Below are 55200 nucleotides of genomic sequence, written 5' to 3'. Positions count from 1 at the left end.
CGAAGCGGTGCCACACTCCGGCGGGCACGGTCGCGGTGTCGCCCGTCGTGGCGACCAGGCGGCGATCGCCCATGGTGATCTCGGCCGTGCCCTCGAGCACGACCCAGGTCTCCGAGTACGGATGCCAGTGCAGCCCCGGTCCCTCGCCGGGCTCGTTGTCGACGAAGAAGTAGGAGATGCCGGCGCCGTGGTCGAGGCCGACGAACCGACGCGTGCGGCCCGTGCCGATGCGCAGCGACTCGGCCGTCACGATGACGTCGCCGCTCGGCGCCGTCGTGGTCGGCGCGAGCGTGATCTCGGCGGGGTTCATGGGTCCCTCGATTCGTGGTCGGTGACAGTGACAGACACGGTGACGATGCCGGATGCCGCGGGCCCGCGCCGTCCGGCGGGGTTGCGGTGTCCGGAGCAAGGCTCCCGCCGCGGCATCCGCTCGGGAACTGTTTCGATCTGCATCGAAACATCGGGGCATGCCGTGGGATGCTGGCCGGGGGAAGGGGGCGGGGATGGAACGCCGCTACGTGGACTTCCGGCTCGCGCCGGGCGACGTGTCGGCGATCCGCTTCGGCGTCTCGCCCGGCCACGAGGTGTGCCACGCGGTCCGGGTCCTGCAGCGTCCGGCGGAGCATCCGCTGCAGTGGGGCTGGCTGCGGAGCGTGCGCGACCGCGTGCCCCGCGACGCGTTCGAGCTGTTCGCCGTGCTCGTGCGCGAATCGGGCTACTTCCCCGACTTCTTCACGACCACTCCGACGTGGGACCTCGAGCCGGCCGACGAGGCCGCGCGACTCCGCGAGGTGCCCGACGAGCTCATGCGGGTCGACCTCGGCAAGGTCGTCGTGCGTTCCACGGGCGCGCGGCAGCAGGCCGTGCTGCGCATGCTCGACGACCTCCCGCGCGCCCGGGCCATGATCGCCGACGCCTGGCTCGAGCTGTGGGCGGCGCTCGTCGAGCCCGTCTGGCCTCAGCTCGAGCGCATCCTCCGCGCCGACATCGCGGTGCGCGCCCGCCGCATCGCGACCGACGGCATCGCGGCGATGGCCGCGGGCCTGCACCACACCGTCGAGTGGCACGAGGGAGCGCTGCGGGTCGAGCTGACCCAGCACTCCGAGGTGCTCGACTGCCGGGGCTCGGGCATCGTGCTCGTGCCGTCGGTGCTCGGCGGCGGGCGCTGCATGGTGCTCACCGAGCCGCCGGCGCAGCCGACCCTCTTCTACCCGGCGCAGGGCGTCACCGAGAACTGGGCGACGGATGCCACGGCGCTCGCCGAGGCGCTCGCAGCGCTGCTCGGGCCCGCGAGGGCCGGCATCCTGCTCGCCGCGCACGAGGCCCGGACCACCTCGCAGGTCGCTGCCGACTCCGGCCTCGCGATCTCGACCGCCTCCCACCACCTGACGGTGCTCCGCGAGGCGGGTCTCGTGGCGAGCCGCCGCGACGGCTCGCGCATGCTGCACCAGCGCACGCCGCTCGGCGAGGCGCTCGTCGGCGCGGCGCTCTGATCGATCCCCTCGGCTCCCCGTGGGATGCGGGTAACCCCTATCCGCACCGTCGGCGGACGGGTAGGTTATGCCGCATCGACGCCCCCTCGCCCCCGATCCTCGGGCGCACCGACGAGCTCGAACGGCTCGGTGCGCTGCTGGGCGGCGCGCGCAACGGGCACGGCGGCGCCCTCCTCATCCGCGGCGAACCGGGCATCGGCAAGAGCACGATCCTCGACGAGGCGGTCGGCGCGGCGCGCGGCCTCCGCGTCGTGCGCGCCGACGGCTACGAGGCCGAGGCGGCGATGCCCTTCGCCGCGCTGCAGCGGCTCACGGCGCCGCTCGCGGAGCACCTCGCCTCGATCCCGACGCGGCAGGCCGAGGCGCTCCGGATCGCCGCCGGCCTCGACCGCGGGAATCCACCCGACCGTTTCCTCGTCGGGCTCGGCGTGCTCTCGCTGCTCGCCGCGGCGGGGGAGGACGCACCGCTCGCCTGCGTGATCGACGACGGCCACCTCCTCGATCCCGAGTCGCTCGACGTGATCGCCTTCGTCGCCCGACGCCTGCAGGCCGAGCGCGTCGCGGTCCTCCTCGCGGCGCGCGCCGACGAACTCCCGGAGACGCGGATCGCCGGCGTGTCCACGCTGCGACTCGGCGGCCTCGCCGCCCTCGACGCCGTCCAGCTGCTCACGCGCTCCGCAGACGAATCCATCGACCCGTACCTCGCCGTGCGGATCGCCGAGGAGACCGGCGGCAACCCGCTCGCGCTCGTCGACCTCGCGCACGAGCTGACGGCCCGTGAGCTGATCGCGTCGTCGCTGTCGGAGGAGCCGCTGCCCATCGGCGAGCGACTGGAGACGCACTACCGGGAGCGCCTCGCCGAACTGCCCGAACCGACCCGGCTCTGGCTGCTCACGGCGGCGGCCGAGTCGACCGGCGACCGGACCGTCATCGACGCCGCCGCGGTCGGGCTCGGGCTGCCGCCGGATGCCTCGTCGGCCGCCGAGCGGTCCGACCTCGTCTCGGTGCACGACACGGTCCGGTTCCGCCATCCGCTCGTGAGGCTGGCGGCGTATCACGGCATGCCGGCCGTCGACCGGCGTCGGGTGCACGAGGTGCTGAGCACCCTGATGGTCGATCACGGTCGCGACGACCTCGGCGCGTGGCACGCGGCATCCGCCACGGTCGGTCCCGACGCCGACGTCGCGGCCCGGATGGAGCGGGCGGCCGACGCCGCCGGTGGCCGCGGCGGCCTGGTGTCGCGCGCACGGCTCCTCGCTCGCGCGGCCGAGCTGACGCCCGACGGTCCCGGCCGGGACCTCAGGCTGCTCGCCGCCGCCGAGACCGCCACCGCCGCAGGTGCCGCGCAGCTCGCGGCCGAGCTCGTCGGCCGTATCGACGTGGCGCGTCTCGACCCCGTCAGCCAGGGCCGCCTGCTCATGCTCCGCGTCGGGATGGCGCTGTTCCTCGGCGACGCCGAGGGCGTCCTCACCGCCTCGGCGACCATGCTCCGCGCCGCGGAGCTCTTCCACGGCCTCGTCCCGGATCTCGAGCAGCGCGCACTCCTCGCGGCGTTCGAGGTCCTCCTGACGGCCGAGTGGGCGGCACGCGACGTCACCCTGCCCGACCTCGGGCGCCGCGTGACCGAGGGCGCCGACCTCGTCGACGGCCCGCGCGCGATCGCCCTCCGCGCCATCGGCGCCCACATTCTCCTGCCGTACCCCGAGGCCGTGCCGATCATGCGCAGGGCGGTCGACCTGCTCGTGGCCGCCGACGACGCCGAACTGCTCGAGTTCGGCAACTTCGGCGTCGCCCTCACCATGGGGCTCTGGGACGTGGAGACCTGCGTCCGGCTGCTCGAGCGCACCGCGGCCGCGGCGCGCGACGCCGGCGCGATCCAGGTGCTCGACACGACGCTCTGGCTGCTCAGCCTGCTCGAGCTCCTGCATTCCGGGCCTGCGGCGTCCGCGCAGTACACGGCCCAGGTGCGGGACCTGCGGCATGCGATCGGCTACGACGGCGAGCAGGTGGTGAACGTCTCGTACCTCGCGTGGTCGGGTGCCCCCTACGAGGTCGTCGAGCAGGTGGCGGAGCAGGCGCTCGCCGCGGGGTTCGGCGGCGTCTGGACCCTCGCGATGACCGGCCTCGGCATCCGGGAGATCGCCGACGGTCGGTACCGCGACGCCTTCCATCGATTCGAGCCGATGGTCGAGCGGGCCTTCCTGCAGGTCACGTACCAGCAGCTCCCCGAATACGTCGAGGCGGGCGCGCGGGCCGGTCGGCCAGAGGCGGTGCGTCCCGCCCTCGCGCGCCTGCAGCTCTTCGCCTCGGAGAGCCGCACGCCCTGGATCCTCGGCGTCGCCGAACGCAGCGCGGCGCTGCTCGCCGGCGACGACGACAGCGAGCGCCACTACCGTGCGGCGATCGAGCATCTCACCAGGTCCGCGGCACGTGCCGACCTGGGCCGCGCCCACCTGGTCTACGGCGAGTGGCTGCGTCGGATGAAGCGCCGTCGCGAGGCGCGCGAGCAGCTGCGCCTCGCGCTCGACCTCTTCACGCGCATCGCCGCCCCGGCTTTCGCGGCGCGGGCGCGTCGCGAACTGGAGGCGACGGGCGAGCACGTGCCGCACCGCGAACCCGGCGGCTCCGCAGCCGAGGCGCTCACCCCGCAGGAGGAGACGGTCGCCCGCATGGCGGCCGAGGGTCGGACCAACGCCGAGATCGGCGCGACGCTCTTCATCAGCGCGAACACGGTCGACTACCACCTGCGGAAGGTGTTCCGGAAGCTCGGCGTCACCTCACGCCGGCAGCTCGCCGAGCGGTTGCCCACGGACTGACCGTCACGACTACGAGCCCCACGTGGTTCGGTCGGGTGCGCCCCGGCGGGAGCATCGAGGCATCCGCTCGCTCGCCGCCGCGAGCCCGATGCCACCCGGGAGGCCGCCATGCCGTACGTCACCGCCGATGACGGCGCCGAGATCTTCTACACCGACTGGGGGACCGAGGGCACCCCGGTGCTCCTCAGCCACGGCTGGCCGCTGAACTCGGATGCCTGGGCCGCCGCCGCCCGGTTCCTCGCCGAGCACGGCCACCGCGCCATCGCGCACGACCGCCGCGGGCACGGCCGGTCCAGCCGGACCTGGCACGGCAACGAGATGGACACGTACGCCGACGACCTCGCGTGCCTCGTCGACCACCTCGACCTGAACGACCTCGCGCTCGTCGGCCACTCCACGGGCGGCGGCGAGATCCTGCACTACCTCGGCCGCCACGGCAGCGCGCGAGTCGCGAAGCTCGTGCTCGTCTCGGCCGTGCCGCCGCTCATGCTCCGCACCGACGACAACCCGGAGGGCCTGCCGATCGACGTGTTCGACGGCATCCGCGCGGGCGAGGCATCCGATCGCGCCCAGCTCTACCGCGACCTCGCAGACGGGCCGTTCTTCGGCCACAACCGCAACAACGACGTCTCGCAGGGCACGCGCGACGCGTTCTGGCTGCAGTCGATGGGGTGCGGGCACCGCGCCGCCTACGAGTGCATCGCCGCGTTCTCGGCGACCGACTTCCGCGACGACCTCGCGAAGGTCGACGTGCCGACCCTCGTGATCCACGGCGACGACGACCAGATCGTGCCGTTCGAGGTCGGCGGGAAGCGCTCGGCCGAGATGGTCGACGGCGCGACGCTTATCGTCTACGAGGAGGGCGCGCACGGCCTCCCCGACACCGAACGCGACCGGCTGCACGCCGACCTGCTCGCGTTCATCGATTCCTGACGACCCGACGACCGCAACGGAAGGACACCGACCATGACCGACCAGACCATCCCCGACCCCGCCGCGCCCGACACCGTCGTGCTCGTGCACGGCCTCTGGATGACGCCGCGCAGCTGGGAAGGGTGGAAGTCGCACTTCGAGGCGAAGGGCTTCACCGTGATCACGCCCGCCTACCCCGGCTTCGAGATCGAGGTCGAGGCGCTTCGCGAGAACCCCGACGTCATCGCGAAGCTCACGGTCCCCGAGACCGTCGACCACCTCGCCGGCGTCATCGAGGCGCTGCCGAAGCCGCCGATCATCATCGGGCACTCCTTCGGCGGCACGCTCACGCAGCTCCTGCTCGCACGGGGCCTGGGCGCCTCGGCCGTCGTCGTGGACTCCGCGCCGACGGAGGGCGTCCGCGTGACACCGCTGTCGCAGGTGAAGTCGCTGTTCCCGGCCCTGAAGAACCCGGCCAACCGGCACAAGGCGGTCGGCTTCACGCCCGAGGAGTTCCACTACGCGTTCGCGAACACGCTCTCGCGCGAAGACTCCGACGCGGTGTGGGAGAAGTACGCGATCGCGGCGCCCGGGAACTGGGTGTGGGCCTACGGCCTGATCGCCAACTTCAAGCCCGGCATGCAGGAGACCTGGGTCGATTACGCGAAGGACCGCGCCCCGCTGCTGTTCATCGGCGGCGAGAAGGACCACATCATGCCCCCGGCCGTGAACAAGTCGAACGCGAAGCACTACGCCAAGTCGCCGGCCGTCACCGAGTACGTCGAGTTCCCCGGCCGCTCGCACTGGATCTGCGCGGAGCCCGGCTGGGAGGAGGTCGCCGACCACGCGCTCGAGTGGGCGCTCGCGCACGCGCGCCCGGCCACGGTCGCCACGGCGTAGGCCCGCCGGGGCAGGTCCGCAGCACCCATCGAGACGTCGCGGATGGCGGGACGCACCCGCCATCCGCGACGTCTCGACGTTCCGATTCCTGGCCTCGTCAGTCCGGCCGGTTGCCCGACTCCGGCCCGATGGTGAACGGCGTCGTCACGCCCTCGTACATCACGTGCGCGATGAGGCCGTCGACCGCGTGCTGCAGGGTGTGGCAGTGGTCGCTCCAGATGCCGGGGTTGTCGGCGACGAACGCGATGTCGTAGCCCTCGCCGGGGTGCACGTCGAGCGAGTCGACGATCCACGGGCTGCCCGATGCCGCGACCCCGTCGCGCGTGAGCACGACGACGTGGTGCCCGTGCAGGTGCATCGGGTGCACCTCGCCCGAGTCGTTGCGGATCCGCATCGCGACCACGTCGCCCTCGGCGACCTCGAACATCGGCACGTCGGGGAACAGCTTGCCGTTGATCGTCCAGAAGTAGCCCGGGCGTCCGTCGATGAGGCCGGGCCGGCGGCCGATGGCGTACTCGTAGCTGCGGTCGGGCGCGGTGGGGTCGAAGTCGATCGCACCCGGGTCGGGCGTTCCGTAGTCGAGCAGGTCGAGGGTCTCCGACGGTTGCGGGGCGGATGGCTCGGGGGCCGACGGGTCGCCGATCAGCAGGCTCCGGGCACCGCCCGTACGCAGGCGCAGCACGCTGCCGTCGGGCGGCGCCGTGACCGCGACATCCGCTCGCCCACCGGCCGGGACCAGCAGGCGCTCGCCGTCGACGTCGGTCGGCCCGTTCACCTCGCGGCCGTCGATCGCGACGACGCGGAACGGCGACGACGCCCAGACGGCCGCCGTGCCGGAGTCGGTGTTGATCACCCGCACGCGCACGGTCGAGCCCGGCTCGGCGGCGATGCGCTCGTCCTCGGCGCTGCCGTTCAGCGTGTGCTGCCCGCCGTAGACGTGCAGCAGCGCGGTGACGTCGGCGTCGGCCGGGGCCGCATCCGCCGGGTCGGCCGGGTCGACCACGATCGCGCCGAGGAGGCCGCGGACGACCTGGTCGTGCGAGACCTGGTGGGAGTGGTACCAGTAGGTGCCCGCGTCCTCCGCGACGAAGCGGTACGTGAAGCGGCCGCCGACGGGCACCGCGTCCTGCGTGATGCCCGCGACGCCGTCTGCGGCGTTCGGCACGTCGATGCCGTGCCAGTGCAGCGTCGCGCCGGCGGCCACCGACTCGTTCTCGAGCGTCACCTCGACGAGGTCGCCCTGGGTCGCCCTGATCTCGGGGCCGGGTGAGGTGCCGTTCACGGTGAAGCCCTCGACGGGGCGCCCGCCGTCGACCTCGATGGTCTCGGCGCGCGCGATGAGGTCGACGTGCACGTCGGCCGGGCGGTCGGGTTCCGCCACGAGCTCCGTCACGTCGACCCCGCCGCGGGTTCCGAGCGCCGATCCGGCTCCGAATGCCGCGGTGCCGTGTGCGTGGGCACTCTCGCCGTGGCCTCCGGCGCCCATGTCCATCACGGAGTACTCGCCGAGCAGCGTGGAACTCCACGCGAGCGCGCCGGCGCCGAGCGCGGTCACGACCGCGACGGCGACGACGCCGCACCGCAGGAGGTCACGCCGCGACGGCATCCGAGGCCGCCCCCTCGGCGGCCGGCGCGTCGGCGGCGGAGGCCGGGCGGCCGCGTCGCACGCGCAGGGCCGCGATCGACGCGGCGGCGACGACCGCGAGCGCGTTCGCGCCGTGGATGAGCCCGAGGTAGGGCACGTCGGTGATCGAGAACCCGAGCGTGACCTGCAGCGCGACGAGCCCGAACGTGATCGCCGCCCACAGCTTCGCGCCGCGCACGCGGACGAGGAACGAGACCACGAGCAGCACGAGCGCGACGAGCGGGATGACGATGCCGCCGACCAGGCCGTGGATCAGGAAGCCGACCTCGCCGACCCCTGCGGCCTGGAAGCTCTCGAGCAGCGCCTTGTCGACGACGCCGCCCTCCGAGACGAGGTTCAGCATGCCGCCGAACGCGAAGGCGATCGCGGCGGCCTGCACGACGACGGCGCCCGCGACGGTCCAGGCGAGGCCGGTGTAGAGCTTCTGCATGGTTCACTCCCTGTTCTCCGCGGGCCGCCCGGTCGCGGCATCCGCTCGAAGGACAGGGTCGTCGCGCGGGCCGCGCGCCGGATCGCGGGGAACCGGAGGTCGCGTGGCGGCCGCCCGCAGAGCGGGTGGGGGACAGCCTCCAAGGGCGGACGCGGAGGACCCCCTCCCGCGGATGCGCCGACAGGAGGACCATGGAGTCGTGGAGCGCAGGTGGGTGTGCCTGGCCGTACTCGGCCCGATCGGCGTCGCGTCCCTCGTGTACGTCGTCGTCGTGCGCGGGGTCGTCGAGGCGAACGTCGATCACGGCCTCGGCTGGCCGCTGCTCGGCATCCTGCCCCTCTTCGTCTTCGGGATGTGGCTGCTGACGGTGTCGTCGTCGCGCACGGCGGTGTTCATCGCGCTCGCCGCGACGGCGCTGCTCGCGGGTTCGGCGTACGAGACGTTCGTGCAGCGGAACGCGGAGATCCTCGCCGAGCCCTGGTTCCCGCTCTTCAACGTGCTCGGACTGACGGCCGACGGGCTGGCGACGGCGGCGTTCCTCGTGGTGTTCGCCACCTTCCCCGACGGCGTTCCGGAGCGGCGGTGGCAGCGCGCGGTGATGCCCCTGCTGTGGCTGCCGGCCCTGGCGGGAGTGCTCACCCTCGTCACGACGCCGCACGTCGTGATGTCGCCGTACATCGGCATCAGCGGCGAGGGGATCCCGAACCCGTACGCCGTGCCGTGGCTCGAGTGGGCGGCCCCCGTGGTGCTGGTCGCGTCGGTCCAGGCGGGGGTCGCCGTGGCGCTCGGGCTCGCCGTGCTCGGCACGCGGGCGCTGTTCGGCGCCCCGGAGGTGCGGGCCCGCACCCGCGTGATGGCTGTCACCATCGCGGTCGCGATGGTCGCCTTCGGCCTCTGGACCTTCGTTCCCGGCCTGCCGGGCGTCGAACTGCTCGTCTACGCCTCGCTCATCGCGCTCCCGGTCGCCGCGATCCACGGGATCTTCCGGTACGGCGCGTTCGAGATCGCGCCGGGCGACCGCGGACGACTCGTCGCTCGCTCGTCGAACCTGCTCATCACGGTGGTCTACGCCGCCGCGGTCGCGACGCCGGCCGTGCTGCTCTCGCCGCCGCTCCGGGCGATTCCCGCGATCCTGCTCACCACCGCGGTCGCGGTCGCGCTGCTCCCGGTGCGCACCTGGCTGCAGCGCCGCCTCCACCGCGTCCTGTTCGGCGACCGCGATCGCCAACTCGCGATGCTCGCCGACCTCGGCACGCAGCTCGAGCACGCCGGCGAACCGCACGAACTCCTGGCCCGGCTCGCCGAGGCGGTGCGCCTCGGACTCGACGCGTCGTGGGTGCGCATCCGCACGTCGGCGACGGATGCCGCGGCCGACGAGCGCGCCGCCGGGATCTCCGATGCCGGGAGCTCCGACGCCGTGGCCGACGACCTCGCCGGCGTCCTGCCCGACGTCGTCGCGGGTCGACTCGACGCCGGCACCGCGGGCCCGGTCGAGACCTGCGACCTCGTGCACGGCGACGAGGTGCTCGGGCGCATCGAGGTCGGACCGCGCCGGCGCGGCGACTACTCGGAGGACGAGCGGACGCTGCTGCGCACGGTCGCCGGCCAGGCCGCGGCATCCGTCGCCACCCTGCGTCTGACGGCGCAGCTCGCCGCGCAGCTCGACGAGCTCACCGCGTCGCGCGAGCGGCTCGTGGCGGCGCAGGACGACGAGCGTCGCCGGCTCGAACGCGACCTGCACGACGGCATCCAGCAGGACGTGGTCGCGCAGATCGCCGGCCTCCGGCTCGCGCGCAACCGGCTGCAGCGCGGCGAGCTGACCGCGGCCGAACTCGCGGAACTGCAGGACCAGGCCCGTGCGACGCTCACCGACCTGCGGGAGCTCGCCCGCGGCATCCACCCGCCGGTGCTCAGCGACAACGGCCTCGTCGCCGCGGTCGAGTCGGGCGTGGCGCGGTTCCCGATCCCGCTCGAGGTCGAGGCGGATGCCGCGATGCGGGCCGAGCGTTTCCCCGACGACGTGGAGACCACGGCGTACTACGTGGTGCGCGAGGCGCTCGCGAACACCGCCAAGCACGCGCACGCGACGCACGCGAGCGTCGCCCTCACGCGTCGGAACGGCACGCTGCGCATCGCGATCAGCGACGACGGGTGCGGGATCGACGAGGCGACGGGCGAGGGCGGCGGAACGCCGGCGGCGGCGGCGGTGCTGCGCGCGTCGCACGGCGGGCTCGCGAACATCCGCGACCGAGTGGCCGCACTCCGGGGCACGGTGCGCGTCGGTCCGAACGAGCCGTCCGGCACCCGGGTGCTCGTCGAGCTGCCCGTGACCGCCCGGGGCGCTGGGGCCTCCGATGGATGAGGCCGGCACGCTCCGCGTGGTCATCGCCGAGGACAACTACCTCGTTCGCGAGGGCGTGCGACGGCTCCTCGAGGACTCGGGCGAGGTCGACGTCGTCGCGTCGGTCGGCAACGGCACGGAGCTCCGCGATGCGGTGCGGCGGATGTCTCCCGACGCGGTGCTCACCGACATCCGGATGCCGCCGAGCCATCACATGGAGGGCATCGAGGCCGCGCACGACATCCGGGCCTCCTCGCCCGAGACCGGCGTGGTCGTGCTCTCGCAGCACGCCGACGAGAGCTACGCGATGGCGCTGTTCGCCGACGGATCGGCGGGTCTCGGCTACCTGCTGAAGGACCGCATCGGCGACCTCGAGGACCTCGTGCACGCCCTGCGCGAGGTGCGTGCGGGCGGTTCGGTCATCGACCCGCAGATCGTCGACACGCTCGTGCGGCGCCGCAGTGCGGCCGCGTCGAGCCCGCTCGCGGCCCTGTCGCCGCGCGAGCTCGAGGTGCTGCGCGAGATGGCGCGCGGCCGCACCAACGCGGGCATCGAGCAGGCGCTGTTCCTGTCGTCGTCGACCGTCGAGAAGCACGTCAACGCGATCTTCACGAAGCTGCGGCTGCCCGAGTCGGGCGTGCACCGCCGCGTCGCGGCCGTGCTGGCGTTCCTGCAGGACGGCGGGGGCGCGGCCGCACCGTCGGAGTAGCCCGCGGGCCGGGCCGGCCTCGCCGTCAGCCCGCGAGCACCGCCGCGAGGCTCTCGCGCACGATCGCGAGGCCGCGGCGGAGCTCCTCCTCGGTGATCGTCAGCGCGGGCAGGAACTTCAGCACCTCGTCATGGGCGCCCGAGGTCTCGATCACGAGGCCGCGCTCGAACGCGGCCTTCGAGACGCGGCCGGCGAGGGTGCGATCGCCGTCGCAGGCGATGCCCTGGAACAGGCCGCGGCCGCGGACGACGAAGCCCTGCTCGGCGTGCTCGGCGGCGATCGCGTCGAGCTCGCGGCGGAGCAGCGCCGACTTCGCGGCGACGCCATCCATGAACGCCCCGTCGGCCCAGTAGGTCTCGAGCGCGACGCGCGCGGACACGAACGCGAGGTTGTTGCCGCGGAAGGTGCCGGTGTGCGCGCCGGGCTTCCAGACATCCACCTCGGGGCGGAGCAGGACGAGCGACATCGGCAGGCCGGATCCCGAGATCGACTTCGACACCGTCACGATGTCGGGCACGATGCCCGACTCCTCGAACGCGAAGAACGCGCCCGTGCGGCCCACGCCCGCCTGGATCTCGTCGAGGATCAGCAGGATGCCGCGGGCCTCGGTCATCGCGCGGAGGCGCTGAAGCCAGGCGGGACTCGCGACGTTGATGCCGCCCTCGCCCTGCACCGCCTCGACGATGACCGCTGCGGGCAGGTCGAGCCCCGAGCCCGGGTCGTCGAGCATGCGCTCGAACAGGTCGAGCGTGTCGACGTCGGGTCCGAGGTAGCCGTCGAACGGCAGGCGCGCGACGTCGTCGAGCCCGACGCCGGCGGCGGCGCGGTAGTGGCTGTTGCCGGTGGCGGCGAGGCCGCCGAGGCTCAGGCCGTGGAACGCGTTCGTGAACGCGACGACATTCGAGCGGCCGGTCGCCTGCCGGGCGACCTTGAGCGCCGCCTCGACGGCGTTCGCGCCGGTCGGGCCGGTGAACTGGAGCTTGTGGTCGAGGCCGCGGGGCGCGAGCACGAGGCGCTCGAAGGCCTCGATGAACGCCTTCTTGGCCGAGGTCGCCATGTCGAGGCCGTGGATGATGCCGCCGCGCTCGAGGTACTCGATGAGCGCGGCCGTGAACGCGGGGTTGTTGTGCCCGTAGTTCAGCACGCCCGCGCCGGCGAAGAAGTCGAGGTACTCGCGGCCGTCGGCGTCGACGAGCGTCGAGCCGGAGGCCCGGTCGAAGACGGTCGGGAAGGCGCGGACGTACCCGCGAACCTCGGACTCGCGACGGTCGAAGACATCCAGGGCGGTGGCGCTGCTCATGGCAGGGCGACTCCTCTCGAGGAAGGGACGGTGAGATGAGACTACGTGCTCCGTCCGGGAGTCCCGTGCACGCGGCATCCGCCCTGACCGGCGGACGACCGGCGCGCTACGAACGGGCCGGCCAGGATCCGCCCGGGCCGAGCAGTACGCGCCACACCCAGTCGGCGGCCGTCGCCACCGGCGGGCGCGGATCGCGGGCCAGCCACGCCTCGATCACGCCGAGCGCCGAGCCGGCGATGCCGGCGCCGACGACGTCGAGGGGGAGGCCGTCGAACGCGGGCGTGTCGGCCTTGGTGATGCCCTCCTGCACGATCGACTCGATGCGTCCCCTGAGTCGGGCCATGACGACGGCCGATCCGTGCGGGCCGAGCACGCGGCGGTAGACCTCGGCGTTCTCGTCGAGGTGCGCGAGGTAGTCGAAGAGGGCCTGCGGCGGGCCGGCGAGCGGTTCGGTGAGCTCGGGGAGGTCGGCGCCCGCCGACTCGGCGGCCGCGTCGAGCGCGTCGGCGAGCAGCGTCTCCTTGTCGGAGTAGTGCTGGTAGAAGCTGCTGCGGTTCAGGCCCGCCCGGGTCACGATGTCGGCGACCGTGACGTCCTCGAGCGGATGCTCGCGCGCGAGCGCGAAGAGCGCCTGCTGCAGCGCGCGGCGCGTGCGCTCGACCCGGACGTCCATAGGGGGATTCTGCCAGCCGCCCGAGGCCGTGCCTGCGAGTTCGCCGACGAATGTCGGAATTCCGACATTCGTCGGTTATCCTCGTTCCGGCTCGATGGTGCGCCGCCCACCTCGTGATCCGAAAGGCAGCTTCGGCATGGCAGAACTCCTCTACCGGCTCGGCCGGTTCTCCGCACGACGGTCGTGGACCGTGGTCGTCGGATGGGTCGTGGCCCTCGCCATGGCGGTCGGCGCGTTCCTCGCCTTCGGCGGCACGCTCACCTCGAGCATGAGCATCCCCGGTACCGAGACCGAGCGCGTGAACGAGCAGCTGACCGACGAGCTCGACGGACTCGGTGGGGCGACCGGCACGGTCGTGTTCCAGACCGAGGACGGATCGGCCTTCACCGACGCGCAGGAGTCGGCGATCGGCGACCTGCTCGACGGGATCGCCGGGCTCGACGGCGTCGAGGACGTCGTCGACCCGTTCGCCGCGGCATCCGACCGCGCCGACCAGGAGCAGCAGCTCGCCGACGGCGCCGCGCAGCTGGACGACGCCGAGGCGCAGATCGAGGCCGGCACCGCGCAGCTGGATGCCGCCGAGCAGCAGCTCGACGCCGGCCAGGCGCAGCTCGATGCGGCCGTCGCGCAGGCGCAGGCCGACGGCACGTTCGCGTTCGCCGCCGGCCAGTTCGAGGCGCAGCAGGCCGAGCTCGACCAGGGCCGAGCCCAGCTCGACGCGCAGCGCGCCGAGCTCGAGGCGGGTGCCGCGGAACTGCCCGCGCAGCGCGCCCAGCTCGAGGACGGGCAGCGGCTCGTCGACGCGGCATCCGAGATCCGCACCGTCTCGGAGGACGGCAGCGTCGCGACCGGCGCGGTCATGTTCGAGGACGACCTGTTCACGCTCTCCGACGAGCTCAAGGCCGAGGTCGCGGCCGAACTCGACGGCGCCGGCATCGACGGCGTGCAGGTCGACTACTCCACCGAGATCGCGGCGAGCATCGACGGGCTCATCGGCGTCGGCGAGGTCGTGGGCGTCGTGCTCGCGCTCCTCGTGCTCGTCATCATGTTCCGCACCCTGCTGCCCGCGGTGCTGCCCATCGTCTCGTCGCTCGTGGGCGTCGGCGTCGGCGTCGCGGGGTCGATGGCGCTCTCGGGCGTCGTCGACATGTCGTCGGTCACGCCCGTGCTCGGCGTCATGCTCGGGCTCGCGGTCGGCATCGACTACGCGCTGTTCATCATCAACCGGCACCGCCGGCAGCTCCTCGCGGGCATGGACCTCCGCGAGTCGATCGCGCTCGCGAACGGCACCTCGGGCAATGCCGTCGTGTTCGCCGGCTCGACGGTCCTCGTCGCGCTGCTCGCGCTGAACGTCACCGGCATCCCGTTCCTCGGCGTCATGGGCACCGTCGGCGCGGTCTGCGTGCTCGTCGCCGTGCTCATCGCGGTCACGCTCACGCCCGCACTGCTCGGCCTCATCGGCATCCGCGTGCTGAACCGCCGCGCACGGGCGCAGGTCGGGCACGACGCGCACGCGCGCCCCGAGCTGAAGCCCATGAAGACGGGCCGCGCCCTGCTCCGCGCGGCACTCGCGATCGTCGCGCTCCTCATCGTCGCGATTCCCGCGCTCTCCATGCGGCTGGGCCTCCCCGACGGCTCGTCGGAGGCGGCCGACTCGACCCAGTACCGCGCCTACACGGCCGTCGCCGACGCGTTCGGCGCGGGCCAGAACGGGCCCCTGCTCGTCACGGTCGCGCTGCCCTCCTCGGTCGCCGATGACGACGTCGTCGGCGTGCAGGCCGACCTCGCCGAGCGACTGCTCGAGGAGGACGGCGTCGTCGCGGTCGCACCGGTCGGCGTCTCCGACGACCGGGACTTCCTCGCCTTCCAGGTCGTGCCGGTCGACGGCCCCTCGAGCGAGTCGACCGAGCAGCTCGTGCACGACCTGCGCGCGCTCTCGCCGCTCGACGCCGGCGAGGCGGGCGTCGGCGTCGGTGAGGCGGCCGCCGTCGACGGCGACCTCGAGCTCGGCGTCGCGGGCCAGGCGAGCGGCAACATCGACATCTCCGCCAAGCTCGCGGGCGTGCTGCCGGTCTACCTCGCGCTGGTCGTCGGCCTGTCGCTCATCATCCTCGTGCTGGTGTTCCGCTCGATCCTCGTGCCGCTCATCGCGACCGCGGGCTTCGTGCTGTCGCTCTTCGCCGCGTTCGGCGCAGTGGTCGCGATCTTCCAGTGGGGCTGGCTCGGCGCGCTCTTCGACGTGCACGACCCGGGCCCCGTGCTGAACTTCGCACCGATCATCATCATGGGCGTGCTGTTCGGCCTCGCCATGGACTACCAGCTGTTCCTCGTGTCGGGCATGCGCGAGGCGTGGGTGCACGGCGTGCCCGCCCGTACCGCGGTCGTCGCGGGCATGCGCAACGGGCGCGCGGTCGTCACGGCCGCCGCGATCATCATGGTCTCGGTGTTCGGCGGGTTCGTCTTCTCGCACCTGACGATGGTCCGGCCCCTCGGCTTCGGCCTCGCGATCGGCGTGCTCTTCGACGCGTTCATCGTGCGGATGCTGCTGATCCCCGCCGTCATGCACCTGCTCGGCGAGTCCGCGTGGTGGCTGCCCAAGTGGCTCGACCGGATCCTGCCGAACGTGGACGTCGAGGGCGCCGCGCTCGAGCGGACGCACCCGGTGCACGGGGCGGAGCCGGGCGGATCGGCCGATGCGACCGGCGCGCCCGCCGACGCCGGCGACGACGCGCGCACGGCCGAGCTCGAGCCCGAGCCGACCCGGTAGTCGGGGCAGGTCACGGCGACGGATGCCGCGGGCGCGCGCTCGCGGCATCCGCTGCGTGCGTTCACGGGCCCGCGGGTCGACCCGGGTCCGGGTCCGGGTCCGGGTCGGCCGGACCGGGGCGGCCGCGGTCGCCCATCCGTCGCGTCCGCCTCGTCCGTGCTTGCCCGCCGCCCCGGGGCGCGCCATCGTGGGACGATGACCGCCGACGATGCCCGGCCGCACGACCGCCGGGGGGCCCTGCTCGCCGAGGCGCGCGAGGCGGCGGCGCGGCGTCGCCCCGTCGACCTGCTCGCGCAGTGGGCGGATGACGCGACCGTCGCTGCGTCCGCGGTCGACCTCCGCACGAGCGTCGCGCTCGATGCGCTCGCGCTCGAGTCGGCGCCGGGGTACGACGCGGTGCTGCTCTCCCCGGTCGCGCCGCTCGGCGCCTCCTCGGTCATGGCGCCGACCTCGCAGGATCGGGTGCTGTCGACGATCCGGCCGGTCGAGGTCGTCTCCGACCCGACCAACGTGCTCGCGCTCGAGGCCGCGCGGCGCGTGCGCGCCGCGCCGGGCGAGCCCGTGCGACTCTGCACCGTGCACCAGGTGCTGCGGATGCAGCCGGTGCCGCCGGGGCACGGGCACACGCGCCACTTCCGGCTGTTCGCGCTCGCGGACGCCGGGCGTGCGGAACCGTCCGACGCGTTCGAGGTCCGGTCGGTGGTCGCGCACCTCGCGGTCCACCGTCGCGTGATCGACGCGGCATCCGCTCGGTTCGGGTTCCCCGTCGGCGACGCGCGGGCGATCGTGCGCGCCGATCCCGCTCGGCCGGCGCTCGGCGACCGGGTCGCCGAGGCGATCGCGGGGGAGTTCCCGGACGTTCGCGTGGACCGGGAGGCGCTCGACGGGTCGTACTACGACGGGCTGCGGGTCGGGTACGGGGTGGCCGTCGGGGGGCGCGGCGAGTTCCGGGAGATCGTCGACATCGGGCGGGTCCGATGGGTCGGCGAGCTCGTCGGCGATCGTCGGGTGCGGTTCGTCACGAGCGCGATCGGGCTGCAGCTGCTTGCGACGTTCGGCGCCGGGCGACCCTCGGGGTGAACTCCTGACGGCGCACGGAAACCTCCCGCGGTCAGGGGTTTGCGGGCCGTGGGCATGTCGGAGGGTGCTGCTTGACTGATCGCATGACGCCGACCCCGACCGCCGCCCTCGAGCGCGCGGCCGCCGTCGGCGCGTCAGCCGGCGATGCGCTGGGCGACCTGCTCGCCGACGTCGCCGCGCTCGAGCGGATGATCCGCTGGGCGCAGGCGCAGCAGTACCGCGCGGTCGAGGCGGCGCGTCGGCTCCATGCCGAGGTCGAGGGCGTGACCGGCTCGAGCGGGTCGGCCGAACGCGAGATGGCGACGCGGTCGTTCGTCGCCGAACTCGCGACCGTGCTCGTCGCGCCCGAGGCGACGGCGGGCCGGCTCGCGGCCGACGCCGGTCGGCTCGCGGGTCCGCGGGCGGCCACCCTGGTCGCGCTCGCCGCCGGCACGGTCGGCGTGCCGCACGTGCGGTCGATGCTGGAACTGACGGGCGACCTGCCGGTCGACTCGGCCGACGAACTCGAGCGGCGATCGCTCGACGGCGCCGCGCAGCGGACCAGCAGCGACTTCCGGCGGCGTGTTCGTCGGCTGCGCGAGAGGCTGCATCCCGAGCCGCTCGCGACGCGTCGCCGGCGCGCGGCCGAAGAACGGCGCATGCACCTCGATCCGGCGCCCGACGGCATGGCGTGGCTCAGCCTCTTCATGGAGGCCGAACGTGCGGTCGCGATCGTCGACCGGCTCGACTCGCTGGCCGCGGCATCCGTCGACCGAGGGCGCGGGGCGCCGAACGAGACGTCGCGCGATCGACGCACGTCCGCGCAACGCTGCGTCGACCTCGCCGCCGACCTGCTCATGTCGGGCATCCTCGACGAGGGCGATGCCGCACCTGCGACGCGACGCATCGCTCCACGCGTGACCGTGACCGTTCCGGTGCTCAGCCTGCTCGGCGTGACCGACGAGCCGGCCGAACTCGACGGGTACGGTCCGATCGACGCCGAGACCGCGCGGATCATCGCCGCGCATGCGCCGAGCGTGCGCCGCCTGCTCGTCGACCCCGAGACCGGTGCCGCGCTGTCGTACGGGCGCACCTCGTACCGCGTCGGCGCCGACCTCGCCGGGTACCTGCGGGTGCGCGACGGCCGCTGCCGCTTCCCCGGGTGCTCGCGCCGCGCCGTCCGTTCCGACATCGACCACACGACCGCCTGGGCGCACGGCGGCGGCACCGATGCCGACAACCTCGCCCACCTGTGCCGCACGCACCACCGACTCAAGCACGAGAGCGGATGGCGCATGGTCAATGAGCCCGGAGGGGTCATCCGCTGGGCCTCGCCCGCCGGTCACGTGCTTCGGACGTACCCCGAGGTGCCGTTCGATCCCGTCCCGCGCAGTTCGCGGGTGGGCGCGCCACCGCCGGCGGGCGTGATCGATCGATCCGGTCCGGAAGCACCGCCGTCGCCCGAACCTGTCCTGCCGACGGCGGGCCGCGCCGAGATCGGCGACGACGTCGAACCGCCATGGCTGCACGCTGCGCCGGCGGCGTGAGCGGAGGGAGCTGCGCACGCCTGCGCGACCGCACGCGTCGCGCGACCTGCCCGTGCCCGCGCGCCGCGCTACCTGCCCGTGCCCGCGCGCCGCGCGCGTCAGGCGGGCACCGTCTCCAGCCGCTGCGCGCGCAGCGCCGCGACGTAGGCGCGCGCGTGATCGACCCTTCGCGGACGCCGGATCCGCATCGCGTAGCGGAAGCGCTCGCCCGGTGCGGCCGGGATCACGTTCGGATGCGCCGCGCACGACGGACCGCCGAACCGGATGCTGATGCTGCCGTCGCCGTTCCTGGCGAGGTCGCGGCCGGGGTACCCGCCGAGGACGGGATCGAGGCGACCCGCGTCGTCGAACTTCAGCACCGAATAGGAGCCGCGGGCGGGATCGACGGGCGGAGGCTCGAACGTCCAGATCTCGCATCCGCTGCTCGTCGCCACCGCCTCGAAGTACACGCCGTGCTCGGCCGGCAGGCTGCCCCAGCCGATCGCCGTGCCGACGAGGTGGGCGTCGCGATCCGTGTCGCGCTTCGAGCCGAAGGCCCGAGTCAGGTCGACCTCCGCGGCGCGGCGCGCGAGGCTCGCGGCCACGGCACGGCGGGACGCGGCGTCGTACGCTCGCGCGCGATACGGGTACGACGTGGCGGCCTCGATCCGCCGGAGGTCCTGCAGCTCGTTGGCACGCGGGAGTCCGCCCTCGACGCTCGTGCGCCCGAGCACGTACAGGTGCGTGCCGCGCGTGAGGTCCGCAGCGGCCACGGTCACCGACTCGCCCGGACCGACGACGGCGAGCACGTGGTGCGCCTCGTCGACGAGCACGTCGGCCTGGTACTCGTCGGATGGCGCGAGCGACACCGTCGCGCGTTCGCTCACGTCGACGACCGCATGTGAATGGAGCACGTCGGGGTCGGGGCGGATCGCGGACTCCACGAGCGGCTCGCGCTCGTGGTGGAAGCGGTTCACGGGCGACCGCCTCGCCTGCACCGCGAAGAAGTGCGCCGACTGCGCACGGGTGAAGTTCCGGTCGGTGACACGTCGCGGCATCGGCGGCCTCCCTGCCTGGTGGGCTCGCGTGCAGTCTGGCAAGAACGGCGCGCGATCGATAGGCCTTGCGGTCCGTGTCGACGGTGCGACCGATGCCGGGCGGGTCGGGTCGCGCGCAGACGGATGCCGCGGGGATCCCCCTCCCCGCGGCATCCGTGGCCTGCGATCAGCGCGACGCGCGACTCAGTTCGCGATGCCGCCGCAGAGCACCGGCACCGTCGCCTCGAGCGGGATGCCCGCGCCGAGCGACGACGAGCGGCTCGAGAACGGGTCGGCCGGGTTGAATGCGTACATGCCGTTGCGGTCGAAGTCGATGCCGTGGACGACGACCTGGACGGTTCCGGCGTCGGTGTAGCCCGGCACGTCGGTGAACGTGCGCTGGTAGTACAGGTAGCCGTCGGCGTCGGACATCGCGAACCGGTCGAGTGCGAGCGCGCTCGCGGGCGAGACGTCGCCCGTCGAGGTCAGCGAGGTCAGGATGCCGCCGTAGAACGGCGCACCGTCGAGCACGGTGACGACTCCGTCGGCGCCGGCCGCAGCGGGACCGGGGCAGGCCTGGTCGGTCGCCTCGCCGGGCACGCCGTGCAGGTGCATCGCGTGCGGGAGGTTCGGCGAGAGCCCCCATGCCTCGACGGTGACCTGCAGCTTGCCGTTCGGCAGCGCCTTCACCCGCGTCGTGCCGCTCGCGCGGCTCTCCGGCACGTCGGCCGGCTGTACCGCGTTCAGGTCGTAGCTGTAGCTCGCGACCTTGCCGGAGGGGTTGGAGTCGTGCCCGGCGTAGGCGGCGGTGGCTCCGCCGAGCGCCAGGGCGAAGCTCGCCGCCGTGGCGGCGATGATGCGTGGTGCGTTCCTCATGTCGTACTCCCTCGTGCGATCGGGCGTCGGGTCCGCGCCCGTGCAGGGGATTCGGAGCCGAGGCTGCTCCGGATGGGTCGTGGCGGGTGGGGAGTCGCGTCAGTCGAAGAACCGGACGCTCGCGACGCGCAGGCGGTCGCCGTCGGAGCGGACCACGCATCGGACGAGCGCATGATGGGTCGCGCCCGCCTCGTCGACGAACGTGAGGGTGCCCGAGACGCGCTGCGCGCCATCCGCTTCGGCCTGATCGAGCGACGTGGCGAGCTGGACGTCGGTGTGCCCGCGGCCCTCGAGCCGGGCCGTCGCCGCGTCCCGGCAGAGCGCATCGGCGTCGGCGGCCGGTGACGACGTCCCGGCGACGCCGCCGGCGACGATCACCGCGCCGACCACGACGGCGGGCACCGTGATCCGGACCCATAGCGGGATCCGGCGGAACCATCCGGTCTGCGGATCGGCCGGTTCCGGAGCCGCTGGTGCTGCTGATGCCGACGTCGTGGTCGTTGTTGCTGCTGCTGTGGGCGGTGTCTCTTCGTTCATGGCGCGACGGTAGGCCCGCTCGGAGGGTCGCGGCATCCGTGCCCGACACGGAAGTCGGGCAATTCTGCAGGAATGTGCAACCACAGGGTTGCTTAAGGTGAGGGATTCATGCAACTCTAGGGTTGCAGCTCGATTCGAAAGGAACCATCATGGTGAGCATGACCGACAACGAGCCCTCCGTCATCGACGAGGGCACCTTCACCGTTCGACGCACCATCCGCATCGACGCACCCGTCGAGAAGGTGTGGTCCGCCGTCACCGAGCCCGAGCACATCTCGCGCTGGTTCGGGCGGACCGTGCTCGAGGGCACCGGCGTCGGCGCCGAGGGCACGATGACGTTCGAGGGCTACGGCGACGTGCCGATCCGCGTCGAGGCGGTCGATCCGCCCCGCTCGATCACCTACCGCTGGGGGAACGACGACGCCCTCGGGCACCTGCCCGACCGGGTCGACGAGGCCACCTCGACGGTCTTCACGTTCACCCTCGAGCCCGTGCCGGGCGGCCCGGTCGCCGACGGCCCGGTCTCCGACGGCCCGATCGACGGCCGGGCGGATGGCGCCACCGAGCTCACCGTCGTCGAGACCGGGTTCGACCTGACGTCCGACCCGGCAGCGAACATGCGCGCGCACGGCGAGGGCTGGGTGTCCGAGCTCGACAAGCTCGTCGCCCTGTTCGCCGAGGACGGCGACGCGCTCGGCGGCGACGCGCTCGGCCGCGCCCGCGAGGGCGCCGCATGACCACGGGGACGCTGGTCCCGGTGTTCGCCGCCCTCGGGGACGAGACCCGGTGGAGCATCCTGGCCGCACTCGGCGAGGGCGACGCATCCGCGTCCGCCCTCGCCGGGCGCCTGCCCGTCACCCGGCAGGCGATCGCCAAGCACCTCGCCGTGCTGCAGGAGGTCGGCCTCGTCGAGCCGATCCGCGTCGGTCGCGAGGTGCGCTACCGCGTGCTCGGCTCGCGGCTCGGCGAGACCGCGCGCCGGCTCGAGGCCATCGGCGCCGAGTGGGACCGCCGCCTGGCCGCGATCAAGGAGATCGCGGAGGGGCTGTAGGCCGGCGCGTCACCCCGTACGTCCGCGCGTCACCCCGCCTGCACCGCCGCCCAGTCCTCGAACGACGTGGTCGACAGCTCGGCGTCGGGCCCGGGCGTCAGCTCGTCGCCGGCGAGCAGCGTGCCGAAGTACGGCGAGTCCGGCGACGCGACGACCTCGCGCTCGTCGCCGTGGGCCGCGAGCCCACGACGGATGAACTCGGCCATCGGCAGCTTCTCGGGTCCGCCGATCTCGAGGATGCCGTTCCGCGGTACGGACGCGGCCGCACGCGCGACGGCGGCCGAGGCATCCGCTGCCGCGATCGGCTGCATTGAGCCCGTCGACACGTGCACGACGCCGTCGACGGTCGCCCCGTCGGCGATGCGCCCGGCGAACTCGAAGAACTGCGTCGAGCGCACGACGGTGTACGGCTGCCCCGACTCGGCGATCAGTCGCTCCTGGGCGACCTTGGCGCGGAGGTAGCCGCTGTCGGGAAGCAGGTCGGCGCCGACGATCGAGAGCGCGACGTGGTGGCCGACGCCGGCTGCACGCTCGGCGTCGAGGAGCGTGCGCGTCGAGGTTGTGAAGAACGCCATGACGTCGTCGTCGGCGAACGACGGCGAGTTCGAGACGTCGACGACGACGTCGGCGCCGGCGAGCGCCTCGGCGACGCCCTCCCCGGTGAGCGTGTCCACGCCCGAGTTCGGCGAGGCGGCGACCGCCTCGTGGCCGTGCTCGGCGAGCAGTGAGACGACCTTCGAGCCGATGAGGCCGGTGCCTCCGATGACGACGATCTTCATGAGCGGGGTCCTTCCGTCGGGGCCGCGCGTGCCGCGGCCGTCACCTACTCCGACCGTGCGGGCCCGCGATCTGTGACCGGACGCCCCGGCACCGGGCGGCGACGGTTCCAGCGCTCGAGCTTCGCGGGCGACGCCTGCAGCCAGAGTTCCACGATCGCGGCCCCGCCGCCATCGCCGCTGACGGTTCCTGCGCCGCCCTCGATCTCGAGCGCCAGCACCCCGGTCACCGTGCCGTCGTCCCGGCGCAGCGCGAGGCCGGGGCATCCGTTCACCTCTGCCGGTTCGAGTCCGGCATCGGCACGACCGACGAGCAGGCGGGCGAGCGTGCGGATGACGCGGGCGCGCCCGCGCACGGAACCGCCGCCCGAATCTCCGGTGTCGATCGTCAACCGCGCCTCGACGTCGATGAGGCGTGCGAGCGCGACGTCGTCGCCGGCGCGGAGTGCGACGAGCAGGGCCGCCGCCGCCCCGTCACGCCGCACGGGACGCCACGGCGGCGAGCTTGTGCGGGTTCATCATCCAGAGCACCTGGTCGATCGCGCCGGCCGAGGCGACGACCGTGAGCACCGCGAACGTCGTGCCGTCCTTCGCGAGGAGCACCGAGGGTTCGCCGTTCAGGTCGGCCTCGATCGTCTCGACGCCCGCCCAGAAGCGCTCGTGGAACGCGCGCACGAACTTCGCGACCGTCACGCGCCCGCGGACGGGGAACTTCGACGCCCGTACCACGCCGCCGCCGTCGGAGTACGACACGACGTCCTCCGCGAACAGCCGCTCGAGCGCATCGAGGTCGCCGGTGCGGGCGGCGCCGACGAACGCGGTGAGCAGTCGGCGCTGCTCGGCGCTCGTCACGTCGCGGCGGCGCTCGCCGGCGAGGTGCTTGCGCGCGCGGCTCACGAGCTGTCGGGCGGCGGCCTCGGAGACCTGGATGATCCCGCAGATCTGGGCGTACGAGTAGGCGAACGCCTCGCGCAGCACGTACGCGGCGCGCTCGGTCGCTGTGAGCCGCTCGAGCATGACGAGCACCGCGAACCCGAGCGCCTCGGCCCGTTCGGCGCCGAGCGTCGGGTCGGCGCCGGTGTCGACCGGCTCGGGCAGCCACGGACCGATGTAGGTCTCGCGGCGCACGCGCGCCGACTGCAGGGCGTTGATCGCGAGCCGCGTGGTCGCGGTCGCGAGGAACGCGGGCGGATCCTCCACCACGCTGCGGTCCGTGCGCTGCCAGCGCAGCCACGCCTCCTGCACGATGTCCTCGGCGTCGGTCGCGCTGCCGAGCATGCGGTACGCGATGCCGAAGAGGCGTCCGCGCACGGCGGAGAACACGGCGAGCGCGTCGTCGAGGTCGTCGGCGTCGAGTCCGTCGGCGTCGAGTCCGTCGGCGTCGTCCATGCGGTGATCCTCTCGCTCCGGTGGGAGCGCCACCAGCCCCCGCAAGCTCCGACCGGATCGGCCGCCGGAATGTGACATCCGGTGGCCGATCCGATCGGGCGGTGAGGAGAACGGATGACTCGCCGCGTGTTACGCGGCCGCCCTCGTCTCGCTCACGGCACGCACGGCCTCGAGCACGACCTCCGCGACCGCATCGGGCTGCGAGACGCTCAGCGCGTGCGACGCGCCCTCGATCTCGCGGGTGCCGCGCGAGCGGGCACGCTCGGCGCCGGCACGGTGCACGGCGACGGGGATGTTGCGGTCCTCGCTCGCGAACACGTGCCACGAGGGCGTGTCCATCCATCCGGGCCTGGCCGCCCGGACGGGCTCCTGCAGCGCGGCCTCGGTGACCGGGCGCTGCGTCGCGCCCATGAGTCCGGCGGTCTTCGGGTCGACGTCGGCGGCGAACTGCTCGCGGAACACCTCGCGGCGGATCGTGAACTCGACGCCGCCCGTGGAGATCGGGTGGGCGTCGAGCGCCTCGCCGAGCGTGCTGCCCGGCTCGCTCGTGGAGAGCGCGAACGCGCTGTCGCCGGTCTCGGGCACGAACGCGCACACGTACACGAGCGCGGCGACCTGATCGTTGGCCGCGGAGGCCTCGCTGATCACGAGCCCGCCGTAGGAGTGGCCGACGAGCACGACGGGTCCGTCGATCGAGGCGACGACGTCGCGCACGGCGGCGGCGTCGCCCGCGAGGCTGCGGAGCGGATCGGCGGCGGCGACCGAGGTGACGCCCTCGGCATGCAGGCGTTCGATGACGCCGTTCCAGCTGGCGGATTCTGCGAAGGCGCCGTGCACGAGCACGACGGTCGGCTTCCGGTTCGACATGGTGGGTTCCTTCCGGTGTGGCGGGTGTCGAGAGCTTGGACCGGAAGGCCCGCCGTGATGTGACCGATCAGGCGTCGCCCGCGGCTCGCTCGCGCGCCGCCGCCGCCTCCAGCCCGTCGAGGATGAGGTCGAGCCCGAAGTCGAAGGACCGCCCGAAGTCGTACCCCGGCTGCAGCACGTACTCCTGCGTGAAGCGGACGAGGTGCGGGTGGTCGCCCGTCGGGAGCGGGAGGATGATCTCCTCGGCCGCCTCGGTGAGGTCGCCCTGGTGGTCGCCGAACGGCAGCGCGGCCTCCTGCATGGCGAACCCGTACACGAAGGCGTCGACGACCGCGAGGCCGTGCGCGATGAACTCGAGCGGGAGCCCGGAGCGGTACCAGCAGGCGACCAGCGCGTCGTGGTGGCCGAGCGTGCCGGCGCCCGGGTTCGTGCGCGATTCCATGAGCGGCGTCGCCCATGGATGCCGTCGCAGCACCTCCCGGAGCGAGACGGCGCGGGCCCGGATCCCCGTCCGCCATGCGTCGTCGGCCGGCGGGCGCTCGATCTCGTCGAAGACGAGGTCGATCATGCCGTCGATGATCGCCTCCTTGTTCGCGACGTAGTGGTAGATCGTCATCGGCTTGACGCCGAGGTGGTCGGCGAGCCGACGGATGGTGAGGGGCTCGATGCCCTCGCGGTCGGCGAACTCGATCGCGCCGTGCAGCACCCGGTCGCGGTTCAACGAGCCGCGGACGTGGGGTCGCTCGGCCATCGTCGTGTCGGTCATGGCATCCATTCCATCATTCGGTCTTGACTCATCGTACTTAGTACGAGTAGTGTCTCACACCAAGTCGTACTAAGTACGAATCAACTCCCGAGGAGAAGGACATGCAGTCCCAGACCGGAACCACGACCACGACCACGACGACGCGCACCGCCGCCACCGCGGTCGGCCGTGTCGCACCCGCGACGATGACCGCCGTCGTGCAGCGCGCCTACGGCGACGTCGACGTGCTCGACGTCGACCGCATCGACGTGCCGCGCCCCGCGGCCGGCCAGGTGCTCCTCGAAGTCCGGGCGGCGGGCCTCGATCGCGGCACCTGGCACCTCATGACCGGGCTGCCGTACCTCACCCGCCTCATGTTCGGCTTCCGTCGTCCGACCCAGCCCGTGCCCGGGTTCGACGTCGCGGGCGTCGTCGTCGCCGTCGGCGAGGGCGTCGACCGGTTCGACATCGGCGACGAGGTGTTCGGAATCGCCGACGGCAGCTTCGCCGAGTACGCGGTCGCTGAGGCGTCCACCCTCGCCCGCAAGCCGCGGTCGGTCTCGTTTGACGAGGCCGCTGTCGTGCCGGTCTCGGGGCTCACCGCCCACCAGGCCGTCCACGGCAGCGGCCGCGTCGCCGCCGGCCAGCGCGTGCTCGTCATCGGCGCCTCCGGCGGCGTGGGCGGGTACGCCGTGCAGCTCGCGGTGCGCGCGGGCGCAGAGGTCACCGGCGTCGCGAGCGCGGCCAAGGCCGAGCACGTCCGCTCGCTCGGCGCCGTGCGCGTGATCGACTACCGCGCGACCGACGTCTCGAGGGGCTCGGAGCGCTACGACCTCATCATCGACATCAACGGCCGGCTGCCCGTCCGTCGCCTGCAGCGGATCCTCACCCCGCGGGGCACCCTCGTGATCGTCGGCGGCGAGGGCGGCGGCCGGCTCACGGGCGGCCTGCAGCGTCAGCTCAGCGCCCCGCTGCGCTCGCTGTTCACCCGCAAGCGCCTCACGTTCTTCATCTCGAGCCACGAGCAGGACGCCATCGAGGAACTCGCCGACCTGCTCGCGGCCGGCGAGCTCACCGCGACCGTCGGCCGCACCCATCCGCTCACCGAGGTGCGCCGCGCCATGAGCGACCTCGTGGCCGGCCGCATCGCCGGCAAGGCCGTCATCATGGTCGGCCGCTGACCACCCGACCCCACCTGGAGGACCCCATGCCCACCACCGAACTCACCCGGCCCGATCACGCCGACGTCGACGACGCGCAGACGCGTCGGCGCGCCGCCCGCATCGCGGGCCTCGGCTACGTCGCGATCTTCGTACTCGCGATCTTCGCCAACTTCGTCGTCCGCGAATCGCTCGTGCACCCCGGCGACGCGGCGGCAACGGCGGCGGATGTCGCGGCATCCGAGTCGCTCTTCCGCGGCGGCCTCGCCGCGTTCGTCGTCGTGTTCCTCATCGACGTGCCGATCGCGTGGGCGCTGTACGTGCTGTTCCGGCCGGCGGGGCGCGACCGCTCGCTGCTCGCCGCGTGGTTCCGCCTCGTGTACACCGTCATGCTCGGCGTCGCCGCGGTCTTCATGTTCCTCGGCCTCCAGCTCGTCACCGGCGGCCCGGGCACCGGCACGATGGGCCCCGAGGCGGGCCTGCTCATGTTCGAGGCCTTCGACTACGCGTGGCTCGTCGGCCTCTTCGCGTTCGGCGTGCACCTCGTGCTCCTCGGCCGCATGATCGTCGCCTCGCGCATCGCGCCCGTCTGGCTCGGCTGGACGCTCATCGTCGCCGGCGTCGCCTACGGGGTCGACACGCTGGCCGTCACCCTGCTTCCCGACTACGCGGCGATCGCCGACGTCATGCTGCTCGTCGTGGCGATCCCGTCGATCGTCGCCGAGCTCTCGTTCACCGTGTGGCTGCTCGTGACCGGATGGCGCCGGCCGCGCGTCGCGGCCGAGGTCGCGTAGCCGGGAGCGGCTCGCGTCGGCTCAGTCCGGCATGGCCCGGCGCTCGCCGACCGGGCCGGTCGCCTGCGGGAACGCGAGCGAGCCCGCGGCGACCCACCATTCCATGACGTCGAACGCGAGCCGTCCGGCCACGACCGAGGGGTCGGCCGCCGAGAGCCGGGCCGCCTCGGCCCGGTTGCACGCGAAGATCGACATGCCCCGGTACGACGGGTCGCTCTGCTCGCCGAAGGGGCCGTTCGCGACGATCACGCCGCTGCGGCGCAGCTCGGCCCGGTACGCGAGGTGACGCGCCTGCAGCGCGTCGAGCTCTGCCTCCGGGAGCTCGGGTGCATCGTCGGGGCGACGCAGCACGACGAGCGTGACGACGTCGAACGCGTCCGGGATGTCGGGGCTCCGCGGCATCCGTCGCTCAGGCGTTCTCGAGCTCGGCGATCACGATCTTCTTCTGCCGCATCATCACCTGGATCTGCTCCGGGCGCCGCGTGAGCTCGCCCATGTTCGCCGGGATGACCTGCCAGCTGACCCCGAACCGGTCCTTGCACCACCCGCACGCCTCGGCGTCGGGAACGTGCGAGAGCCGCTCCCAGTAGTGGTCGATCTCGGCCTGGTCGGCGCACGCGACGATGAACGAGATCGCCTCGTTGAAGGTGAACAGCGGGCCGCCGTCGAGGCACGTGAACGGCACGCCGCTCAGCGTGAACTGCCCGTTCAGCACCTTGCCCGACATGCCGCGGAAGTGCTCGTCGAGCGACTCGTCGGGGTACTCGTCGACGCGGTCGATCGAGGAGTCCGGGAACACCTCGACGTAGTATGCCATCGCCTCGCGGGCCTGGTCGTCGAACCACAGGCACGGCTGGATGGGTGCGAGTTCGGCCATCGGAACCCCCTCGTCCGGGTCTCGCGCGGGCGCGCGATCGGGGTCAGCGTACGCCGATGGCGTGCGGTCGGCGACAATGGAACGTGACGCGGACGGTGACGACGAAGGTGATCGACATGGGCGAGCAGCAGGCGGATGCGACGACGGATGCCGCGACGGATGACGCGACCCATGCCGCCGGCGGCATGCATACGCCCGGACACCACGCGATCGGGTGCCCCGAGTGCTTCGTCGAGCTGCAGCAGAACCACGACTGGTGGAAGGCGCGGCCCGAGGGCTCGCGGCTCGTCGGGCTCGTCGTGCCGCGCGACGACATGCCGCCGATCCTCGAGCAGCGAACCGCGCTGACGCGGTTCGGCGTGCAGATCCTCGACTTCCGCTACCCGACGCCCGACATGCCGGAGACGTGGGAGCAGCGCCTCGGCCGCCTGTTCGCGACGCTCCAGGCGGGCGACGTGCTGGTCGTCGTCAACGAGCTCGCGCTCGGCCGCTCGCCCGAGGAGGTCGCGCGCACCATTCGCACGCTGCGGCGCCACAACCTCGTCGTGAAGGTGCTGGGCCGCGGCGCGCCGCACCTGGAGGACGCGCGCGGGTGAACCGCGCGGGTGGAGCCGGCGTGACCACCGACCGCGACCTCGCGCGCTGGCGACTGCGCTCGCAGCTGCTCGCCGCGCCGGTCGCGGACGCCGAGACGGTCGTCCGGACGCTCCTCGGCGTGCAGGCCGAGAACCCGTCGCAGTCGGCGTGGGCGGTCGCGACCCGGACCGCCTCGCCGAGCCGGGAGGACCTCGACGCGGCGCTCGCCGAGGGCCGGGTGATCCGCACCCACGTGCTGCGTCCGACCTGGCACTACGTGCACGCCGACGACCTCCGTTGGCTGCTCCAGGTCACCGCGCCGCGCGTGATCCCGGTCGCCGTCCAGCAGTTGCGGCCGCTGGTCGAGCGGATGACGCGGCTCACCGATGTCGTCACGTCGATGCTCGCCACGACACCGGACCGAACGCGCTCCGAGGTCGCCTCCGGGCTCGCGGAACGCGACGAGTCGCTCAGCAGCTTCGAGCTCATGCTGTTCCTCGCCCACCTCGAACTGCACGGCATCGTCTGCGGCGGCGTGCCCCGCGACGGCGAGCACACCTACGCGCTCCTCGACGACCGCGTGCCCGCGGCCGCGCCGCGCGATCGGGACGAGGCGCTCGCCGAGCTCGCCGCGCGGTACCTCTCGTCGCACGGCCCCGCGACCGAGCGCGACCTCTCGTACTGGGCGACGCTCACGCTGACCGACGCGCGGCGCGGCATCGCGGGTGCGGCCGGTCGGCTGGATTCCTTCGAGCACGACGGCCGGACGTTCTGGCACGCGCCAGGCGAGTCGCCGGCATCCGTCGCCCCCTCGGGTGGAGCGCCCGACGCGCACCTGCTGCAGGTGCTCGACGAGATGTACCGCGGCTACCAGGACTCGCGCTGGGTGATCGACGCCGACGGACTGGTCGGGCGCGGCCGCGAGACGGCGATCGGCATGGCGCTCGTCGACGCGCAGTTCGTCGCCGCGATGCGGCGGCGGATCGGCACCCGGGAGGTCGCGTTCGAACTCAGGCCGTACCGTGCACTGCGCGCGGACGAGGTCGCGGCCCTCGAAGCGGAGGCGACCGCCTACGGCCGGTACCTCGACCTCGACGCGCGGGTCGAGCTCCGCGCGGGCTGACAGGCTGCCTGGGCTGCCGGGGCTGACAGGGCTGCCGGGGCTGACGGCGGCGGCCGGGTCTTGACGCGATGTGAGCGGCGGAGTACCTTGGTCGCGAAATCGGTCGATCGACCGAACGAATCGGGAAGGCGTCATGCCGACGAACACCACCGTCCCCCGCATCCTCGACGCCACGCGTCGCCTGGTCGTCGAGCAGGGCTACGCGGCCCTGTCCACGCGCAAGGTCGCCGACCTCGCGGGCGTCCCGCTCTCGCAGATCCACTACCACTTCGGGTCGAAGGAACTCCTCGTGCTGTGCATGCTCGACGCCGAGAACGCGCAGCTGCTCGAGCGGCAGGGCGCGATGTACGCCGAGGACGAGCCGCTGTCGCAGCAGTGGGCGACCGCGTGCGACTACCTCGACGACGACCTCGCGTCGGGCTACGTGCGGGTGCTGCTCGAGATGATGGCCGCGGGACTGTCGAACGAGCTCATCGGCGAGCGCGTGCACGACATCATCCACGGGTGGTCCGAGGTGCTCACCACCGCGGCGCGCCGGCACGCCGACCGGGGCTTCTCCTTCGGCCCGCTCAGCATCGACCAGGTCGTCGCGCTCACGTCGGCGGCGTTCGTCGGCGCCGAGCTGCTGATCCTCTCGGGCCATGAGGACCAGTTGCCGCTGCGCGAGTCGCTCCGCGCGATCGGCACGCTGATCGAGTCCGGCGAGCGGGCGATGGAGCGGGAGGTCGCCTGATGGAGGTCGCGACGCCGACCCTCGAGGGTGACCTCGAGCGCGCCGGGGCGACCGTCCACTACGAGGCGTACGGCGAGGCCGGGCCGACGATCCTCCTCCTGCCGACCTGGGAGCTCGTCCACGAGCGCGTGTGGAAGATGCAGCTGTCGTACCTCGCGCGCCACTTCCGCGTCGTGATCTACGACGCCGTCGGCGCCGGGCGCTCGTCGCGCCCGCTCGACCCCGCCCGGTACAGCTTCGGGCACCGCGTCGCCGACGCGATCGCCGTGCTCGACGCCACCGGAACGGATGCCGCGGTCGCGGTCGGATTCTCGATGGGCGGCGAGATCGCGATCAACCTCGCCGTGATGCATCCGGACCGGGTCCTCGGCATCGTCTCGATCGGGGGCCATCACCCGTGGGTCGTCCCGCTCTCCGAGCGCACGCCGGACGTCCCCTACGACCCCGTGGCGAACCCCGAGCCCGAGGGCTGGGCGAAGTTCGACACCCGCTACTGGCAGCGCGACTGGACCGACTTCGTCGAGTTCTTCATGTCGCAGGTCGCCTCCGACCCGCACTCGACGAAGGCGTGGGACGACCTCGTGGAGTGGGGCCTCGACCAGCGGCCCGACGTGCTGGCCTGGTCGATCGCCGACGACTACGACGAGCTCACGGTCGACGAGGTCCGCCGTCGCCTCGAGATGCTCCAGACCCCGACGCTGCTCATCCACGGAAGCGAGGACCGGATCACCTCGATCGAGTCGTCCCGGGTGATGCAGCGGATCCTGCCCGACGCGGAGCTCCTCGAGATCGAGCACGCCGGCCACGCGCCGCAGGTCCGGTTCCCGGTGCGCGTGAACCACGCCATCCGCGCCTTCGCCGACCGCGTCCTCGGCACCACCCGCCTGGACGGCACGTGGTGGATCGGTCCGGGGCGCGAGCAGACGGTGCTCTACCTCTCCTCGCCCATCGGGCTCGGCCATGCCCGCCGCGACCTCGCGATCGCCCAGGAGCTGCGGGCGCTGCATCCGAACGCCCGCATCGACTGGCTCGCCCAGGACCCGGTGACGCGAGTGCTCGCGGTCGCGAACGAGCGCCTGCACCCGGCATCCGCAGCCCTCGCCAGCGAGTCGTCGCACATCGAGCACGACAGCGGCGACCACGACCTCGCGGTGTTCCAGTCGATCCGCGACATGGACGAGATCCTCCTGCACAACTTCATGGTGTTCGAGGAGGTCGTCGCGTCGGGGGAGTACGACCTGGTGATCGCCGACGAGGCGTGGGACGTCGACCACTACCTCTTCGAGAACCCGAACCTCAAGCGCGGGGCGTTCGCGTGGATGACCGACTTCGTCGGCTACCTGCCGATGCCGTCACGCGGCCCGCGCGAGGCCGCGGTCGCCGCGGACTACAACCTCGAGATGATCGAGCACGTCGACCGGTTCGGCCGGGTGCGCGACGCCGCCGTGTTCGTCGGGTCGCCCGACGACATCGTGCCCGACGCCTTCGGGCCCGGGATGCCGCGCATCCGGGACTGGACCGAGGAGCACTTCGACTTCTCCGGGTACATCACCGGGTTCGACCCCGCGGCGCTCGGCGAGAAGGCCGAACTGCGGGAGCGACTCGGGTACCGCCCCGACGAGCGCGTCGTCATCGCGGCGGTCGGCGGTTCGGGCGTGGGCGTCTCGCTGCTGCGCCGGATCGTGGCGGCCGCCGAGGCCGCGCACCGCGCCATCCCGGGCATGCGGATGATCGTGGTGACCGGTCCGCGCATCGATCCCGCGAGCCTCCCGCAGGTGCCCGGCGTCGAGTACCGCGCGTACGTGCCCGACCTGCACCACCACCTCACCGCGTGCGACCTCGCGATCGTGCAGGGCGGTCTCACGACGACGATGGAACTCACGGCCGCCAAGGTGCCCTTCATCTACGTGCCCCTGCAGCAGCACTTCGAGCAGCGGTTCCACGTGCGCGCGCGCCTCGACCGCTACCGCGCCGGCCGCTTCATGGAGTACGACGACCTCGAGCCCGAGGCGCTCGCCGCGGCGATGGCCGAGGAGCTCGGGCGCAAGGTCGACTACCGCGATGTCGAGACGGATGGCGCGGCGCGCGCGGCGCGCCTGATCGGGCGGCTGCTCTGACGCTCGGTCGGGTGCCGGCGAATGCTCAGCGCTTGGGGCTCGGCGGACGGCGGCGCTCCCACGCGTCGGCGATGTGCGAGCGCATGGCCTGCTCCGCGGCATCCGGGTCGCCCGCCTCGATCGCGGCGAACACGCGTTCGTGCTCGTCGAGCGTCGTCTCGAGGCGGCTGTGCAGGTGGAAGCGCGCACTCTCGCGCGCCTGCCCGAACAGGATGTTCACGAGGTTGACGGCGAGCCGGTTCGTGCTCATCTCGCCGACGGTCGCGTGGAAGACGACATCCGCCGCATTGAACGCCGGCTCGTCCTCGATGGTGTCGCGCATGAGCTGGAGCGCCTCGCGGAGCCGCTCGAGCTCCTCGTCGGATCGGCGCGCCGCCGCGTCGCGGGCGATGACGCCTTCGAGCGAGGCGCGCACGACGCTGAGGTCGTCGAGGATGCCGAGGGTCGCGTCGTTGGCGACGAGCGCCGAGAGCACGGTCGCGTCGACCATGTTCCACGACTCCGCGCCGAGGACCTGCGTGCCGCGGCCCTGGGCGACGGTGACGAGCCCCTTCTCCTCGAGCCGCTTGACCGACTCGCGGATGACCGTGCGGCTCACGCCGAACTGCTCGCAGAGCACGGCCTCGGGCGGCAGCGACGTGCCGGGAGCGAGGTCGCCGCGCACGATGGCGTCGACGAGGTCGGCGACGACGGTGACGCCCAGGCGAGGCGTGCGGGCGCGCGCGGCGATCGTCGGGTAGGCGGCGGATCGCTCCGCACCGGCGCGGGTCTCGATGGACATGCGGAAAGCATAGCCGTCGAAAGTGGTAATACCTATGATCTTCTCTTGCATCTTTGTAAGACGTATGATGTACTCGCTTCAAGCCCACCCCGGGCGTGCCCAGTCGTCAGAGACGCCGACCAGAACAGGAATGCGCGACATGTCACAGCACTCGTCCTTCCGACGCCGAGCCACTCGGCTGATCACCACCGGGGCCGTCGTGGCCACCGGACTCCTCGTCCTGAGCGCATGCTCGACGGGCGCCGAAGAGGGGGGTGACAGCGAATACGGCTTCGCCGCGGCGGAGCAGGTCGCAGACAGCCCCATCACCGTCTGGGTCGACGCCTCGCGCGAGCCCGCGGTGACCGCCTTCCAGGAGGCGTACCCCGACATCGACGTGGTGCTCGAGACCTACGACGGCAACGCCGGCGGCAGCGGCTCGTTCCAGAGCAAGATCTCGCTCATGGACCAGGCCGGCGACGGCTGGCCCGACGTCGTCTTCTCGACGCAGCAGAACGATGCCATCTGGGCGTCGAAGGACACCCCGAACGGCGAGGCCGGCTTCGCGGCGCCGCTCAACGAGGGGTTCATCGACCAGGAGTTCCTCGACGGCTTCGCCGACGGCTCGCTCGACTACGCCACGATCGACGGCACGGTCTACGGCCTCCGCAACGACCTCGCCCAGACGGTCTTCTACTACAACCAGAAGCTGCTCGACGAGTTCGGCTACGAGGTGCCCACGACGTGGGAGGAGTACGCGGAACTCGGCGACCAGCTCGCCGCCGAGCACCCGGGCTACATCCTCGGCAGCATGGGCGACAGCTTCATGACCTACATCTACTACGGCGGTTCCGAGTCGCCCGTGTTCCAGTCGCCCGAAGCCGGGGTGTTCCACTCCGACACGTCCGACGAGAACGCCCAGAAGATCTCCGAGATCATCGACGGCATGCTCGAGAACGGCACGCTCGTGCAGGACAGCTTCTTCAGCGCCGAGTTCGCCGCGAACTACGCCGACAAGCTCGTCGGCGTCCCCGGCCCGGTCTGGTACACGGGTGCGATCTTCCAGGGCGGTCTCGCGACGCCCGCCGGTGAGATCGGCGTCGCGCCTCCGCTGAGCTGGGAGGGCGGCGACGTCGCAGCCGGGAACGTCGGCGGCGGCATCTGGTACGCCTCGCGCCACTCCGAGAACCTCGAGGCCGTGAAGACCTTCCTCGAGTTCGTGACGAGCGCCGACGAGTTCCAGGTCGAGGCCTCCTCCGGCTACCCGGCCTACACGTCGGCCGCCGAGAAGTGGCTCGACAAGCAGGCCGAGGCCGGCTACTTCGTCAACGACGACTTCAAGACCGTCATGTCGGATGCCGCGGGCCAGATCTGGGGCGGATGGAACGTGACCCCGTGGAGCCCCGAGACCGCCTGGGCCAAGGTCGTCATCCCCGGCATGGCCGAGGGCGAGTCGGTCGTCTCCCTCCTTCCCGCCTGGCAGACGGAGCTCGAGAACGAGGCCACCGTCAACGGATACACGGTCGAGTAACGTGACCGTCACCGCACCTCCGGCTCCTGCCGGCGTCGTCCCCTCGGGGCGGCGCCGGCCGGAGCGCCGGCGCGCCAGCCGCATGAGCGCCGGGCAGTCGCGATTCGGCTACGTCTTCGTCAGCGGCTACACGCTGCTCCTGGTGGCGTTCGGCCTGCTGCCCACGCTCTACGCGCTCTTCCTCTCATTCACCCGCAACGGGGTCTTCGTCGGGTTCGACAACTTCGTCAAGGTCTTCAACGACTACCGGTTCCTCCCGGCCGTCGGCCACGTCGCGCTCTACGTCGTCTTCTGGCTCATCAGCCTCATCGTCCTGGTGGTGGTCCTCGCCATCGTCGTGCACGGCATCCGCGTGCGCTGGCTCGGGGACACCGCGCGGTTCCTCTTCTACATCCCGGGCGCCATCGCGGGCGCGTCGAGCGTGCTGCTCTGGCTGTTCGTGCTCGACCCCTCGGTGAGCCCCGTCTCGGCGCTGCTGCGCGCCATGGGCTACGAGTCGCTCGTCAACGTGGTCGCCGTCGGCAACCTCCCCGTGGTCTTCACGGTCATCGCCTTCTGGGCCGGCGCGGGCGGATGGATCGTCATCATGTACGGCGCGCTCAACAACATCAGCGCCGACATCATGGAGGCCGCGCGCATCGACGGTGCGGGCGCCCTCCAGGTGGCGTGGTACATCCAGCTGCCGATGCTCACGAAGTGGATCAGCTACATGGGCATCATGTCGCTCGCTGCGGGCACCCAGCTCTTCGTCGAGCCGAAGGTCCTCGCACAGGCGACCAAGAACGTCGTGCCCGAGGACTACTCCCTCAACCAGCTGGCCTACCTCTACGCCTTCCGCCAGGGCGACTTCTCGGGATCCGCCGCGATCTCGGTCATGCTCCTGGTCGTGGCGCTCGGCCTGTCCACCATCTTCATCTTCCGCGGAAAGCTGTTCGAACGTGACTGACCTCGCCGTGCGCCGCAGGCGGCGCGCACTCACCCCGGCGCAGTGGATCGGCCGTGCGCTCGTGGCCGTCGTGCTGCTCGCCTTCGCCGCCTTCTTCATCCTGCCGATCATCTGGCTGCTGCTCGCACCGACGAAGACCAACTCCGAGCTGCTGCTCTCCGGTCCCTTCGCCTTCGGATCGTTCGAGCAGCTGGCCGCCAACTGGAACGAGCTGTTCGCGTTCGGCAGCGGCGTCTTCGCCGTGTGGCTCGGCAACTCGGCGTTCTACTCCTTCTCGGCGCTCGCGATCACGCTCATCGTGAGCATCCCCGCCGGCTACGCCCTCGCGCTCATCGAGTTCAAGGGCCGCCGCATCCTGCTCGTGACGACGCTCATCGTCATGCTGATCCCGAACACGGCGCTCGTGCTGCCGATCTTCCTCGAGCTCTCGGCGGCGCGCCTCATCGGCAGCCCGCTCGCGGTGATCCTGCCGTTCTCGTTCTTCCCGTTCGGCGTGTACCTCACGTACATCTACTTCTCGACCGCGGTCTCGCACGACCTGCTGAACGCCGCTCGCATCGACGGCGCGGGGGAGTTCCGCGTGTTCGCCCAGGTCGCCATGCCGCTCGCGACGCCCGTCATCGCGCTCGTGGGGTTCTTCAGCTTCGTCGCCAACTGGAACAACTACTTCCTGCCGTTCCTCGTGGTCGGCGGGCAGAAGATCCCGGTGCAGGTCGGGCTTGCGAACCTGCTCTCGAACGTTCCCGCGTTCAACCCGACGACGGCGTCGAGCATCGTCATCCAACTGCCGACGCTCGCCCTCGCAACGCTCCTCTCGGTGGCACCGATCCTGCTCATCTTCCTGTTCGCGCAGCGCTTCCTCGTCGAGGGCATGACCGCCGGCGGAACCAAGGAGTAGGGGACCCCATGAAGATCACCGGGTACCGCACCCTCACCGCCCAGCAGCACTGGCGGCGCGCCATCGGCGACGTCAACGGCCACATCGTCGAGGCCGTCACCGAGGTGCCGATCGTCATCATCGAGACCGATGCCGGCATCGAGGGCGTCGGCATCGGATCGCACGCCGACCTCGCGCGCCTCTTCCCGGCCCTCGACGGCGAGGACCCGCGCGGCGTCGCCGCGCTGTTCGACCGCATGCTCGCGCAGGTGTTCAAGTCGGGCCACGCCGGGGCCACCTACGGCGGCGTGGCCACGCTCGACGCCGCACTGTGGGATCTCAAGGCGAAGGCCGCGGGCGAGCCGCTCTGGCGCCTGCTCGGCGGCCGCGACCGGTTCGTGCCGGGCTATGCCTCGGGCCTCGACATCGCGCTCGGCGACGACGACCTCGCGGCGTTCTACGCCGAATTCGCCGACCGCGGCTTCGTCGCGGGCAAGCTCAAGGGCGGCCTCGACTTCGACGCCGACCTCCGCCGCCTCGGCATCCTCGCCGACGCGCTCGCCGCGAACACCTCGCGCCCCGGGCTCATGCTCGACGCGAACGAGTCGTGGCAGGTCAAGCAGGCGGTCCGGTACGTCAGCGCCCTCGAGGAGCAGGTCGACCTGCTCTGGGTCGAGGAGCCGCTGCGCCGGTGGGACGCCGTGGGACACGCGCGCCTGAGCACCGCCATCCGCGCGGCCGTCGCCACGGGGGAGAACCTCACCGGCGTCGACCAGTTCAAGCCGTTCTTCGAGGCCGGCGCGCCCGACGTCGTGCAGGCCGGCGCGATCTGGGGCGTCAGCCACATGCATCGCCTCGCACTCGCAGCGGCCGCCCGCGACCTGCCGATCAGCCCGGTCGGCTACAACGCCAACCCGGCCGTCGCGCACGTCATGACGGCCGTGCCGAACCACCTCACCACCGAGGTGCAGGCGACCGAGTTCGCCGACGGCGTGCACGTCGACCACGAGTTCGCCGACGGCGGCATCGTCCTGAGCGACGAGCCCGGTGCCGGCATCCGCGTCGACGAGGCCGCGATCGAGGGCGCCCGCCGCGGCAACGGCTGGGCGAACCCCGCCGGCCCGCACATGCGACCGGTGCGCGCGGGGCTGCGCGTCGTGCTCGACGGCGTCGAGCGCTGAGACGGACGGGAAGGTTCCGATGGAGATCAGGAAGGGCCTGCACCGCGTGCAGGCGCCGCTCGGCGAGCGCTTCGTGGCGCTCTACCTGCTCGTCGGCGACGACGCCGCGCTGCTCGTCGACACGGGCATCCGCGAGAGCATCACCGAGACGCTGCTGCCGTACCTCGACGAGGCGGGCATCCCGCGCGAGAAGCTGCGCTGGGCGGTCAACACGCACTGCGACTTCGACCACACGGGCGGCAACGGTGCGCTCAAGGCGGCGATCCCGTCGGTCGAGATCGTCGCGCACGACCTCGACACCGACCTCGTGGAGGACGTCCAGCGGCTCATCGACGTGCGCTACGGCGAGTTCCGCGAGACCGACGGGTTCGACGACCCGCCGGAGACGACCGCGTACCTGCGGAGCGTCTCGGACCTCGTCCCCGTCGATCGCCGGGTCTCGGGCGGCGAGGAGTTCGACCTCGGCGGCCGGTCCGTGCGCGTGCTGCACGTGCCGGGCCACAGCCCAGGCCACGTCGCGGTGCACGACCCCGAGAACCGCGCGCTGATGATCGGCGACGCGACGCTCGGCACGACCGTGCCCTATGCCGACGGCCGTGCGGCGTTCCCGCCCACGTACCGCGACGTCGACCCGTACGTCGCGAGCCTCTCCGCATTCCGCGACCTCGATGCCGACCTGCTCCTCACGGCGCACTACCCGGTCTACGAGGGCCGGGGCGTGCGGGAGTTCCTGGATGAGAGCGAGGCGTACACCGAGCGCATCGACGACGTGCTCGCCGCGGTGCTCGCGGCCGACGACGCCCCGCGCACGACGCTCGAGCTGGTCCGCGCGGCGGGCGCCGAACTCGGCCCGTGGCCGGCCGACGCGCTCGACTACGCGGTGTTCCCGGTGACGGGCAACCTCGAGCGGCTCGCCGCACGCGGCGTCGTGACCGAGCAGACGGATGCCGCGGGCCGCCGTCGCTGGAGCCTCGTCCGATGAGCGGGCGGGTGCGGCTCGGCGCCGTGGGCGCCGGCTGGTGGGCGACGAGCAACCACTTCCCGATCTTCGCCGGCCGCGAGGACGTCGACCTCGTCGGCGTGTGCGGCATCGGGCCCGAGCTCGAGGACGTGCGCGCGCAGTTCGGCTTCGGCATGGCCACGAACGACTACGACGAGCTCCTCGACCAGGACCTCGACGCCGTCGTCATCACGACCCCGCACGACCTGCACCACCCGCAGGCCGTGGCCGCGATCGAGCGCGGGCTCCACGTGCTCGTCGAGAAGCCCGTGACGCTCACGGCCGAACAGGGCTGGGACCTCGCCGACCGCGTACGCGAGGCCGGCGTGCACTTCCTCGCGCCGTACGGCTGGAACTACAAGGCCTTCACGATCGAGGCCAAGCGCCTCGTCGAGGCCGGGCGCCTCGGCGAGATCCAGCACGTGCTCTGCCACATGGCCTCGCCGACGCGCGGCCTGTTTGCCGGCGATACGAATCACATCCGCTCGCTCTGGGACTCCAAGACGAGCGGGCCCGACCCCCGCACCTGGCAGTCGCCGTCCCGCGGCGGCGGCTACGCGCACGGGCAGGTCACGCACTCGAGCGCCCTGCTGTTCTGGCTGAGCGAGCTGCGCGCGGCATCCGTCATGGCAAAGGTCTCGAACGTCGGCGCCGCGGTCGACCTGTTCGACGCCGCCGTGATCACCTTCGACGGCGGGGCGCTCGGCTCGCTCTCGGGTGCGGCGACGCTGCCCGATGGCAACCCGTACCAGGTCGACCTCCGCATCTTCGGCACCGAGGGCGTGCTGCTCCTCGACACCGAGCGCGAGCGCGTCTCGCTGCACCGCCACGACGGGCAGCAGTGGGACCTCGACATCGAGCCCGGCGCGGGCGCCTACGAGTGCATCGTGCCCCCCAACCGCTTCATCGACCTCATCACGGGCGCGAGCACCGAGAACAACTCGGACGCCGACGTGGCCGCGCGCTCCGTCGAGCTCATCGACGCGATGCTGCGGAGCGCCGCCGTCGGCGGCGCCGAGGTCTCCGTCCACGGCCCGGCCGATGCCGGCGCCGCCGACCCGCACGAGGAATCAGCATGACCCAGACCACCGAGGCCCAGAACCCCGAATCCCACAAGCCCGGCGTGCTCGCGGGCTACCGCGTGCTCGACTGCTCCATCGCCATGGCGGGGCCGTTCGCGGCACAGCGCCTCGGCGACCTCGGGGCCGACGTCATCAAGGTCGAGCCGACGACGGGCGAGTGGCAGCGTCACGCCGCCGCGGGCGGCGCGGTGGGCAACGAGATCAACGTCTCGTTCCTCTCGCTCAACCGCAACAAGCGCTCGGTCGCGCTCGACCTGAAGGCCGCCGAGGGCAAGGCCGCGCTCCGCGAGCTCGTCGCCGGAGCCGACGTGTTCCTCCAGAACTACCGCCCGGGCGTCGCTGCGCGCCTCGGGGTCGACTACGAGTCGCTGCGCGCGATCAACCCGTCGATCGTCTACGTGTCGATCTCGGGCTACGGCGAGGACGGGCCGTACCGCGATCGCCCCGGCCAGGACCTCCTGCTCCAGGCGATGTCGGGGGCCATGTACTCGGCGGGCCGCGACGGCGACGAGCCCTCGCCCGCCGGGCAGTACCTCGCCGACGCGATCACGGCGTCGACGGCGTTCGAGGGCGTGCTCGCCGCGCTGCTGCACCGCGAGCGCACGGGCGAGGGCCAGCTCGTCACCGTGAACATGCTCGACGCGCTCACGACCCTCCAGATGCAGGAGCTCTCGGTCTTCACGGTCGGCCGCAAGGCACAGCAGCGCTCGGCCGAGCCGCACGCTCACGTCTACATCCGGGCGCCCTACGGCGTTTTCGAGACCAGCGACGGCTACGTCGCGCTCGCCTTCGCCGACCTGCACGAACTCGGCCGCCTCATCGACGAGCCGTCGTTCGAGGGCTGGTCGAGCGAGGTCGAGGGGTGGACCCGTCGCGACGAGATCCACGCCAAGACCGCCGCGAAGCTCCGGCAGGACACGGCCGCCCACTGGATCGACCTGCTCGGCGCGGCCGGCATGTGGATCGGCCCCGTGAACGACTACGCGGGACTCGTCGACGACCCGCAGATCGTGCACAACGGCACCTTCATCGAGTACGAGCACCCCAGTGAGGGGCTCGTGAAGACCCCCGGGTTCCCGTACCAGTTCTCGGCGACGCCGCCGCAGGTGTACCGCGGTGCGCCGCTCGTCGGCGAGCACACGCGCGAGATCCTCGTCGAGGCGGGCTTCGACGACGATGCGGTCGATACGCTGCTCGCGTCGGGCGCGGCCCGGGCGACCGAGACGGCGCCGGTCGCCGCGAGCGCCCGATGACCGCTCGCTACCGCGGACTCACCTGGGACCACCCGCGCGGGCGTCTCGCGCTCGAGCGGGCGGCCGAGACGGCGACGGATGCCGCGGGCGCGCCGCTCATCGAGTGGGACGTGCACCCCCTCGAGGGCTTCGAGTCGAGCCCGATCGAGGAGAGCGCGGAGCGCTACGACGTGATCGTGCTCGATCACCCGCACCTGGGCGACGCCCTCGCGGGCGATGCGATCCGGCCGCTCGACGAGGTGTTCCCGCCCGCGTTCCTCGACGAGGTGCGCGCCGGTGCGGTCGGCCCGAGCGCCGCGTCGTACACGCTCGACGGCCGCCTCTGGGCGCTGCCGCTCGACGCGGCGACGCAGGTCGCGGTGCGGGTGCCCGAGCTCGTCGCCGCCCCGCCGCGGACCTGGGACGAGGTCGTGGAGCTCTCGAAGACCGCCCAGGTTGCGCTGAGCCTCGCGGGACCGCACGCGTTCCTGTCGTTCGCGTCGATCTGCGTCGCGCTCGGCGCGGCCGACGGCGTCGCCCCCGCGACCAAGCCTGGCTCGGGCTTCGTCGCCCCGGAGCTCGGCGCGCAGGCGTTCGGCATCATGGCCGAGCTCGCGTCCCGCATACCCGAGGGTTCCGCCGACCTCAACCCGATCGGCCTGCTCGAGCGGATGCGCCGCGACCGCGACATCGCGTACATCCCGCTCGTGTACGGCTACGTCAACTACGCCTCCGGACCGAGCGCGCTCCGGTTCGACGACGCACCCGCGGCCACCGCCGGCGGACGCCGCGGCTCGACGATCGGCGGCACCGGCATCGCGATCTCCACCCGCTGCCGCCCCGACGCCGCCCTCGTCGTGCACCTCGCGGGGCTGCTGGACCCCATCGCGCAGGGCACCTTCATCCCCGACCACGCCGGCCAGCCCGGCCTGCGGAGCGCCTGGACCGACGACGCCGTCAACGCGGCATCCGGCGACTTCTACCGCGGCACGCTCGCGACCGTCGAGGACGCGTGGGTGCGCCCGCGCGTGCCCGGCTACATCCCGTTCCAGTCCGAGGGCTCGGCCGTCCTGCGGCGGGCCCTGCTCGAGGGCGGATCGGCCGATGCCGCACTCGCCGAACTCGACCGCGCGTTCGACGCGCTCGCCCGCGAGAGGAGCGTGCTCTGATGGAGCCGTCCAGCCCGAACATCCGCCTCGAGGTCGACGGCCACGTCGCGATCGTCACGATCGATCGGCCCGAGAAGCTCAACTCGGTCACGCCCGAGATGTCGTACGCGCTCGTCGAGGTCGTCGAGTGGGCGGATGCCGCGGACGAGGTCCGCGCGATCGTCCTCACCGGTGCGGGGGAGCGGGCCTTCTGCGCCGGCTCCGACATCCGCACGCTCGACACGTATGCGACGCCGTGGGAGTTCCGGAACCGCACCGACTACTGCGATGCGATCCGGGATGCGCGGAAGCCGGTCATCGCGGCGATCAACGGGTACGCGTTCGGCGGGGGGCTCGAGACCTCGCTCATCTGCGACATCCGCCTCGCCTCGACGACCGCGAGCTTCGCGGCGCCCGAGATCAAGCTCGGCTGGATCGGCGGCGGCGGCATGTCGACGTTCCTCGCGCACTCGATCGGCCCCTCGAACGCGGCCGTCATGCTCATGACCGGCGACCCGATCGATGCCGAGACCGCACTCCGGTGGGGGCTCGTGAGCGAACTCGTCGAGCCCGAGCGGCTGCTCGAGCGCGCGGTCGAACTCGCTCGCGTCATCGCCTCGCGCCCGCCCATCGCCGCCGAGACCGCGAAGGCGAACCTGCGCGCGGCGTTCAACATGACCCAGGACGAGGCCATGCGCTACGAGCGCGACCTGCAGACCGTGACGTTCGCCACCGAGGATGCGCACGAGGGCCGCGCGGCCTTCGCGGAGAAGCGCGCGGGCGTCTTCCACCGGCGCTGACGCGCACCAGACCGAACCGGACCGACGAGACAGGGACCCACCGGAACCATGACGAGCACCACCACGACCTGGCCCGACGCCCGCGGCATCCTGCCCGACGACGCCGGGACCGCGACCCTCGTCGGGCGCGCCTGGACCGCCGACGGCCCGAGCGTCGTCGCGCTCCGCCCGGAGGGCGTCGTGGACGTCTCGCGCACCTTCCCGACGATGCGCGCGCTCACCGAGCACGCCGACCCGGTGGCGGCGCTCGCCGCGGCCGACGGCAAGGTGCTCGGCAGCCTCGACGACCTCGTCGCGAACACCCCGCCCGAGACGCGCGACCCGTCGCGCCCGTGGCTGCTCTCGCCCATCGACCTGCACGTCGTGAAGGCGGCGGGCGTGACCTTCCCGGTGTCGATGCTCGAACGCGTCATCGAGGAGCGGGCTCGGGGCGACCAGGACGCTGCGGCGTCGATCCGCGCCGAGATCCTCGCCACCATCGGCGGCTCGCTCGACTCCCTGAAGCCGGGCTCGGAGGAGGCGGCCGCCCTCAAGGCGCTGCTCATCGAGCGCGGCTGGTGGAGCCAGTACCTCGAGGTCGGGATCGGCCCGGACGCCGAGGTCTTCACCAAGGCGCCCGTGCTCGCGACCGTCGGCCCGTGCGTCGACGTCGGCGTGCACCCCGCGTCGCAGTGGAACAACCCCGAGCCCGAGGTCGTGCTCGTCGTGAGCTCGACCGGGCGCATCATCGGCGCGAGCCTCGGCAACGACGTGAACCTCCGCGACGTCGAGGGCCGCAGCGCGCTGCTCCTCGGCAAGGCGAAGGACAACAACGCGTCGGCCTCGCTCGGCCCGTTCATCCGCCTCTTCGACGACGGCTACGGCATCGACGACCTGCGCGCGTCGGTCGTGCGCCTCTCGATCGACGGCGAGGAGGGCTATCGCCTCGACGGCACGAGCGAGCTCGCCCGCATCAGCCGCGACCCCGTCGACCTCGTCGGCCAGGTCGTCGGCGCGCACCACCAGTACCCCGACGGCTTCGTGCTCTACCTCGGCACGATGTTCGCCCCCGTCGACGACCGCGACGTGCCCGGCCGCGGCTTCACGCACCGCGACGGCGACGTCGTGCGCATCGCCGAGCCTCGCCTCGGCGCGCTCGTGAACCGGGTGCGCTCGACCGCCGACGCCGAACCGTGGACGTTCGGCATCGACGCCCTCTACCGATCGCTCACCGCGCGCGGCCTGCTCGGCTGACCCGCTGCGCCGGCGACGCCTGTCCGTCCGCCCGCCCGACCTCCCGTACCGACCCCGGAGACGAAATGCTCACCAGCACCGACCCCCGTACCGGCGAGAGCCGCCCGACCGGCATCGCCGCGTGCACGCCCGACGAGGCCGACGCCGTGATCACGGCAGCGGATGCCGCGTTCGCCGCGGCATCCGCCCACGACCGCCTCTGGCGGGCCGGCCTGCTGGACGCGCTCGCCGACGCCCTCGACGCGAACCGCGACGAGCTCGCCGCGATCGCCGACCGGGAGACCGGGCTCGGCCTGCCCCGACTCACGGGCGAGGTCGGCCGATCGAGCTTCCAGTTCCGGATGTTCGCCGAGGCCCTCCGCGACGGCGGTCATCTCGAGGCGACCATCGACCACGCCGGCGCGACCGCGCTCGGCCCGCAGCCCGAGATCCGGCGGATGCTCGTTCCGCTCGGCGTCGTCGCGGTGTTCGGGTCGAGCAACTTCCCGTTCGCGTTCTCGGTCGCGGGCGGCGACACGTCGTCGGCACTCGCCGCGGGCAACGCCGTCGTGCTGAAGGCGCACTCGTCGCACCTCGAGACCTCGCGCGCCACGCATGCCGTGCTGCGCGATGCCGCGGCGGCGCACGGCGCGCCGGCGGGGCTCATCGGCATCGTCTACGGCACCGACGCCGGTCGGGTGCTCGTCTCGCACCCGCTCGTGCAGGCGGTCGGATTCACCGGTTCGCTCGGCGGCGGCCGGGCGCTCATGGAGATCATCGACGAGCGCCCGCGCCCGATCCCGTTCTACGGCGAGCTGTCGAGCCTCAACCCGCTCATCATCACGCCCGCCGCGGCCGCGACGCGCGGCGAGGCGATCGCCGAGGGGCTCTACGGCTCGTTCACGCTCGGCAGCGGCCAGTTCTGCACCAAGCCGGGCGTCGCCTTCGTGCCCGCGGGCGAGGCGGGCGACGCGCTCGTGGCGCGCATCGCGTCGAAGGCGACGGATGCCGCGGCATCCGTGCTCCTCAACGAGCGCATCGCGACCTCGTTCGACGAGATCCGCGACCGCGTGGTCGCGGACGGCTCGGTCGAGGTGCTCGCGCAGGGCGTCGTCGATGCGGGCGCGGGCTTCACGGCCGCGCCGACCGTGCTCGCGACGACCGCGGCCGCGCTCACCCCGGAGGCCACCGAAGAGGTGTTCGGCCCGCTCATCCTGATCGCCCGCTACGACGACGCCGCCGAGATCGTGTCGGCGCTCGATGCCGTGCCCGACTCGCTGACCGCGACCGTGCACAGCGAGGCATCCGACGCCGACGCGGTCGCCGCGCTCGTGCGCGAGCTCGCTCCCCGCGTCGGGCGCCTGGTGTTCGACGGCTACCCGACAGGCGTGCGCGTCTCGTGGGCGCAGCACCACGGCGGGCCGTGGCCCGCGACGAACTCGCAGCACACCTCGGTCGGCGTGAGCGCCATCCGCCGGTTCCTCCGGCCGCTCGCCTGGCAGGACGCGCCGGAGGCGCTGCTGCCCGCCGAGCTCCGCGACGACTACACGGGCATCCCGCGTCGCGTCGACGGCGTGCTGCAGCTGGGCTGAGGGGTCTGCCGGATCGCGGTCAGCGCGAGACCGGGTCGTCGCCGAGCCGCCGCTCGAGGTCGCGTCGGGTCGGGAAGCCCTCCCAGTCGCCGGGATGCGTGCACGCCGCGGCGCCCGTGCGCACGGCGAGGTCGAGCCGCCCATCGACGCCCTCGCCCGCGAGCCGCGCCGCGAGGTAGCCCGCGACGAACGCGTCGCCGGCTCCGACGGTGTCGACGACCGTGACCGGCACGGCCGTGCGTTCGTGCGCCTCGCCGTCGACGAGGGCGATCGCGCCCTGCTCGCCGAGCTTCACGACGACCTCGGCGGGTCCGAGCTCGGCGATCGCGCGCGCGAGGTCGGCGGGGGAGGCATCCGCACCGACCTGCCCGATCACGAGCTCGGCCTCGTCGACGCCGGCGAACACGAGGCCGGCCCGGGTCGCAATCGAGCGGTACGCAGCGGATGCCGCGGCCGTGTCGGGCCACAGCGAGCTGCGGTGGTTCACGTCGAACGAGACCGGCACGCCCGCCGCCCGGGCGAGGTCGACGGCCGTGTCGATCGCGTCGCGCGCGGTCGACGAGAGGGCGGGCGTGATGCCGGTCACGTGGAGCAGGTCGAACGCGCCCACATCGACCAGGTCGAGGTCGCCGGGGGAGAGGCGGCTCCCGGCGCTGCCGGCCCGGTGGTAGGTCACGGCCGTGCGACCCGGCGTCGGGGTCTCCTTGATGAGGAGGCCGGTCGCCGCGGCATCCACGGGTGCGACGACGTGCACGCCCTCGGCACGCAGCTCGCGCACGACGCGCGTGCCGAGCCCGTCGTCGCCGACGCGGCCGAGCCAGGTCACCGGCGCGCCGAGGCGCGCGAGGCCGATCGCGACGTTGCCCTCGGCGCCGCCCGTGCCGACCACGAGGTCGGACTCGTGCGCGAGCGACCCGAGGCCGCGCGTGCGGAGCACCCCGAGGCCCTCGCCGAGGGTCAGCACGCCGCGGGCGCCGCCCGCGCCGCCGCCTGCCGAGCTCACGGCGACACCGCCGCGACCGCCTCGCGGCTCAGCCGCTCGATCGCATCGACGTCGCCCGTGGCGATCAGCTCGCGCGTCGCCATCCAGCTGCCGCTCACCGCGAACACGTTCGGGTCGGCGAGGTACCCGGCCGCGTTGGCCGCGCTCACGCCGCCGCTCGGCAGGAACCGCACGTCGGGGAACGGCCCGGCGAGCGCGCGGATCAGCCCGAGTCCACCGAGCGGGCCCGCGGGGAAGAGCTTCAGGCGATCGAGCCCGAGGCGCACCGCGCGCTGGACCTCGGTCGCCGTGGCCACACCGGGTACGACGCCGACGCCGAGGGCGAGCGCGCGCTCGACGACGTCGTCGGCGAGGCCGGGGCTCACGACGAAGCGGGCGCCCGCGTCGACCACTCGGTCCACGTCCTCCGGCGTGAGCACCGTGCCGGCGCCGACGATGAAGTCGGGCAGGTCGCGGAGCGCCGCGATCGCCTCGACGCCGGCAGGAGTGCGCAGCGTGATCTCGGCGCATCGGATGCCGCCGCGCCGCAGGGCCTCGGCGACCGGAACCGCCCGCTCGGCGTCGTCGAGGACGATGACCGGGACGAACGGCTGGCCGTCGAGGATCATCGGCCGAGCCATCCGCCGTCGACCGGGAGGATGACACCTGACACGTAGTCGGCCGCGGGCGAGGCGAGGAAGATGGTCGCACCGGCGATGTCGTCGGCGCGCCCCCACCGCCCCGCCGGGATCCGGTCGAGGATCGCCTTCGAGCGGTCGGGGTCGTCGCGGAGCGCCTGCGTGTTGTCGGTCGCGATGTAGCCGGGAGCGACGCCGTTGACGGTGACGCCCTTCGCGGTCCACTCGTTCGCGAGGGCCTTGATGAGCCCGGCGATGCCCGACTTCGCGGCCGTGTACCCGGGGACGTTGATGCCGCCCTGGAAGCTCAGCAGGCTGGCCGTGAAGATCACCCTGCCGCGCCCGCGCTCGAGCATGCCCTGCGCGACGGCCTGGGTGAGCACGAACTGGCTCGACAGGTTCACCTCGACCACGCGGTCCCACAGTTCGAGCGGATGCTCCGCCGCGGGCGCCCGCTCGATGGTGCCGGCGTTGTTCACGAGGACGTCGATGCGGCGGCCGCGGAGCGACTCGGCGAACTCGAGCACGGCGTCGCGGTCGGCGAAGTCGACCGCGTGCGCCTCGAAGCCGCGGCCGTGCGCCGCGACGGCGGCCGCGATCGCGCTGCCCTCGGGTTCGAGGGTCGCGCTCACGCCGATGATGTCGGCGCCGGCGGCGGCGAGCGCGTCGGCCATCGCGAAGCCGATGCCGCGCTTGGCGCCCGTGACCAGCGCCGTCGTACCGGTGAGGTCGAAGCTGATGCTCATGCCGCGGCCTCCTCGCCGATCGCAGGCTGTCCGGCCCTCACGTCGACGAGCACCTTCATGGCGCGGCCGCCTTCGAGGTCGTCGAATGCAGCCCGCGTCTCGGCGAGCGGCACGATCTTGGTGATGAGCAGGTCGCTCGGGATGGTGCCGTCGGCGACGAGTTCGACGGCCGTCTCGAAGTCGGTGCGCTGGTAGACGCGTGCGCCGAGGATGCGGAGCTCGCGCCAGAACACGCGCTGCAGGTCGATCTCGCGCGGCGTCGGGTGGATCGCGACGACGACGAGCGTGCCGCGGACCTTCGCGAGCGAGGTGGCGCCGAGTACCGCTGCGGCGGCCCCCGAGACCTCGAACACGACGTCCGCCCCGGCGCCGCCGGTCCACTCCTCGACCCAGGCGACCTGGTCGACCTCGCGCGGGTCGAGCGTGTCGAAGCCGAGGCCGGCGATCTGCGCGCGGCGGTTGGCGTCGAGTTCGATCACGGCGACCTCGGCGCCGAAGGCGCGCGCGACGGTCGCGATGAGCACGCCGATCGGTCCGCCGCCGATGACCACGGCCTTCTCGCCGGGCGCGATCTCGGAGCGGCGGACGTCGTGCACGGCGACGGCCACGGGCTCGACGAGCGCGGCGGCATCCAGGGCGATGCCCTCAGGCAGCGCGACGAGCACCTCGGCGGGCACGTTCCAGTACGCCTGCAGGGCGCCGGGCGAGTCGATGCCGATGAAGTCGAGGTTCTGGCAGATGTGCTCGTTGCCCGCGAGGCACGCGGGGCACGTGCCGTCCCACGCGAGCGGCATGACGGTCACGGCGTCGCCGACGCTCCAGCCGGTGACGCCGTCGCCGAGCGCGGCGATCTCGCCGCTCATCTCGTGGCCGAAGACCAGCGGGGTCTGCACCCGCGCGTCCATGCTGCCGTGCAGGATGTGCAGGTCGGTGCCGCAGAGGCCGACGTAGGCGACGCGGATCTGCACCTCTCCGGGTGCCGGGGGGCGCGGCTCCGCCTCCGAGACGGTGATGGTCGAGTCGCCCGTGTACGCGGCGGTCAGCATTGATCCTCCAAGCGGATGTCCGTGGTTCGACGCGCCGAATTGAGAAGACCTTTGCGCCGTGCTGCCGTCCATTCTGACAGAGAAATGGAATCTCGGCATCAAATCATCTAACCTTTACCCAGTCATGTCGTCCCATGGAGGTCCCTCGATGCTGAGTCGCACCCTGCGGTCCGGTCCTGCCCTCACCGAACTCGGATTCGGCGCCGCGCAGCTCGGCAACCTGTACCGGCCGACGGGCGACGCCGAGGCTCGCGAAGCCGTCGATGCGGCGTGGGATGCCGGCATCCGCTACTTCGACACGGCACCGCACTACGGCCTCGGCCTCTCGGAGCGACGCCTGGGCGAGGCGCTCCGCGACCGCCCTCGCGATGAGTTCGTGCTCTCGACGAAGGTCGGACGACTCCTCGTGGCGAGCGGCTACCCCGAGGGCACGATGGACGACGGCGGCTTCGCGGTGCCGGCGACGCTCCGGCGCGAGTGGGACCTCAGCCGCGACGGCGTCCGGCGCTCGGTCGAGGAGAGCCTCGAGCGGCTCGGGCTCGACCGCATCGACATCGCCTACCTGCACGATCCCGACGACCACGGCGAGCAGGCGCACGCCGAGGCGATCCCCGCGCTCATCGAGCTGCGCGAGGAGGGCGTCGTGGGCGCCGTCGGCGCAGGTATGAACCAGTCGGCGATGCCAGCCGAGTTCGTCGATCGCCACGACGTCGACGTGATCATGCTCGCTGGCCGCTACACCCTCCTCGAGCAGGGTGCGCTCGACGACCTGATGCCGCTCGCCGCTGAGCGCGGCGTCGGCATCGTCGCGGCGGCCGTCTACAACTCGGGCCTGCTGTCCAAGCCCCGCCCGGCTGCCGACGCCACGTACGATTACGGCCCCGCCCCGGCCGAGGTGATGGCGCGCGCGAACGCGATCGCCGACGTGTGCGAGGAGTTCGGCCTGACGCTGCCCGAGGCCGCCGTGGCCTTCCCGCTGCGGCATCCGGCCGTGGTCTCGGTCGTGGTCGGCATGCGCACGGCCGACCAGGTCGCGGGCACCGTCGCCCGGTACGGCGCCGAGATCCCCGAGGCGTTCTGGCAGGCGCTCTCCGAGCGGAGGCTCGTGCGCGATGCCTGAGACGTCAGATCTCGTCGACGGGCTGCTCGTCGACGTGCCGCTCGGTGTAGTCCTCGACGCCGAGCACGTGCACGCTCATGCGGATGCGGGCCCGGTCGGGGTCGTGCGCCTCGAGCGCGTCGAGGATGGCGCGGTGCTCTCGCTGGGTGTCGTGCACCGCCCCGTGCTGGTGGATGGCGCGCCAGAGCCGGGCGCGCGCGGTGCGTCCCACGAGCGCGTCGATGATCGCGGCGAAGGCGGGATTGCCGCTCGCGTTGGCGATGAGGCGGTGGAACTCGGTGTCGACGTCGATCGTCCCCTCGAGGTCGATGTCGCCGCCGGCCGCGAGGATCGCCTCGCCGCGGTCGAGGATGCGACGCGCCTCGGCGAGCTCGTCGTCGGAGATGCGGAGCGCCGCGTGCGCGGCGGCCTCGGGTTCGAGCACGCGCCGCACGCCGAGCAGGTGGACGCTGTTCTCGGGGCTCTGCAGCTCGGCGAGCATGCCGAGCGGCTCGAGGAGCTGGCCCGGCTCGAGCGAGGTCACGTAGGTGCCGTCGCCCTGGCGGGTCTCGAGCACCCCGAGCACGACGAGCGCACGGACGCCCTCGCGGAGCGGTCCGCGAGAGACGCCGAGCCGCGCCCCGAGCTCGCGCTCGACGGGCAGCCGCGAGCCCGCGACGAGTTCGCCGCTGGTGATCATCTGGCGGATTCCGTCGATGACGACGTTCGAACGCGATCCCATGCGCACAGCATAGGTGGTCTGCGCGAAGTCATCAGACCTTTCAGCACCAACCGCAAGGAGGCGGCATGAGCGGCATCATCGACTCCCACCAGCACGTCTGGGACCTCGAGCGGGCGACCTACTCCTGGCTGACGCCGGAGGCCGGCGTGCTGTACCGGTCGATCGGCATGGGCGAGGTGCTCCCGTCGTTCGCCGCGACCGGGGTGACCGGAACCGTGCTCGTGCAGTCGGCCGACGACGACGAGGACACCGACCTCATGTTCGAGGTCGCAGCGAGCGAACCCGTCGTCGTCGGCATCGTCGGATACGTGCCGCTGCACGAGCCGGAGCGCGCCGCGGAGCGGCTCGAGGAGCTGCGACGGCGTCCGTTGCTCTGCGGCATCCGCAACCTCATCCACGACCGGCCTGACCCCCACTGGCTGCTGCGCGACGACGTCGACGCCGGCCTCGGCGTGCTCGAGGCCGCGGGCGTGCCGTTCGACGTCGTCGGCGTGCTGCCCGAGCACCTCGAAGCGGTGCTCGAGATCTCGGAGAAGCACCCCGACCTCGACCTCGTGCTCGACCACCTGAACAAGCCGCCGATCGGTGCGGCCGATCACGAACCGTGGGCCTCGCTCATCGCGAAGGTCGCCGAGAACCCCCGCGTGCACGCGAAGGTCTCCGGCCTCTACTCGGCCATCGGCGACCCGGGCGACTGGACCGTCGAGACCGTCCGCCCGGTGTTCGACCACGCGCTCGACGTGTTCAGCCCCGGCCGGCTGATGTACGGCGGCGACTGGCCGGTCTCGCTCATCGCGGGCGGCTACGAGCGCGTGTTCTCGGGCATCGCCGCGCTCGTCGACGGACTCGACGCGCACGACCGCGACCTCATCCTCTCCGGCACCGCCCGCCGGTTCTACTCGCTCCCCGACACGGAAGGCACACGATGACCGACAGCTTCACCCTCGCCCGCCTGGGCGCCCCCGGCAAGGAGGTGCCCGTCGTGCGCGTCGGCGACCGCGTGCTCGACGCCCGCGGCGTCACGGCCGACTACGACGGCGCGTTCTTCGCCGCCGACGGCGTCGCGCGCATCCGCGAGGCGCTGGACACGCTCCCCGAGTTCGCCGGCGACGCGTCGCGCGTCGGCGCGCCCATCGCACGCCCCGGCAAGATCGTCTGCATCGGCCTGAACTATCGCGACCATGCCGAGGAGACCGGCGCGGCCCTGCCTGCGGAGCCCGTGATCTTCATGAAGGACCCGTACACGATCGTCGGCCCGAACGACGACGTGCTGATCCCGAGGAACTCGACGAAGACCGACTGGGAGGTCGAGCTCGGCGTCGTGATCGGCACGCCCGCTCGGTACCTCGACTCGCCCGACGACGCCCTCGCCCACGTCGCCGGCTACGCCGTCTCGCACGACGTCTCCGAGCGCGAGTTCCAGCTCGAGCGCGGCGGCCAGTGGGACAAGGGCAAGAGCTGCGAGACGTTCAACCCGTTCGGCCCCGACCTCGTGCCCGCCGAGCAGGTCGGCGACCCGCAGCAGCTCGGCCTGCGCCTCTGGGTCAACGGCGAGCTCCGTCAGGACGGCTCGACCGCGAACATGCTCTTCTCCGTCGCGCACGTCATCTGGTACCTGAGCCAGTACATGGTGCTCCAGCCGGGCGACGTCATCAACACGGGCACCCCCGCCGGGGTCGCGCTCGGCCTCCCGGGCACGCCGTACCTGCGCGACGGCGACACCGTCGAGCTCGAGATCGACGGCCTGGGCCGCGCCGGCCAGAAACTGGTGCAGGCATGACCGCCGCGGAGTTCGACGGCCTCGTCGCCGTCGTCACCGGCGGTGCATCGGGCATCGGCCTCGCCGCCGCGCAGGAGCTCGCCGCGCGCGGCGCGCGCGTCGCCGTCCTCGACCGCAGCGTCGACGGCCTGCCCGAACCGCTCGTCGGCTTCGCCGCCGACGTCACCGACCGTGCCTCGATCGCGGACGCCGTCGCGGTGATCGCCGAGCGCCTCGGCGGCATCGATGTGGTCGTGAACAATGCGGGCATCAGCGCGGTCGGCACGGTCGAGGACAATGACGACGCCGAATGGGCGCGCGTGCTCGACGTCAACGTCACCGGGATGGCCCGCGTCACCGCGGCGGCGCTGCCATGGTTGCGGCGCTCGGAGGCGGCATCCGTCGTCAACCTCTGCTCGATCGCAGCGCTCAACGGACTGCCGCAGCGCGCCCTGTACTCGGCGTCGAAGGGCGCCGTGCTCGGGCTGACCTACGCCATGGCGACCGACCACGTCGGCGACGGCATCCGCGTGAACTGCGTCAGCCCCGGCACCGTGTCGACGCCGTTCGTCGAGCGGATGCTGCAGGGCTTCGCCGACCCCGTCGCCGAACGTGCCGCGCTCGATGCGCGCCAGGCGACCGGGCGCATGGTCACCCCGGAGGAGGTCGCCGGCGCGATCGCCTACCTCGCGAGCCCCCGCTCGGGCTCGACCACGGGTACCGCGCTCGAGGTCGACGGCGGCGTCACGCACGTCCGTGCGCGCGCAGCGGGAGCCCGCGCGTGAGCGGCGAGACGCCGATCACCGGGCCGACTCGCGGCACCGGCGTCACCCGCGTGCGCCGCCTCGCCTCGGTGATCGGCCTGCCTGCCGAGCACCGCGAGGAGTACGAGCGACTCCACGCCGACGTGTGGCCGAAGGTGCTCGAGCGCCTCACGCTCAGCAACATCCGCAACTACTCGATCTACCGCCACGGCGACGTGCTCTTCGCCTACATGGAGTACGTCGGCGACGACCTCGATGCCGACATGGCCGCGATCGCCGCCGACCCGACGACCCAGGAGTGGTGGTCGGTGTGCGAGCCGCTGCAGCGGCCGTTCGCCGAGCGCGCGGAGGGCGAGTGGTGGATGGAGCTCCCGGAGATCTTCCACCTGGATTGACCGCGGTCACCGGTTCTCGGGCAGCTCCCCGGCGACCGGCAGCACGCGCTGGATCACGTCGGTCAGCGTGACGATGCCGAGCAGCTCGCCGTCGCGCTCGACGACGGCGAGCTGCACCTGCTCCTCGCGCATGCGGCGGAGGAGCTCGTAGGCGGGGATCGCCGCGTCGACCCGGAAGGCGGGACGCGCGAATTCGGCAGCGCGCTCGCCGTCGGCGGCGAGCAGGGTGTCGCGGACGTGAACGACGTCCGTCATCCGACCGGTGCCGTCGTCGAGCAGGATGCGCAGGTGCCCGGATGCCAGTGCCGCCTCGCGGAGGTCGGCGACCGTGGCATCCGCTGGGGCGGCCGTCGGAGCGCCGTCGGGCCTGGTGATGTCGTCGACGGTGAGCTCCTGCAGTGCGATCACCTCGGTGATCTGCGAGCGCAGCTCGGGCTCG

General features: G+C 72.7%; 55 protein-coding genes (2 of these 55 only partly in view). 33 read left to right on the top strand and 22 right to left on the bottom strand.

The window, feature by feature from the left end; all coding sequences use genetic code 11:
• A protein-coding gene (locus GLX25_RS13485) for a cupin domain-containing protein (RefSeq protein WP_155842948.1) crosses the window boundary here: on the bottom strand, positions 1–310 show its 5' portion. The gene continues 83 nt to the left of window position 1, outside the view; only the first 310 of its 393 coding nucleotides appear in the window; the start codon lies at positions 308–310; its stop codon lies off the left edge, out of view.
• Between the two features lie 193 nt (positions 311–503).
• Here GLX25_RS13485 and GLX25_RS13480 point away from each other — a divergent pair, with 193 nt between their 5' ends.
• The 4 genes from GLX25_RS13480 to GLX25_RS13465 all read left to right on the top strand — a co-directional run bounded on the left by GLX25_RS13480 (position 504) and on the right by GLX25_RS13465 (position 6121).
• Positions 504–1493 (top strand): DUF5937 family protein, encoded by a 990-nt coding sequence (locus GLX25_RS13480; RefSeq protein WP_155842947.1) that lies wholly within the window; start codon positions 504–506, stop codon positions 1491–1493.
• A 74-nt stretch (positions 1494–1567) separates the two neighbouring features.
• Complete coding sequence (locus tag GLX25_RS13475; RefSeq protein ID WP_166548810.1) at positions 1568–4309, top strand: AAA family ATPase; 2742 nt, start codon at positions 1568–1570, stop codon at positions 4307–4309.
• Between the two features lie 108 nt (positions 4310–4417).
• A complete protein-coding gene (locus tag GLX25_RS13470; protein ID WP_155842946.1) occupies positions 4418–5242 on the top strand; it encodes an alpha/beta fold hydrolase in 825 nt (274 codons plus the stop codon).
• Between the two features lie 33 nt (positions 5243–5275).
• A complete protein-coding gene (locus GLX25_RS13465; RefSeq protein ID WP_155842945.1) occupies positions 5276–6121 on the top strand; it encodes an alpha/beta hydrolase in 846 nt (281 codons plus the stop codon).
• 97 nt (positions 6122–6218) lie between these two features.
• Here the strand turns inward: GLX25_RS13465 and GLX25_RS13460 are convergent, their stop codons facing one another.
• The gene (locus GLX25_RS13460; RefSeq protein ID WP_205719898.1) at positions 6219–7727 is read right to left on the bottom strand and encodes a multicopper oxidase family protein; all 1509 of its coding nucleotides are present in this window, start codon (positions 7725–7727) and stop codon (positions 6219–6221) included.
• Positions 7711–8196, bottom strand: a complete 486-nt coding sequence (locus GLX25_RS13455; protein ID WP_155842944.1) for a hypothetical protein — start codon at positions 8194–8196, stop codon at positions 7711–7713. Before GLX25_RS13455 ends, GLX25_RS13460 begins: the two co-directional genes overlap by 17 nt.
• 199 nt (positions 8197–8395) lie before the next feature.
• Between GLX25_RS13455 and GLX25_RS19410 the strand changes: the two genes are divergently transcribed.
• Together GLX25_RS19410 and GLX25_RS13445 are read left to right on the top strand one after the other, a co-directional pair.
• Positions 8396–10558, top strand: a complete 2163-nt coding sequence (locus GLX25_RS19410; protein ID WP_155842943.1) for a sensor histidine kinase — start codon at positions 8396–8398, stop codon at positions 10556–10558.
• Positions 10551–11246, top strand: a complete 696-nt coding sequence (locus tag GLX25_RS13445) for a response regulator transcription factor (RefSeq protein ID WP_155842942.1) — start codon at positions 10551–10553, stop codon at positions 11244–11246. The genes GLX25_RS19410 and GLX25_RS13445 overlap by 8 nt, the downstream gene beginning before the upstream one ends.
• A 25-nt stretch (positions 11247–11271) precedes the next feature.
• On the opposite strand, the gene ectB is transcribed toward GLX25_RS13445, so the two are convergent.
• Positions 11272–12546: a diaminobutyrate--2-oxoglutarate transaminase gene (gene ectB, locus GLX25_RS13440; RefSeq protein ID WP_155842941.1), complete on the bottom strand. Its 1275-nt coding sequence runs from the start codon at positions 12544–12546 to the stop codon at positions 11272–11274.
• Positions 12547–12652: 106 nt separating this feature from the next.
• A complete protein-coding gene (locus tag GLX25_RS13435) occupies positions 12653–13219 on the bottom strand; it encodes a TetR/AcrR family transcriptional regulator (protein WP_155842940.1) in 567 nt (188 codons plus the stop codon).
• Between the two features lie 136 nt (positions 13220–13355).
• Between GLX25_RS13435 and GLX25_RS13430 the strand changes: the two genes are divergently transcribed.
• From GLX25_RS13430 to GLX25_RS13420, 3 genes are all read left to right on the top strand, one after another.
• Positions 13356–15986, top strand: coding sequence for an MMPL family transporter (locus GLX25_RS13430; protein ID WP_155842939.1), 2631 nt, complete (start codon positions 13356–13358; stop codon positions 15984–15986).
• Positions 15987–16181: 195 nt separating this feature from the next.
• A complete protein-coding gene (locus tag GLX25_RS13425; protein WP_155842938.1) occupies positions 16182–17066 on the top strand; it encodes a hypothetical protein in 885 nt (294 codons plus the stop codon).
• A gap of 83 nt (positions 17067–17149) precedes the next feature.
• Positions 17150–18592 carry an HNH endonuclease signature motif containing protein gene (locus GLX25_RS13420; RefSeq protein WP_155842937.1) on the top strand — a complete coding sequence of 481 codons (1443 nt, stop codon included), beginning with the start codon at positions 17150–17152 and terminating at the stop codon, positions 18590–18592.
• A gap of 98 nt (positions 18593–18690) precedes the next feature.
• Here GLX25_RS13420 and GLX25_RS13415 read toward each other — a convergent pair whose 3' ends face one another.
• The 3 genes from GLX25_RS13415 to GLX25_RS13405 form a co-directional block, all read right to left on the bottom strand.
• Positions 18691–19629, bottom strand: coding sequence for a hypothetical protein (locus GLX25_RS13415; protein WP_155842936.1), 939 nt, complete (start codon positions 19627–19629; stop codon positions 18691–18693).
• A gap of 183 nt (positions 19630–19812) precedes the next feature.
• Positions 19813–20484 carry a hypothetical protein gene (locus tag GLX25_RS13410; RefSeq protein WP_155842935.1) on the bottom strand — a complete coding sequence of 224 codons (672 nt, stop codon included), beginning with the start codon at positions 20482–20484 and terminating at the stop codon, positions 19813–19815.
• 99 nt (positions 20485–20583) lie between these two features.
• Positions 20584–21021, bottom strand: a complete 438-nt coding sequence (locus tag GLX25_RS13405) for a hypothetical protein (RefSeq protein ID WP_155842934.1) — start codon at positions 21019–21021, stop codon at positions 20584–20586.
• Positions 21022–21179: 158 nt separating this feature from the next.
• Between GLX25_RS13405 and GLX25_RS13400 the strand changes: the two genes are divergently transcribed.
• Together GLX25_RS13400 and GLX25_RS13395 are read left to right on the top strand one after the other, a co-directional pair.
• A complete protein-coding gene (locus GLX25_RS13400; RefSeq protein ID WP_240898345.1) occupies positions 21180–21758 on the top strand; it encodes an SRPBCC domain-containing protein in 579 nt (192 codons plus the stop codon).
• Positions 21755–22072: an ArsR/SmtB family transcription factor gene (locus GLX25_RS13395; protein WP_155050560.1), complete on the top strand. Its 318-nt coding sequence runs from the start codon at positions 21755–21757 to the stop codon at positions 22070–22072. The genes GLX25_RS13400 and GLX25_RS13395 overlap by 4 nt, the downstream gene beginning before the upstream one ends.
• A gap of 29 nt (positions 22073–22101) precedes the next feature.
• On the opposite strand, the gene GLX25_RS13390 is transcribed toward GLX25_RS13395, so the two are convergent.
• The 5 genes from GLX25_RS13390 to GLX25_RS13370 all read right to left on the bottom strand — a co-directional run bounded on the left by GLX25_RS13390 (position 22102) and on the right by GLX25_RS13370 (position 25870).
• A complete protein-coding gene (locus tag GLX25_RS13390; RefSeq protein WP_155842932.1) occupies positions 22102–22851 on the bottom strand; it encodes an SDR family oxidoreductase in 750 nt (249 codons plus the stop codon).
• A gap of 44 nt (positions 22852–22895) precedes the next feature.
• Positions 22896–23333: a sigma-70 family RNA polymerase sigma factor family protein gene (locus tag GLX25_RS13385; protein WP_155842931.1), complete on the bottom strand. Its 438-nt coding sequence runs from the start codon at positions 23331–23333 to the stop codon at positions 22896–22898.
• Complete coding sequence (locus GLX25_RS13380) at positions 23323–24237, bottom strand: RNA polymerase sigma-70 factor (RefSeq protein WP_155842930.1); 915 nt, start codon at positions 24235–24237, stop codon at positions 23323–23325. The genes GLX25_RS13385 and GLX25_RS13380 overlap by 11 nt, the downstream gene beginning before the upstream one ends.
• Before the next feature lie 129 nt (positions 24238–24366).
• Complete coding sequence (locus tag GLX25_RS13375; RefSeq protein ID WP_155842929.1) at positions 24367–25104, bottom strand: alpha/beta fold hydrolase; 738 nt, start codon at positions 25102–25104, stop codon at positions 24367–24369.
• A gap of 67 nt (positions 25105–25171) precedes the next feature.
• Entirely contained in the window at positions 25172–25870 is a 699-nt protein-coding gene (locus GLX25_RS13370) for a TetR/AcrR family transcriptional regulator (RefSeq protein WP_240898344.1), read from the bottom strand.
• 101 nt (positions 25871–25971) lie between these two features.
• Here GLX25_RS13370 and GLX25_RS13365 point away from each other — a divergent pair, with 101 nt between their 5' ends.
• Both GLX25_RS13365 and GLX25_RS13360 read left to right on the top strand, forming a co-directional pair.
• The gene (locus GLX25_RS13365; RefSeq protein WP_240898343.1) at positions 25972–27030 is read left to right on the top strand and encodes an NAD(P)-dependent alcohol dehydrogenase; all 1059 of its coding nucleotides are present in this window, start codon (positions 25972–25974) and stop codon (positions 27028–27030) included.
• A gap of 26 nt (positions 27031–27056) precedes the next feature.
• A complete protein-coding gene (locus GLX25_RS13360) occupies positions 27057–27803 on the top strand; it encodes a DUF4386 domain-containing protein (RefSeq protein ID WP_155842928.1) in 747 nt (248 codons plus the stop codon).
• A 21-nt stretch (positions 27804–27824) separates the two neighbouring features.
• On the opposite strand, the gene GLX25_RS13355 is transcribed toward GLX25_RS13360, so the two are convergent.
• Entirely contained in the window at positions 27825–28205 is a 381-nt protein-coding gene (locus GLX25_RS13355) for a YciI family protein (RefSeq protein ID WP_155842927.1), read from the bottom strand.
• Between the two features lie 7 nt (positions 28206–28212).
• Positions 28213–28680, bottom strand: a complete 468-nt coding sequence (locus GLX25_RS13350) for a VOC family protein (protein WP_155842926.1) — start codon at positions 28678–28680, stop codon at positions 28213–28215.
• A gap of 83 nt (positions 28681–28763) precedes the next feature.
• Between GLX25_RS13350 and GLX25_RS13345 the strand changes: the two genes are divergently transcribed.
• The 4 genes from GLX25_RS13345 to GLX25_RS13330 all read left to right on the top strand — a co-directional run bounded on the left by GLX25_RS13345 (position 28764) and on the right by GLX25_RS13330 (position 33229).
• Entirely contained in the window at positions 28764–29276 is a 513-nt protein-coding gene (locus GLX25_RS13345) for a recombinase family protein (protein ID WP_271192461.1), read from the top strand.
• 20 nt (positions 29277–29296) lie between these two features.
• Positions 29297–30379, top strand: a complete 1083-nt coding sequence (locus tag GLX25_RS13340; protein WP_155842925.1) for a winged helix DNA-binding domain-containing protein — start codon at positions 29297–29299, stop codon at positions 30377–30379.
• Between the two features lie 133 nt (positions 30380–30512).
• The gene (locus GLX25_RS13335) at positions 30513–31112 is read left to right on the top strand and encodes a TetR/AcrR family transcriptional regulator (RefSeq protein ID WP_155842924.1); all 600 of its coding nucleotides are present in this window, start codon (positions 30513–30515) and stop codon (positions 31110–31112) included.
• On the top strand, positions 31112–33229 hold the full coding sequence (locus GLX25_RS13330) for an alpha/beta hydrolase (protein ID WP_155842923.1): 2118 nt from the start codon (positions 31112–31114) through the stop codon (positions 33227–33229). The genes GLX25_RS13335 and GLX25_RS13330 overlap by 1 nt, the downstream gene beginning before the upstream one ends.
• A 25-nt stretch (positions 33230–33254) precedes the next feature.
• Here GLX25_RS13330 and GLX25_RS13325 read toward each other — a convergent pair whose 3' ends face one another.
• The gene (locus tag GLX25_RS13325) at positions 33255–34010 is read right to left on the bottom strand and encodes a FadR/GntR family transcriptional regulator (RefSeq protein WP_155842922.1); all 756 of its coding nucleotides are present in this window, start codon (positions 34008–34010) and stop codon (positions 33255–33257) included.
• Between the two features lie 139 nt (positions 34011–34149).
• On the opposite strand from GLX25_RS13325, the gene GLX25_RS13320 reads away from it, so the two are divergent.
• The 11 genes from GLX25_RS13320 to GLX25_RS13270 all read left to right on the top strand — a co-directional run bounded on the left by GLX25_RS13320 (position 34150) and on the right by GLX25_RS13270 (position 46590).
• Positions 34150–35520, top strand: coding sequence for an ABC transporter substrate-binding protein (locus tag GLX25_RS13320; protein WP_166548798.1), 1371 nt, complete (start codon positions 34150–34152; stop codon positions 35518–35520).
• Between the two features lie 82 nt (positions 35521–35602).
• Positions 35603–36466, top strand: a complete 864-nt coding sequence (locus GLX25_RS13315; protein ID WP_155842920.1) for a carbohydrate ABC transporter permease — start codon at positions 35603–35605, stop codon at positions 36464–36466.
• Positions 36459–37364 (top strand): carbohydrate ABC transporter permease, encoded by a 906-nt coding sequence (locus GLX25_RS13310; RefSeq protein ID WP_166548797.1) that lies wholly within the window; start codon positions 36459–36461, stop codon positions 37362–37364. The genes GLX25_RS13315 and GLX25_RS13310 overlap by 8 nt, the downstream gene beginning before the upstream one ends.
• Positions 37365–37372: 8 nt before the next feature.
• Positions 37373–38524: a mandelate racemase/muconate lactonizing enzyme family protein gene (locus GLX25_RS13305; protein WP_155842919.1), complete on the top strand. Its 1152-nt coding sequence runs from the start codon at positions 37373–37375 to the stop codon at positions 38522–38524.
• A 19-nt stretch (positions 38525–38543) separates the two neighbouring features.
• On the top strand, positions 38544–39506 hold the full coding sequence (locus GLX25_RS13300; RefSeq protein ID WP_155842918.1) for an MBL fold metallo-hydrolase: 963 nt from the start codon (positions 38544–38546) through the stop codon (positions 39504–39506).
• Entirely contained in the window at positions 39503–40603 is a 1101-nt protein-coding gene (locus tag GLX25_RS13295; protein WP_155842917.1) for a Gfo/Idh/MocA family protein, read from the top strand. The genes GLX25_RS13300 and GLX25_RS13295 overlap by 4 nt, the downstream gene beginning before the upstream one ends.
• Positions 40600–41859: a CaiB/BaiF CoA transferase family protein gene (locus GLX25_RS13290; RefSeq protein ID WP_155842916.1), complete on the top strand. Its 1260-nt coding sequence runs from the start codon at positions 40600–40602 to the stop codon at positions 41857–41859. Before GLX25_RS13295 ends, GLX25_RS13290 begins: the two co-directional genes overlap by 4 nt.
• Complete coding sequence (locus GLX25_RS13285; protein ID WP_155842915.1) at positions 41856–43007, top strand: ABC transporter substrate-binding protein; 1152 nt, start codon at positions 41856–41858, stop codon at positions 43005–43007. Before GLX25_RS13290 ends, GLX25_RS13285 begins: the two co-directional genes overlap by 4 nt.
• Positions 43007–43786, top strand: a complete 780-nt coding sequence (locus tag GLX25_RS13280; protein ID WP_155842914.1) for an enoyl-CoA hydratase/isomerase family protein — start codon at positions 43007–43009, stop codon at positions 43784–43786. Before GLX25_RS13285 ends, GLX25_RS13280 begins: the two co-directional genes overlap by 1 nt.
• A gap of 48 nt (positions 43787–43834) precedes the next feature.
• Positions 43835–45019 carry a fumarylacetoacetate hydrolase family protein gene (locus tag GLX25_RS13275; protein WP_155842913.1) on the top strand — a complete coding sequence of 395 codons (1185 nt, stop codon included), beginning with the start codon at positions 43835–43837 and terminating at the stop codon, positions 45017–45019.
• A 65-nt stretch (positions 45020–45084) separates the two neighbouring features.
• Positions 45085–46590: an aldehyde dehydrogenase (NADP(+)) gene (locus GLX25_RS13270; RefSeq protein WP_155842912.1), complete on the top strand. Its 1506-nt coding sequence runs from the start codon at positions 45085–45087 to the stop codon at positions 46588–46590.
• Between the two features lie 19 nt (positions 46591–46609).
• Here GLX25_RS13270 and GLX25_RS13265 read toward each other — a convergent pair whose 3' ends face one another.
• Genes GLX25_RS13265 through GLX25_RS13250 form a run of 4 tightly spaced genes read right to left on the bottom strand, consistent with a single transcriptional unit; the run spans position 46610 to position 50002 of the window.
• Positions 46610–47593 carry a sugar kinase gene (locus tag GLX25_RS13265; RefSeq protein ID WP_271192462.1) on the bottom strand — a complete coding sequence of 328 codons (984 nt, stop codon included), beginning with the start codon at positions 47591–47593 and terminating at the stop codon, positions 46610–46612.
• Positions 47590–48201 (bottom strand): bifunctional 4-hydroxy-2-oxoglutarate aldolase/2-dehydro-3-deoxy-phosphogluconate aldolase, encoded by a 612-nt coding sequence (eda, locus tag GLX25_RS13260; RefSeq protein WP_240898342.1) that lies wholly within the window; start codon positions 48199–48201, stop codon positions 47590–47592. The genes GLX25_RS13265 and eda overlap by 4 nt, the downstream gene beginning before the upstream one ends.
• A complete protein-coding gene (locus tag GLX25_RS13255) occupies positions 48198–48956 on the bottom strand; it encodes an SDR family oxidoreductase (RefSeq protein WP_155842910.1) in 759 nt (252 codons plus the stop codon). The genes eda and GLX25_RS13255 overlap by 4 nt, the downstream gene beginning before the upstream one ends.
• The gene (locus GLX25_RS13250) at positions 48953–50002 is read right to left on the bottom strand and encodes a zinc-dependent alcohol dehydrogenase (protein WP_155842909.1); all 1050 of its coding nucleotides are present in this window, start codon (positions 50000–50002) and stop codon (positions 48953–48955) included. Before GLX25_RS13250 ends, GLX25_RS13255 begins: the two co-directional genes overlap by 4 nt.
• Before the next feature lie 148 nt (positions 50003–50150).
• Between GLX25_RS13250 and GLX25_RS13245 the strand changes: the two genes are divergently transcribed.
• On the top strand, positions 50151–51122 hold the full coding sequence (locus GLX25_RS13245; RefSeq protein WP_155842908.1) for an aldo/keto reductase: 972 nt from the start codon (positions 50151–50153) through the stop codon (positions 51120–51122).
• Positions 51123–51126: 4 nt separating this feature from the next.
• Here the strand turns inward: GLX25_RS13245 and GLX25_RS13240 are convergent, their stop codons facing one another.
• The gene (locus tag GLX25_RS13240) at positions 51127–51843 is read right to left on the bottom strand and encodes a FadR/GntR family transcriptional regulator (RefSeq protein WP_155842907.1); all 717 of its coding nucleotides are present in this window, start codon (positions 51841–51843) and stop codon (positions 51127–51129) included.
• Positions 51844–51908: 65 nt separating this feature from the next.
• Between GLX25_RS13240 and GLX25_RS13235 the strand changes: the two genes are divergently transcribed.
• Genes GLX25_RS13235 through GLX25_RS13220 form a run of 4 tightly spaced genes read left to right on the top strand, consistent with a single transcriptional unit; the run spans position 51909 to position 54761 of the window.
• On the top strand, positions 51909–52772 hold the full coding sequence (locus tag GLX25_RS13235) for an amidohydrolase family protein (protein WP_155842906.1): 864 nt from the start codon (positions 51909–51911) through the stop codon (positions 52770–52772).
• A complete protein-coding gene (locus GLX25_RS13230) occupies positions 52769–53623 on the top strand; it encodes a fumarylacetoacetate hydrolase family protein (protein ID WP_155842905.1) in 855 nt (284 codons plus the stop codon). Before GLX25_RS13235 ends, GLX25_RS13230 begins: the two co-directional genes overlap by 4 nt.
• The gene (locus GLX25_RS13225; RefSeq protein WP_155842904.1) at positions 53620–54387 is read left to right on the top strand and encodes an SDR family NAD(P)-dependent oxidoreductase; all 768 of its coding nucleotides are present in this window, start codon (positions 53620–53622) and stop codon (positions 54385–54387) included. The genes GLX25_RS13230 and GLX25_RS13225 overlap by 4 nt, the downstream gene beginning before the upstream one ends.
• On the top strand, positions 54384–54761 hold the full coding sequence (locus tag GLX25_RS13220) for an L-rhamnose mutarotase (RefSeq protein ID WP_271192463.1): 378 nt from the start codon (positions 54384–54386) through the stop codon (positions 54759–54761). The genes GLX25_RS13225 and GLX25_RS13220 overlap by 4 nt, the downstream gene beginning before the upstream one ends.
• A 6-nt stretch (positions 54762–54767) precedes the next feature.
• Here GLX25_RS13220 and GLX25_RS13215 read toward each other — a convergent pair whose 3' ends face one another.
• Positions 54768–55200, bottom strand: the final stretch of a protein-coding gene (locus GLX25_RS13215) for a CNNM domain-containing protein (RefSeq protein WP_155842903.1). It continues 593 nt past the right edge of the window; only the last 433 of its 1026 coding nucleotides appear in the window; the start codon falls outside the window, past its right edge; it ends in the stop codon at positions 54768–54770.

Origin of the sequence: Agromyces luteolus, from assembly GCF_009729855.1 — a bacterium.
Lineage (GTDB): Bacteria > Actinomycetota > Actinomycetes > Actinomycetales > Microbacteriaceae > Agromyces > Agromyces luteolus.
This window is presented reverse-complemented; position numbering and strand designations above follow the sequence as displayed.

Coding starts and splice junctions, on each gene's coding strand:
- GLX25_RS13480 (WP_155842947.1), top strand. CDS start 504: ATGGAACGCCGCTACGTGGACTTCCGGCTCGCGCCGGGCGACGTGTCG.
- GLX25_RS13470 (WP_155842946.1), top strand. CDS start 4,418: ATGCCGTACGTCACCGCCGATGACGGCGCCGAGATCTTCTACACCGAC.
- GLX25_RS13465 (WP_155842945.1), top strand. CDS start 5,276: ATGACCGACCAGACCATCCCCGACCCCGCCGCGCCCGACACCGTCGTG.
- GLX25_RS13460 (WP_205719898.1), bottom strand. CDS start 7,727: ATGCCGTCGCGGCGTGACCTCCTGCGGTGCGGCGTCGTCGCCGTCGCG.
- GLX25_RS13455 (WP_155842944.1), bottom strand. CDS start 8,196: ATGCAGAAGCTCTACACCGGCCTCGCCTGGACCGTCGCGGGCGCCGTC.
- GLX25_RS13445 (WP_155842942.1), top strand. CDS start 10,551: ATGGATGAGGCCGGCACGCTCCGCGTGGTCATCGCCGAGGACAACTAC.
- ectB (WP_155842941.1), bottom strand. CDS start 12,546: ATGAGCAGCGCCACCGCCCTGGATGTCTTCGACCGTCGCGAGTCCGAG.
- GLX25_RS13435 (WP_155842940.1), bottom strand. CDS start 13,219: ATGGACGTCCGGGTCGAGCGCACGCGCCGCGCGCTGCAGCAGGCGCTC.
- GLX25_RS13430 (WP_155842939.1), top strand. CDS start 13,356: ATGGCAGAACTCCTCTACCGGCTCGGCCGGTTCTCCGCACGACGGTCG.
- GLX25_RS13425 (WP_155842938.1), top strand. CDS start 16,182: ATGACCGCCGACGATGCCCGGCCGCACGACCGCCGGGGGGCCCTGCTC.
- GLX25_RS13420 (WP_155842937.1), top strand. CDS start 17,150: ATGACGCCGACCCCGACCGCCGCCCTCGAGCGCGCGGCCGCCGTCGGC.
- GLX25_RS13415 (WP_155842936.1), bottom strand. CDS start 19,629: ATGCCGCGACGTGTCACCGACCGGAACTTCACCCGTGCGCAGTCGGCG.
- GLX25_RS13410 (WP_155842935.1), bottom strand. CDS start 20,484: ATGAGGAACGCACCACGCATCATCGCCGCCACGGCGGCGAGCTTCGCC.
- GLX25_RS13405 (WP_155842934.1), bottom strand. CDS start 21,021: ATGAACGAAGAGACACCGCCCACAGCAGCAGCAACAACGACCACGACG.
- GLX25_RS13400 (WP_240898345.1), top strand. CDS start 21,180: ATGACCGACAACGAGCCCTCCGTCATCGACGAGGGCACCTTCACCGTT.
- GLX25_RS13395 (WP_155050560.1), top strand. CDS start 21,755: ATGACCACGGGGACGCTGGTCCCGGTGTTCGCCGCCCTCGGGGACGAG.
- GLX25_RS13390 (WP_155842932.1), bottom strand. CDS start 22,851: ATGAAGATCGTCGTCATCGGAGGCACCGGCCTCATCGGCTCGAAGGTC.
- GLX25_RS13380 (WP_155842930.1), bottom strand. CDS start 24,237: ATGGACGACGCCGACGGACTCGACGCCGACGGACTCGACGCCGACGAC.
- GLX25_RS13375 (WP_155842929.1), bottom strand. CDS start 25,104: ATGTCGAACCGGAAGCCGACCGTCGTGCTCGTGCACGGCGCCTTCGCA.
- GLX25_RS13370 (WP_240898344.1), bottom strand. CDS start 25,870: ATGACCGACACGACGATGGCCGAGCGACCCCACGTCCGCGGCTCGTTG.
- GLX25_RS13365 (WP_240898343.1), top strand. CDS start 25,972: ATGCAGTCCCAGACCGGAACCACGACCACGACCACGACGACGCGCACC.
- GLX25_RS13360 (WP_155842928.1), top strand. CDS start 27,057: ATGCCCACCACCGAACTCACCCGGCCCGATCACGCCGACGTCGACGAC.
- GLX25_RS13355 (WP_155842927.1), bottom strand. CDS start 28,205: ATGCCGCGGAGCCCCGACATCCCGGACGCGTTCGACGTCGTCACGCTC.
- GLX25_RS13350 (WP_155842926.1), bottom strand. CDS start 28,680: ATGGCCGAACTCGCACCCATCCAGCCGTGCCTGTGGTTCGACGACCAG.
- GLX25_RS13335 (WP_155842924.1), top strand. CDS start 30,513: ATGCCGACGAACACCACCGTCCCCCGCATCCTCGACGCCACGCGTCGC.
- GLX25_RS13330 (WP_155842923.1), top strand. CDS start 31,112: ATGGAGGTCGCGACGCCGACCCTCGAGGGTGACCTCGAGCGCGCCGGG.
- GLX25_RS13325 (WP_155842922.1), bottom strand. CDS start 34,010: ATGTCCATCGAGACCCGCGCCGGTGCGGAGCGATCCGCCGCCTACCCG.
- GLX25_RS13320 (WP_166548798.1), top strand. CDS start 34,150: ATGTCACAGCACTCGTCCTTCCGACGCCGAGCCACTCGGCTGATCACC.
- GLX25_RS13315 (WP_155842920.1), top strand. CDS start 35,603: ATGAGCGCCGGGCAGTCGCGATTCGGCTACGTCTTCGTCAGCGGCTAC.
- GLX25_RS13305 (WP_155842919.1), top strand. CDS start 37,373: ATGAAGATCACCGGGTACCGCACCCTCACCGCCCAGCAGCACTGGCGG.
- GLX25_RS13300 (WP_155842918.1), top strand. CDS start 38,544: ATGGAGATCAGGAAGGGCCTGCACCGCGTGCAGGCGCCGCTCGGCGAG.
- GLX25_RS13295 (WP_155842917.1), top strand. CDS start 39,503: ATGAGCGGGCGGGTGCGGCTCGGCGCCGTGGGCGCCGGCTGGTGGGCG.
- GLX25_RS13290 (WP_155842916.1), top strand. CDS start 40,600: ATGACCCAGACCACCGAGGCCCAGAACCCCGAATCCCACAAGCCCGGC.
- GLX25_RS13285 (WP_155842915.1), top strand. CDS start 41,856: ATGACCGCTCGCTACCGCGGACTCACCTGGGACCACCCGCGCGGGCGT.
- GLX25_RS13280 (WP_155842914.1), top strand. CDS start 43,007: ATGGAGCCGTCCAGCCCGAACATCCGCCTCGAGGTCGACGGCCACGTC.
- GLX25_RS13275 (WP_155842913.1), top strand. CDS start 43,835: ATGACGAGCACCACCACGACCTGGCCCGACGCCCGCGGCATCCTGCCC.
- GLX25_RS13270 (WP_155842912.1), top strand. CDS start 45,085: ATGCTCACCAGCACCGACCCCCGTACCGGCGAGAGCCGCCCGACCGGC.
- eda (WP_240898342.1), bottom strand. CDS start 48,201: ATGATCCTCGACGGCCAGCCGTTCGTCCCGGTCATCGTCCTCGACGAC.
- GLX25_RS13255 (WP_155842910.1), bottom strand. CDS start 48,956: ATGAGCATCAGCTTCGACCTCACCGGTACGACGGCGCTGGTCACGGGC.
- GLX25_RS13250 (WP_155842909.1), bottom strand. CDS start 50,002: ATGCTGACCGCCGCGTACACGGGCGACTCGACCATCACCGTCTCGGAG.
- GLX25_RS13245 (WP_155842908.1), top strand. CDS start 50,151: ATGCTGAGTCGCACCCTGCGGTCCGGTCCTGCCCTCACCGAACTCGGA.
- GLX25_RS13240 (WP_155842907.1), bottom strand. CDS start 51,843: ATGGGATCGCGTTCGAACGTCGTCATCGACGGAATCCGCCAGATGATC.
- GLX25_RS13235 (WP_155842906.1), top strand. CDS start 51,909: ATGAGCGGCATCATCGACTCCCACCAGCACGTCTGGGACCTCGAGCGG.
- GLX25_RS13230 (WP_155842905.1), top strand. CDS start 52,769: ATGACCGACAGCTTCACCCTCGCCCGCCTGGGCGCCCCCGGCAAGGAG.
- GLX25_RS13225 (WP_155842904.1), top strand. CDS start 53,620: ATGACCGCCGCGGAGTTCGACGGCCTCGTCGCCGTCGTCACCGGCGGT.